Source organism: Paraburkholderia sejongensis, assembly GCF_020880815.1.
Lineage (GTDB): Bacteria > Pseudomonadota > Gammaproteobacteria > Burkholderiales > Burkholderiaceae > Paraburkholderia > Paraburkholderia sejongensis.
The window spans coordinates 112,740-170,410 of record NZ_JAJITD010000016.1 but is presented as its reverse complement, the minus strand read 5'-3'; the positions used below and the strand labels follow the sequence as shown (position 1 = coordinate 170,410).

Sequence of the window (57,671 nt, the reverse complement as noted above, 5' to 3'; positions counted from 1 at the left end):
GAAACCAGCGCGCGCATAATGCGATTCTGATCCAGCCCTGCCGTGAGCCGACCATCTTGAGCACTCCCCTGCCTCTGTACGAACCGCCGCAGCGTCCGCGCATCTGGGCACTGAGCATCAGCCGGCTGCGCGAACTGTTCTTCGATATCGCCGGCGAATACGTCGAGCGCGCGGACTTCCGGATCGTCTCGCATGCGTTCGAGGACGCGGTCCGCGAAATCGAAAGCGCGGGCGCCGAGCGTCCCGACGTCGTGCTCGCCGGCGGCTCGAACGGCGCGTATCTGAAAACGCGCGTATCGGTGCCGGTCGTGCGGATCAGCCCGACCGGCTACGACGTCATGCACGCGCTCGCGCGGGCGCGCCGCGAAGGCGCGCGGGTCGCGCTCGTCACGCACGGCGACGCGCCCGACGAAGTGCGCCGCTTCGTCGCCGCCTATGCGCTCGACGTGACCTTCGCGTCGTACCACTCCGCGCAGGACGCGGAAAGCCTGGTGCTCGATCTGCGCGATCGCGGCATCGATGTCGTCGTCGGCCCCGGCCTCGTCGCCGACCTCGCCGCGAGCGCCGGCATGGGCGCGATGTTTCTGTACTCGCGCGCGTCGGTGCGCGCGGGCTTCGATACCGCGCTCGAAGTCGCGCAGGCGACGCGCCGCGAAACCGTGCGCCGTCAGCGCCTGGACACGTTGCTGCAGCATCTGCGCGACGGCGTGGTCGCGCTCGATGCGCAGGGCCGCGTCGAACTGATGAATCGGCGTCTGGCGAGCGTGCTCGGCATCGATCCCGCGAAGGCGGTCGGCCGCGCGCTGCTCGAGATCGCGCCGGACCTCGCGGGCAGCCTGCCCGATACCGACGGCGACAGTTTCTGCACGGTGCGCGGCGCGAGCTACGTCGTGCATCGCGGGCCGCTCGCGAGCAATAACGCAACCGCGGGCACCGTGCTGACGTTTCAGGAATCGCGCGCGGTCGAACGGCTCGATCGCACGCTGCGCGCGCGTCAGCGCGTCCAGCAGTTCAGCGCGCGTTACCGGATCGACGATATCGTCGGCAGCGCCGATTCGATCGAACGCGTGCGCGCGCTGGTGCGGCGCTATGCGAAGTCCGATGCGACGGTGCTCATTCTCGGCGAGAGCGGCACCGGCAAGGAGATGGTCGCGCAGAGCATGCATCAGCTGAGCACGCGACGCGATTTCGCGTTCGTCGCGATCAACTGCGGCGCGTTTCCCGAAGCGCTGCTCGAGAGCGAGTTGTTCGGTTATGAGGAAGGCGCGTTTACCGGCGCGCGCAAGGGCGGCAAGGCCGGGTTGATCGAAGTCGCGCATCGCGGCACGCTGTTTCTCGATGAGATCGGCGAAATGCCGTTGTCGTTGCAAAGTCGCTTGCTGCGTGTGTTGCAGGAGCGCGAGGTCGTGCGGCTCGGGTCCACCGAGCCGATGCGGGTCGATATTCGCGTGGTGGCGGCCACGCATCGCGCGTTGACCGATAGCGTCGCGGCCGGGAGTTTTCGGGCCGATCTGTATTACCGGCTCAATATTCTAGGCATCGCGCTGCCGGCGTTGCGCGAGCGGCCGAACGATCTGCTGCCGCTGGCGGCCGAGCTGTTGCGCCAGGCAGCGGTGCGCGAGCCAAGATTGGCGGCGCGGGTGCCGGATGCGGAGGCCGCCGCGCGTGTGTTGAGTGCGCTCGGCCCGTCGTTGCGGCGTTATGCGTGGCCGGGGAATGTGCGGGAATTACAGAATGTGATCGAGCGGATCGCGGTGGAGCTGGCGGAGGTCGACGCTGATGCTGATGCCGACGCCGGCGTGGTCACTCGCGAAATGCTGCGCGCGGTCGCGCCGGAAATCGTCGAACCGATTGTTCGGACCACTAAGGCCGCCGCGCAGACGCTGCGCGAACGCAGTCGGCATGTCGAAGCCGATCAGATCCGCGCGGCGCTCGCCGCTCATGACGGCGATCGCGATGCGGTCTGTGCGGCGCTTGGAATCAGCAAGACGACTTTGTGGCGGAAGTTAAATGCGGGGCGCTAGCGGCGGCTGTCGCAACGGTCGTGTCGGCAGCCCGCGAGCGGCACAGCGCCGTCGCGGCCTTCTTTAAACCGGCTGGGGGTAAGTCCTCCGCAAACCGCCGGTCAGCCGCCCGTCATTCGCTCCCACTCATGTCGCACCGCGGCCTTGAAGCGTTCCCAACCACTTTCCGGATAACGCGATTCCCAATCTTCGCGAGCGCCGGACTCGATCGAATCACAGTCGCGCGAACGTCCCCACACCCGCCTCCCCGCAGCCGCGCCCCAAAAACTGCCTGTTCGCTATCTCATAAAAACCGTGTAGCATACTGTATATCCATACAGGTATTTTTGCCCCCATGACAGCCGTCCCGCTCCTGCCGGAAGCCATTCACCCGTATTTATGGACCTATACCCGTGGAGTACATAGTTTGAGAGCGAACAGCAGGGAAGCTTTCTGTGTTGGCGTCTCTGGGGATCCTTCGTTTCGATGTATGCGTACATCGAAATGCATCGTTTCGTTGATCGACGGTTTAGGTCTTGAGGAGCTTACGTATCGCACGCGCGAAGCCAACATCGAAAACAGTGCGACCCCGTTCGTTCACGATCTCACCATGGCTACCTTCGCGTAAGCCGTGTCGCTCAAGGTAGTCGGCAGAGACCGCCTTCTCCAGCGCTTCTCGTTCTGAAGGCGTGATCTGCGCGGTTTGGCCACTCGTCGTTGTGGGTGACACGATGGCGGCTCCCGGTGCACGCACACCGATTGGGCGCCGGTCCACGACGACTTGCGTGCTGGCCTTCAGAAGGTTGACCTCTGCCCTGAGTCTGTCTCGCTCCCCGATGATCGTCTGCATGATGGAGCGGATCGCAGGGTCATGAATACGCATGAGGTATTCGTGGCTTGCCAGCGGCTTCGTTGATTGCGACGTCACTGGCCCGGCATACATGGCCCACGCCGATATCAGCTCACGGTAATCCGCCGATTGCGTGTTGTAGAGGACGCGCCCCTTCAGAATTCCTTCGGTCTCAACCAGGCGGCCAATGGTTGGGAGAGAGAAGTCGCGCGAGCCAGACTCCTGATGCTTGCGGCAAATCTCGTGCAACGCTGTCAATCTGGCGAGCCTATGAGCGCGGCCACCCTTGGCGAGCAGCGTATCCAGAACAGTGTTCGGGTGATCGAGTGCCGCGCTGATCATGCTTGCGCCTCGTCGATCGATTGAGGCCTGCCCGCAAACATGCCGATGGGCCGGCTTTCAGGGAGAAGCGTGGAAAAATCAACACCAAATTGTTCGCTCAGACTCTTGCCGGCGTCCATCAGGTTGATGACTTGTCGTGTTCCCAGCACCGGATTGATGGGATCCATCTGCCGTGCCAGACGGCGCATGAATGCGTTGCCAACACGGAGCTGCTCTTCTTCGCTCAGCATCATGAAAACAGGCGACATGTTGTCGCGATAGAGCACAGCGTCGAGCAGCTGACTGCGACGGAAAATCGCCTTTCCCGCATCAAGATCCGGATATAACTCGACGTCCTCGCAGACTCCAGTGAGTTGTAGCAATTCGGACTCGGTTTCCTCAAAAGCGATATGCACATCACTCGCGGTGCCCGCGGCCACCAATTGCGTCGAGTCTTCGGCTGCCCGCTCAAGCGCCGCCTTGCAGCGTTCAATAAGTCGCCAGCAGGCGGTGAGATCCTCCGCAAAGTCGTTGAATCGCTTCATCGATCCCTCCCACAGGCGCTCTGCTTGCCGGAAGGTATCGAGATGAACAAACACCTGGCCCGCCTCTTCGGCGTCGGCCTTCTGCTTCTTCAGGTCGATAAGCACGCGCTCATTCGCAAGGCACGCGTTGCGTGCCTCGTCAAAGTGGTAGGCGATCGAATTAAAGTGAGCTGTAAGCGCAGGAATATAGTGAGGTTCCGTCACAAACCAGCGGCATCGAACGCAGTTGCGACTCCCACCTGGGACAGGAGCATACTTTGCGTTGGCGGTAGGCGTCCCAGGCAGAACCATCGGGCCTCCGTTATGGCATCCACCAATAGCACGATTCTCCGTCGAGTCGCTGGTATTTCCCCCTGCAATACAAAGACCGTGGTGCATCGGCATCCAGCCGACTGCGTTTCTGGACGCGGGATGTTCCGGAATGACACCCGAGATACTGGCCACGTTATTGCAAATCGCTTTCTGCACAAGCTCGTCATGCTCGGTATCGAGCAGAAAATTCTGAATGCTGGCGTGTTTATTCGCATCCAGGCGCGCCTTCGCATCGAGGAGCACGTCTCGAATATGGGTCGCTCCTGGCTTGGTGTAATACAAAGTCATGATCAAACGGCTGTGACCGACAAGCTTCTGCAGCACGGGGAACGGTACCTGGCCGTCCAGGGCCAACGCAGTTATCAACGAGACTCGCAAGCTGTGAAGAGGAAATAAAGTCCGCTTCTTGGATTCGGGCGGTAGCAGTCGAATCGGTGCCCCGTTGTGCTGGGTCTCGGCTCGCCTGGCCAGTCGCGATTCAAATGCCTTCAGCAAATAAAACCAGCATACGTTGAGCGCCTGGTCCTGAAGTGGAAAGTGGCGCGTCAATGCCGTTGGATACTCTGGCAGCCGGAAGAGAAAGCACGCGTCGGGATAGCGCGCAAGCTGAAAATCCGTCTTCACCATGATGTGCCGGCGATCCAGTTCTGCCCACGAGGTCCGGCGCGCGATGGGGTTGTACTTCTCCTGCCAGTTGCGTAGTTTCTCAAGCCAGTAGAAAACATTCTGGTGAGTCGCTCCGCCGTGAGTCCACGGCAGCAGATACCCTCCGCGAGAGAGCTATACCGACGACAAATCCTGAGAAGTCAGGACGCGTTGTGGTGTCGGTGTAACCGCTGGCGGTATGTGTGGACTCGATGGCCAACCAGACTGATTGAAGGGCAGTTGTACTTCGCAAGCGGCCATCGCAAGCGCTTGGTGACGACCGACCGGTGAGGGTCGGGACTCGCGCTTCGCGACACAGTCGCCTCGGGTCAACCACGCTCGAACTGCGATCTTCGGCAGCCGGCCATCTTGGGACGTTCGACTTGCGTCCGTGAACGGCCAATGACCGCCGGTTACCGGCCTTCGAGAATCCGTCGACGATGCGTTTGAGCCGCGCAGTACGCCGCTGCCGCCGACAGACGAAGATCTGCCTCATTCATGGAACATTATCTGGACGCAGGCTACAGTCAACCTGGGGCAGCGTCGTTTTCGCGGGCACGCAGCCTTTCACGCGGTTGCGCTCCGCAGCGGCTGAACGATGGGGGCGAGGTATGAAGCAGGAACCGGTCCGGTTCCGCTCGGCACCCGGATGCCTCTACCGCGGTGCCCGAATTTGCGCAATCGATAGCGATGCGCGCTCGCCTGCAAGCACGGAAAGACGTGCATTGAGCGGGGCTTCTTTGCCACGCCGGCACGACGCCAAGCTTAGCCTTTCGCAACGTCACGATTTAGTTTGCTTTCCGATGGCAAAGAGCGCATGGTGAAAGGATCCAGATGTACCTGACCGCGCATTTTGCATCCGGACAGGCATCGGTTCATGACGGTCAGGATCGCTTAAGGAGCGCGCCATCATGACCATTCCCACGATCGAGTACCGGGGGCACGAGCTACGTGCCTACTCTCACCAGGTATTTCCCCCGCATCGTGATCCGTACGCAAAAGGACCAAGGCAGTTCTCATCATTCGTACGAATCGACACCATTCCTCCCGGCAAAGTCAAGGCTCGGCGCTATGCAACGTTGTTCGGGGCGTCAAGTCCCACCACGATGGACGAAGCCATCGACCTCGCGATGAAGTACGGCAAAGACATCGTCGATGACAAAGTTCCGGCAACCGAACTGTGACATACCGCATTTGAATCATCGGGCAGTCGAGTGGAGCAAGTCATGCAATATCCGCTGTATGTGCAACGGGAAGGCGATACCGCCCTCCGCGCCAGCTTTCCAGATCTTCCCCGAGCAGTTGCGCGTGGCCATTCATTTGATGAACTCAAGCGCAACGCACAGGAGGTGGTCGAACTGATGTATGACCGCAGCGAGCAGCTCATACCCGCTCCGACCTGCAGTACGTCGGAATTACAATCGCTCGAAATGGACGATGGGCTGGGAATCTGGATGTTCATCGAGATCAATCTGACGCGTGTCACGTCCAAAGCCGTGAGCGTTCAATTCAGTCTGCCAGAGAGTCTGTTGCGAAGAGTCGACGCTGCAGTAAAACAGCGGCGCTCCACACGCTCCACGTTCTTTACGCACGCCGCCGTACACGAACTTGCGAGCCGGGACGAGGCGCAAGCGTCCTAAACACCAGTTGCCTGCGCGCGGAGAGAGCAGGCCGCTTGCGTCGCGACAGGCGTCGGCAACCCGGACCGGCACTAAGATATGTCGCGGCGCAGACCTTGAGCACGACATAAACCTTCTGTTCGTGAACCACTTGGCTGCATATAGGAGCGCATCATGATTGATGATCAGGTCAATGTCGAGGAACTGGCAGAGAGCAGGAGGCAGCGAGACGCGGCAGCGAATGCGGTGGACGATGGCATGCCGGTCGCCTCAGCGAGGGAAAGTCGGGCCGCCGAACGCAGTCATTACAGAGTGCGAAAGCAATGGATCCGGTACGCGAGGAAATGGCTGGATGCTGCAAGCAGCTTCAGGCGACCGTGAGCGGCGCCGGTCACCGATATGAAGAATATTTCAGTGCAGGCGGAAGAACGCGCAAAGGATCGATTCTTTCGCAGTCGCTCCATCGTCGTCGCGCCAGAGCGCCAGGCGTTGACGCCTCCCGCTGGCGCAGATTAGGCCACAGAACGCGCTCCGATACCATCTGCGCTCCCGGCAGATCGATACAAATCTCCACCTGACCGTCGCGCGCTAAGCCACCGACGGCTCGTGTGACAAGTACCGGGCGGTGCGAGTCCCCTACTGATAGCTTCTTAGACTAGACCCACGCGGTCTCATGTGTCCAAGACCGGAACGGAGGTCATCATGCAAAGAACTATCGGATATCGCGGCTTTGAAATTCACGTTGATCTGGTTCGGGCGGCGGAGGACACCTTTGACGTCTTTTTCCAGATAAAAGGCGGCACAAACCTCGGCGTGCTGGGTGCGCGCGGAGGTCGAATACCGCTGCGCAATGGCCCCTTTACCGAACGATGGGCCTACCTGATAGCTGAGATCGCTGGTCAGGCCGCAATCGACATATTGCTTGGCCCGGTCGACTAAGTTTGGTCCTTGTTTGCTCGCGCCCTTGGCCCACTGGTCATATCGGGCAAGACCGACAGCAAAAGATTACTCTGAATGAGCGCTCAGGCCCTACATCGTGGGATCGTCTCTTTCGGCGGGTTTCGGCAATGCGCCTCAATCGCTAGGCTCACTGGCCCTCTCGTCACTCAGATCAAGGAGGATTCATGAAGCTTCGCGTCGGGTACGAATTGTCGTACGAATGCTTGCAGCTCACGCCAATGATGCTGATGTTGAATACTCATTTTTCGCATGCGAAGGACATTGTCGTGCCGGATTTGCTCGTTACCGATCCACCGGTGCCTATCAGGCAGTATCGGGATCTTTTCGGCAACCTGTGCAGCCGGATCGTTGCACCCGTCGGACACGTGGGATTGCGCACGACTGCGTTGCTAAACGTGTCCGATGCTATGGAAACGCGTTCCAGCGACGGTTGGGGTCATCCGGTGGAGGACTTGCCCGATGACTCACTGGTCTTCCTACTCGGTAGCCGCTATTGTGAGACCGATCTGCTGGTCGAAACCGCGTGGCAGATTTTCGGCCGGTGTCAGCCGGGACGCGACACTGTGTTGGCGATCTGCGACTTCGTGCACCGACACATTGAATTCGATTACGAACATGCGCGGCCGACGAAAACCGCGTGGGATGTCTATCGGGAACGCAAAGGCGTTTGCCGCGATTTCGCGCATCTCGGCGTCGCTCTGTGCCGGGCAATGAACATCCCGGCGCGCTACTGTACCGGCTATATCAGCGATGTGGGTTTGCCGCCCGTGGCCGCACCGATGGATTTCGCGGGTTGGTTCGAAGCCTATGTGGGTGGTGCCTGGCAGACGTTCGATCCGCGAAACAACGCGCCGCGTATTGGGCGCGTATTGATGGCGTACGGCCGTGATGCCGCCGACGTCGCAATCAGTAATGCGTTCGGTCCCGCGATACTGACGCACTTCGAGGTGCACTGCGACCAGGAATGACCGCGCTACGGTCCGCCCACGCTGAGCCGACGCGAATTCACAGATAGCAGGCGGTAGCGTAACAATGCCGTTGGCCCGCTTTGGCCCGCTTATACGGGCATCCGGTCGTTCGAGCGACCGGTTGCAGTTCCCGCTGAGACATTCAAGCCTGTCCGGCGAGCGTCAGCAACGGGTCGTCAAGCGCCTCTCACCCTCCTTCAGCGAAGCGGCGTCGGCAAGTTGCTGGGACGTAACTGCGCCCCCGGTGGTCTGTTGAATATCCGCTTATCCGGGCAGTCCCGTCAATTCCGTACTTTTGCGTCTGGCTAACCGCGTGCTAGTCCAACAAATGCGGTTTCCTGGCAGCCCGGCGTCGCCTATCTAAAAGTTGGGATCTTGGGCTAAAATACCTGTATATTTATACAGTATTATTGGAGCCTGATCGTGACTCGGACTGCCACAGCCGGACAGCAGTTACGCACCCCCGAAGAACGGGCGCGCTCCATTGATGGTGCCCTCGACAAAACTATGTATTCGGAGTCGGGGGGAATAACGCTGTGGCGGGCTTCCCAGCTCGCGCGCGGCCGCGGCCGCAGCGTCGACACCGGCTATCCGGCGCTGTCGGCCGAACTGCCCGGCGGCGGCTGGCCGCTCGGCGCGCTGGTCGATCTGCTGGTGCAGCAGGCCGGCGTCGGCGAACTGCGGCTGTTGCAGCCGGCGCTCAGCGCGCTGGGCCAGCGGCCGATCGCGCTGGTGCAGCCGCCTCACACGCCCGACGGGCTCGGGTTGAATTACATCGGCGTGCCGGTCGCGCAGTTGCTGCGGGTGAACGCGCAGAAAACGGCCGACGCGCTGTGGTCCGCGGAACAGATCCTGCGCGCCGGCAGTTGCGGCGCGCTGCTGTTCTGGGCGCAGTACGTGCAAAGCGCGTCGCTGCGGCGGCTGCATCTGGCCGCCCAGGCGTCGGAGACGCTATTCGTGATGGTGCGGCCGCTCGCGACCGCGCAGGACGCATCGCCGGCGCTGCTGCGCCTGGCGCTCAAACCATCGGCCGACGGTCTGACCGTCGATATCGTGAAGCGACGAGGGCCCTCACGCGCAGAGCCCCTGTCGATTCCCCTTCAACCCACACCGATTCTGCTTTCCCGCCATGCGCGTGTTTCTCGCCGTCCACCTGCCAAAGTTACCGCTCGAGGTCTTCAGACCGAGGTGGTCGCCTGAGCCCGTCAGCGGCAGTGTCGTGCTGGAGAAAGACACGGTCGTGATTACCGACGCCGCCGCCCGCGCGGCCGGCGTGCGTCCCGGTCTGAAGCGCGGCGGCGTGCTGACGCTGTCGCCCGAAACCGAGATGTACGAACGCGACAGCAGCCGCGAAGAGGCCGCGTATCGCGACGTCGGCATCGCGTTGATGCGCTTCTCGCCGGAGGTCGCGTTGCTCGACGAAGCGACGGTCGTGATCGAGATCGGCGCGAGTCTGCGTCTGTTCGGCGGGCTGCGCGCGCTGTGCCGCGAAGCGCAGCTCATTCTCGACGCGCTCGGCTTCACCGCGCGCCTGAGCGCGGCGCCGACCGGCCAGGGCGCGTGGCTGCTCGCGAAGTATGGCAATACCCGGGTGCTGAAACTCGCGTCGCTCGAACGGCGACTCGCTACGTTGCCGATGCTCGCGGTGCCCGAAGTGCGGCCGTTTCTCGACTGGTTCACGGGGCTGGGCTGCGCCAGCATTGCCGATCTGCGCCGCCTGCCGCGCGCGGGTTTGCAGCGGCGCTGCGGCGAACATCTGCTGGACTCGCTCGATCGCGCGTTCGGCACCGCCCCCGAGCTGTTCGACTGGCTCGAACTGCCGCCCACGTTTACCGCGCGCATCGAACTGCCCGACCGTCTCGAACAGGCGGACGGCGCGGTCTTCGGCGTGCAACGGCTGATCGTTCAGTTGTGCGGCTGGCTGTGCGCGCGGCAACTCGCGATTAGCGGCGTGCGCCTGCTGCTCGAACATGAGCGCGGCCGTCATGCGATCGAACCGACCACGCTCGATATCGCTTTGAGCGAGCCGACCTGGCGCGACGAACATCTGCTGCGGCTCTTCAAGGAGCGCTTGCACCGGATCGAACTGAGCGCGCCGGTCATCGCGTTGCGGCTCGACGCATCGCAGGTCGAGCCGGCCGCGCCCGCCTCCGACACGCTGTTTCCCGAACCCGGCGGCTCGCCGGAAGATCACGAGCGCCTGCTCGAACTGCTGGTCGCGCGGCTCGGCGAAGAGAACGTCTTGCGGCCGGTGCCCGCGCCCGACCATCGGCCGGAAATCGCGAACCGCTGGCTGCCGGTGACGCATCGCGCGAAACTCGATGCGCTGCCGCAAGGGCTGCCGCGCCCCACGTGGATGCTCGATACGCCGGTTCGCTTGCTGATGCGCCAGCATCGGCCGTTCTATGGTTCGCCGTTGCGGATGGTGTCGCCGGGCGAGCGGATCGAAAGCGGCTGGTTCGACGGCGAACTGGTCACGCGCGACTACTTCGTCGCGCAGGCGGACGATCAAAGCTGCTACTGGATTTACCGCGAGCGTGTCAGCAGCCGCGACGCCGAAGAAGAACAACGCTGGTTTCTGCACGGCCTGTTCGGATGAGCGGCGATGGATACGACCTTCACGACGCTGCCGGCATATGCCGAGCTGTTCTGCTTTTCGAACTTCACGTTTCTACGCGGCGCGTCGCACGCGGAGGAACTGGCTGAGCGCGCGGCGCAACTGGGCTACACCGCGCTCGCGGTTACCGACGAATGTTCGCTGGCCGGCGTGGTGCGCGCGCACGTCGCCGCAAAAGAGGCACAGTTGCCGTTTATCGTCGGTTCCTATTTCAAGCTCGTGCAGGCCGATGGTTCGCCCGCATTCGGGCTGATCCTGCTGGCCAGAAACCGCGAAGGCTACGGCAATCTGGCCGAACTGATCACGCTCGCGCGCACCCGCGCGCCGAAGGGCGAATACCGGCTGACGCCGCAGGATCTGTCGCGCCCGGAAGCCGGGTACCGTCATTTACTCGGGATGCCTGACTGTCTCGCGATTCTGGTGCCGGATTTTCCGGCCAACGAAAGCGCGCTCGACGCGCAGATCGAATGGCTCGACGACACCTTCCCCGGCCGCGCGTGGGTCGGCCTCGTGCTGCATCAGCGCGCGATGGACGACATTCATCGCGGCGCGGTCGAATTCGTGGCCCGCAATCGCGAGGTGCCGGTCGTCGCGCTCGGCGAAGTGCTGATGCACGTGCGCTCGCGCAAACCGCTGCAGGACACGATGACCGCGATCCGGGTCGGCAAGCCGGTTCACGAATGCGGCTACGATCTCGCGCCCAATGCGGAACAGCATCTGCGTTCGCGGCTGCGTCTGGCCAATCTCTATCCGGACGATGCGCTCGCCGCGAGCGTCGATATCGCGCAGCGCTGCACGTTCTCGCTCGACGAACTGCGCTACGAATACCCGGACGAGCTGGTGCCGGCCGGTTTTACGCCGGCCGCGTATCTGCGCCAGGAAACGTATTTCGGCGCAAAGCGGCGCTTTCCGGCCGGCATTCCAGCCGACGCGCAGACGCAGATCGAGTACGAACTCGCACTGATCGCCGACCTGAAATACGAGGCGTACTTCCTGACCGTCTATGACATCGTCCGTTACGCGCGCAGCCAGCACATCCTGTGTCAGGGGCGCGGTTCGGCCGCGAACTCGGCGGTCTGCTATTGCCTGGGCATTACCGAAGTGGATCCGGTGCGCAGCAAAATGCTGTTCGAGCGCTTCATCAGCAAGGAACGCGGCGAGCCGCCGGATATCGACGTCGACTTCGAGCACCAGCGGCGCGAGGAAGTGATCCAGTACATCTACCGCAAATATGGCCGCGACCGGGCGGCGATCGCCGCGGCGGTCTCCACCTATCGGCCGCGCGGTGCGCTGCGCGAAACCGGCAAGGCGCTCGGGGTCGATCCGCAGATCGTCGATGCGGTCGCGAAGTCGCATCAATGGTTCGATAACGGTCATGACCTGCTGAAGCGCTTCGCGGATTCGGGCCTCGATCCGGACAAGCCGTTGATCCAGGCATGGGCGAAACTCGCGTCGCAACTGCTGAATTTTCCGCGTCATCTGTCGCAGCATTCGGGCGGTTTCGTGATCAGCCGCGGCAAGCTCTCGCGGCTCGTTCCCATCGAAAATGCGGCGATGGCGGATCGCTCGGTGATCGAATGGGACAAGGACGACCTCGAATCATTAGGTTTACTCAAGATCGACGTGCTCGCGCTCGGCATGCTGTCGGCGATCCGCCGCACGCTCGATCTCGTTTCCGAACGACGCGGCGAGCGCTTCGAAATGCAGGACATTCCGCCCGAAGACGAGGCCACGTACGAGATGATTTCGGCGGCCGATACCATCGGCGTGTTCCAGATCGAATCGCGCGCGCAGATGAGCATGCTGCCGCGGATGAAGCCGCGCGAGTTCTACGACCTGGTGATCGAAGTGGCGATCGTGCGGCCGGGGCCGATTCAGGGCGGCGCCGTGCATCCGTATCTGCAACGCCGGCAACGTTTAGAGCCAGTCACCTTTCCGAATCCAGATCTCGAACCCGCGCTCGGCCGCACCCTTGGCGTGCCGATCTTTCAGGAGCAGGTGATGCAGATCGCGATGATCGCGGCCGGCTTTACCCCCGGCGAGGCCGATCAGCTGCGGCGCGCAATGGCCGCGTGGAAACGCAAAGGCGGCCTCGAAAAATACTACGACCGCATCGTGCTCGGAATGGAAAAACGCGGCTACGAGCGCTCCTTCGCGGAAGCAATTTTCGAGCAGATCAAAGGCTTCGGCGAATACGGCTTTCCGGAGAGCCACGCGGCGAGTTTCGCGCTGCTCGTCTATGCGAGCAGTTGGCTCAAATGCCACGAGCCCGAAGCGTTTCTCGCGGCGATGCTCAACAGTCAGCCGATGGGTTTCTATTCGCCGTCGCAACTCGTGCAGGACGCGCAGCGCCACGGCGTGCGGGTGCTGGCGATCGACGCGACCGTGAGCGGCTGGGACTCGTCGCTTGAAAGCATCGCGGATGCCGGGCGCCCCGCGGTTCGGCTGGGTCTTTCGTTGCTGCGCGGAATGAAGGACGGCGCCGCGGAACGCATCGAAAACGCGCGCGCGGTGCGGCCGTTTGCGAACGTCAACGATCTGGCGCGACGCGCGCAACTCGATCGCCGCGATCTGCAGACGCTCGCCGACGCGAACGCGCTTGCGTCGCTGGCCGGCAACCGGCGCACGGCGCTATGGCAGTCGGTCGCCGCGGTCCCGGAGAAAGACATGCTGGCCGGCGCGGCGGTGCAGGACGACACGCCCGAACTCGGCGCGCCGAGCGAAGCGCAGGACATCGTCTCGGACTACCGCTCATTCGGTCTGACGCTCGGCCGCCATCCGCTTGCGTTGCTGCGTCCGCAGTTGCAGAAAAACCGGCTGATGCCGGCCTCGACCTTGCACGGGTATCGCGACGGCAGACTCGCGCGCGCGTGTGGACTCGTCACCGTGCGTCAGCGTCCGGGCACCGCGAAGGGCGTGATGTTCGTGACGATCGAAGACGAGACCGGCAACGTCAATGTGATCGTCTGGCCGAGCCTGCTCGAAAAGCAGCGCAAGGAAGCGCTCGGCGCGGCGCTGCTGGCCGTTTATGGAACGTGGCAGTGCGAAGGAAACGTGCGCCATCTGGTGGCGCAGCGGCTGGTCGACATGACGCATCTGCTGGGCAAGCTGCCGACTGTGAGCCGGAACTTCCACTGACATGCGCAACAGGTACGTCGACGTCCACCGGACAAACGGACGTGACGTGTGCGTCGGCGTGCGCCGGGTCGGTGCGGCCGCGTTACGGTGGAAGCGCCGTGCTACCGGCCACGCTATCAAGCCTTGAACGTCATGGTGCCACCCGTCGTCCAGTGGATCAGGCTATACATGTCGGTAATGGGCTCCTTCGGCGCGAAGCCGCTGCGGGCCGCTTCGCTCGCGGGCGTCCAGTTGACGTCCTGATACAGATAGGAGGTGTGGTCATTCAACGCGATGCCGACGATGACCTCGGCCACGATCCGCCCGCCCACTTCGCCAAGGCAATGGCCGCCTCGTGAATCGCGCAGGGGGCCGGGATCATTCCTGGTGTTCGACGTCTCCGCCTCCTTGAGGATGTAATACCAAAGCGGTGCGCGGTACGCGAACGGGTTTTTATTCGGGTCCGCTAAAACGTCGTCCTTGACATCGCCCCAAAGCTTCTCCTCTGTCATGACGTCCGCTTCGAGCGCGCGTGCCACGCTTTGCCCCGATGGCAACTCGAATTGACTCCCGCGCAGCAGATTCCGGTATGCGAGCACGGGAATTCCATCCGGCGCGTTGCCGCTTTTCGCAACCGACGGCGGCAGCAGCGCCAAAGGATCGACGAGCTTGGTGTCGATACGATATCCCGGCTGCGTGAAGTGCCCGGTGTCCTGGCCGACCACTTGCAGTTCGTCGCCACCGTTGGCGTGCATCGTCGGAAGCGCAGCTTCGGCGAAGAACATATTCCAGTCGATTTCCCAGTCATCGGGCAAAGGTCCGAAACCGTGCAGATCGCGAACGGGACCTGAGTCCGTCTCCGTGGACGTTGCCGCGCTCGTCTCTGCTCCTTCATTCTTATCCAACCTGAAGAACAGCGGAATGCGATTGAACTTCTCTCTGGCAAACGGCTTGCCCTTGCCGCCGCCGCCCACGTTGCTGTCGCCGGGCCGGAGCGCATAGCTCGGACGCACCATCGAATGCCCGAAACGGAATGCCGCGACGGAGAACTCGACCGGCATGTAAGAGCGTCCGTGCTTGGGCAGATAGAACTTCAAATGAGGATGCGGCCGCGCGTTGCCGCTGCCCTGAAACACGATCCGCCAGGTCTTCTCGCCGACCACCCGTTTCAGATAGTCGTTCAGCACGATGTACTGATAGTGCCACCGCACGATGCGCTGTGCCTCGAGAAAACACGCGTGATGATCCTGCTTGAATTGCGGCCGCGCAGTTTCCAGCGTGTCGATTACCTTGTTGTGGAAATTGAGGAACACTGCCTGCAACTGGCAAATGATCGCGTTCTCGTCGTTGCGTGGATCGCCGATCAGCGCGCGGCCATCCACGTTGCGCTGAAGTTCGCCGGGCCGGTCCTGATTGTTCGACGTGCGGCCAAGCCGGAAGCGGATGCCGCCGCCGCGATCCGGCGCGTCCTGATACAGATACGGCTGATCGTCCGGCCCGCGTCCATATAGCGAATCGAGATCGAAGCGCGGCGTGCGGAAATCTTCCAGCGCCTCGGGATCGTTCAGCTTTTGCAGCGAACTGTTCGGATCGAAGGTGAGATCGTGGTCGATGAACTGGCCGAAGTAGGTATAACCCGCCGGAATGACGGGATTTTCATCGTCGGGCTCGGACTCGCCGAACGCGGTGTCGAATAGTTCTCCGGTATCGGGTTGCGGCCGGGGAAACGGCACAGCGACATTTGGCCCTTCCGTCGGCGGCTGGTAGTCCGCGGACAAGCGGACATCTTTTGGAAAATCCGCATCCCCTACGAACACGACGGTTTCCTTCTGAATCATGATCTTGGCAAGCCGCAGCAGATCTTCCTTCTTATACGTCTCGCGCGGCAACCACCGGAACATCCGGCCAAATCTTCCCTCTTCGAGACTCGAGCGACTGACGTAGGTCAAGCCTCGCACACCACCGTGATTTCCAGCCATATTTCCTCCGGACTAGCGAAAGTTGGCGCCTTCCTTCGCCCGCGGCGCGCGAGGCCAGCGCGATAAGTCGAATCCATCCAATTAGCATAAATACGAGAACGCCCTCGGTACTTTTAAAATGCGCGCGTCGATGCGCCCGCCAACGTGGCCGTTTTTCACGAACACGCTACGGTATTGACGTCTTTTTCTGCTTTGAATTTGAAATCGCTCGACACGCTTTTATGTATTTATTGTTTTACGCGGAGTTTCAACGTGCAGCTGATTAACAAGAAAGATGAAAGGCGATAAACAGGCACAAGTAAACCGCGACGCAAACGCTCAATGTGCGCAAGCACACATAGCCTAAAATAATCGCCGCCCACCCCCGACAACGTCCTCAAGGAGACCCCCTATGTCGAACAAATACCGGATCGCCGTCATTCCCGGCGACGGCATCGGCGTCGAAGTGATGCCCGAAGCGCTGCGCGTGCTGGACGTCGCGACGCAACGCTTCGGTATCGAGCTCGAGTACCAGCACATCGAATGGGCAAGCTGCGACTACTACGCGAAGCACGGCAAGATGATGCCCGACGACTGGAAGGCGCAACTACAGTCGGCCGATGCGATACTATTCGGCGCGGTCGGCTGGCCCGAAACCGTGCCCGATCACGTGTCGCTGTGGGGTTCGCTGCTGAAATTCCGCCGCGAATTCGACCAGTACGTGAACCTGCGCCCCGCGCGACTGTTTGCCGGCGTGCCGTCGCCGCTCGCGGGACGCAAGGCCGGCGACATCGATTTCTGGATCGTGCGCGAAAACACCGAAGGCGAGTATTCGTCCGTGGGCGGTGTGATGTTCGAGGGCACCGAGCGCGAATTCGTATTGCAGGAATCGGTGTTTACGCGGCACGGCAGCGAGCGCGTGCTGAAGTTCGCATTCGATCTGGCACAGCGGCGCGCGCGCAAGAAAATCACCGTCGCGACGAAGAGCAACGGCATCGCGATCAGCATGCCGTGGTGGGACAAGTGCGCGGCCGGTATCGCCGAGCAGTACCCGGACGTCACGTGGGACAAGCAGCACATCGACATCCTGTGCGCGCGCTTCGTGCTGAATCCGGACCGCTTCGACGTGGTCGTCGCGACCAATCTGTTCGGCGACATCCTGTCGGATCTCGGCCCCGCCTGCACCGGCACGATCGGCCTCGCGCCGTCGGGCAATCTGAATCCGGACCGCAAGTTTCCTTCGCTGTTCGAACCGGTACACGGTTCGGCGCCCGACATCGCCGGCAAGCACATCGCCAATCCGATCGCGATGATCTGGTCGGCGGCGATGATGCTCGACTTCCTCGGTCATTCGTCCGGCAAGGAGCGCGAAGCGCACGATGCGATTCTCGCGGCGATCGAGGCGACGCTCGTCGCCGGCCCGCATACGGCCGACCTCGGCGGCAGCGCGAGCACGAGTGAAGTCGGCGAAGCGATTGCCGCGAAGCTCGGCTGATTCAAAGGGTACGTTCCAGAAAAAAGGCGACCGCGCGTATCGGGTCGCCTTGCTTCCATGCCCCACCCGGCACCCCACCCGGCGCCGCGCTTCGATCGCGGCGCGCCCGCTTCCGCTTCAGCCCGCGCGTTCGCGCATTGCCCAATACCGGTTGCCGAGAAAGCCCACGATCACATAGACCGGAATACCGCACAGTTGCGCGATATACGGCGCGTGAGTGACGTGCAACACCGCCAGCATCGTCGCGAGATTGGCCAGATACGCAATCAGCAACACGAGCAGAAAACGGATCGCGGTGTAGCGCGATACCGCGGTCCTGAACGTGTACTTGCTATTGAGCGCGTAGCTGATGGCCACGCCGATCGCATAGCCGCTCAGATTCGCAACCACCGGCCGGGCGCCCGCCGCCTGTACCGCGAAAATGATCGCGGCCGAGATCAGCGTATTGAGCCCGCCCACCAGCAGATATTTGATGAACTGCTGAAGTGATTCCGTACGGGCTCCTAACGTGCGCAGATCGTTCATCGGCGTGCCGCCTTCATGCGCCGCTCGCATAGACGGAGTATTGGGCGCCGAGCGGCACAACGGTCAGATATTTTTCGAGCGGACGAAGTTTGGCGAGCATATGGGGAAAGAAGATCCGGAAACGCACCAGCACATTGGTAAAGCCCGCGTCGAGACAGGCCTGCTTCATGTCGCGTGCGGCGATCAGCCGGGCGTTGACATCGAACTCGCAGGTGTTGACGGCCCTGACTGTCAGCGGGTTGAGCGGATTATGCTCGAACACGGCGACGGTGCCTTGCGGACCCACCACACGCTTCAATTCGCGCAGCAGATCGACATGCTCCGCGTGGTCGATATGGTGGAACACACACATCGCGTAGGCGAGATTGAATTCGCCCGCCTCGAAAGGCAGCGTGCGGCCGTCGAAATGCACGAAGCGCGCCGCGCCTGGAAAGCGGCTGCGCGCAACGTCCAGTGAGCGATCGGAAACATCCGCGCAGGTGAGCTGCGCAACGGGCAAATAATGTTTGACCCACGGGATCGACGCGCCCACGCCCGAACCGAAATCGAGCATGCGCGCGGGCACTATGCGACGCCGTGCCATCTCCTCGGCGATGTCGCGAATCTTGTACTCGGCAAAATATTCCGGGCCTTCGCCGGACACGGCGATATTGCGGGCATGCAGCGCCAGGTACTCGTCGGCAAAGCTGTCGAATTCGGCCTTATCCATGCTGTTCCTCCTTCCTCGCCGTCTATTGTCCAATGTCGCAATCGCACCTTCAATAGCGCGCTGAAACAAGTATTGACGCCGCCTGGCGCGCGCGTCGCAAGTGACGCGAAAAGATGAATTATCCGCGCTATTCGCTGAATCGAATTGCGGGGATAAAGCGATGTTGCGGTTCCAATTCGGCGTTTTCTTCGCTGATTTAGCGGTTATCGGACAAACAAAGCCTTATTCTTGCATGAAGTGGACCATGCGTACTAATGTCGAAAGACGTTAGTACCCGATCGTAAGTCCAGCCGGCTTCAGAATGGGATGCGCCTATGACGACGTTGAATCTCGTCGTACCCTGCTATAACGAAGAAGAAGTCCTGCCGGAAACCAGCGCGCGGCTTCTCGCACTATTGCAGCGCCTGATCGACGCCGGCGAGGTCAGCGACGAAAGCCGGATCATCTTTATCGATGACGGTTCGCGCGACAAAACCTGGTCGATCATCGCCGCGCTGCACGCGAGCAATGCCCACTATGGCGGCATCAAACTGTCGCGCAATCGCGGCCATCAGAATGCGCTGCTGGCCGGCCTGATGACCGCGCCAGGCGATGTGCTGATAAGCCTGGACGCCGATCTTCAGGACGATATCGAGGCGATTCCGCGCATGCTCGAACAATACCGGCTCGGCGCGGAAATCGTCTGCGGCGTGCGCTTCAAACGCAACACGGATACTTTCTTCAAGCGTTTCACCGCGCGCAACTACTACAAGCTGCTGCGCGCGTTCGGCGTGGATATCCTGCCGGGCCACGCGGATTTCCGGCTGATGAGCCGCAAGACCGTCGAAGCGTTGCGGCAGTTTCCGGAGGTGAATCTGTTTCTGCGCGGCATCATTCCGCTGCTCGGCTTCCGGATGACGGCGGTCGAATACGAACGGGCCGCGCGCTTTGCCGGCGAGAGCAAATACCCGCTCGGCAAAATGCTCACGTTCGCGTTCGACGGCATCACGTCGTTCTCCGCCGTACCGCTGCAATGGAGCACCCGCATCGGCGCGTTGCTGGCGTTGGGCTCGTTATGTTTCGGCGCGTGGGCCGCGTTCGCGCGTCTTTTCACCGACCTGACAGTGCCCGGCTGGGCCTCGACGGTTATTCCGATGTACTTCCTCGGCGGTGTTCAGCTGCTGTTCCTCGGTGTGATCGGCGGCTACATCTCGAAGACCTACGCCGAGACCAAACAGCGACCGCGTTTCATCATCGAGCAAACCTTATGACTTCGTCCGTCGACCCTTCAGCGTCGGCGCGCGCAGGCGCCGACGCGCCGTCCGGGCCCGCGTGGTTCGCGCGCTACGGCCGCATTGCCGCGCTCGCACCGAACGTGCTGTTCATCGTCACCGTGCTGTATGGCGGTGCGCTGTTCTGGATCGCGCCGCGTCCGCCGATGGTCGATCTGCCGCAACACGCGGGTCAGGTCGCGTTGCTGCGCGATCTGCTCGAGCACACGTCGCGCTGGGAAAACCTCGTGCAGATCAATCTGCTGACGCCCTACCTGGTCGGCTACGGTCTGGCGCTGCCGCTCAGCTGGCTGATGCCGGTCGACGCCGCGCTCAAGTGCGTGCTGACGCTCGCCTACTTCGCGTTCGTCGGCTCGTGCATCGGCTTTCGCCGCTATCTGCGCGGCGACCCGCGGCTCGACTGGCTGTTCATCCCGGGCTTCTTCGGCTTCTCGTTCATGTGGGGCTTCTATACGTTCCTCGTCGCCGCGCCATTAGGCATCCTGTTCATCTGGCTGTCGCACGCATATGCGAGCGCGACCTCGTTCAGGAAGGGCATCGGCATGGTGATTGCGGGCACCGCGCTGTTCTTCTGTCACGGCCTCGTGTTTCTGTTCGCGGCCGCGATCGGCGTCGGTTTCGTACTCGTCAAACAGCGGCCGCTCGCCCGCGCGGTGCCCGCGCTCGCGCCGTTCGTGCCGCTTGCCGTGCTGTGCATCGTCTACGCATGGTGGGGCCGCACGACCGATCCGCTGCTCGGCCAGGCAGTGGCGGGCGTCGCGGTTTTCAGCTGGGGCTTCGATTGGCAGCGTCTGCTGTCGCTGCCCGTCTACGTGTGGGGGATGAACAAGGCTGCGGCTGGCTATTTGCCGCTCGTCGCGCTGATGTTCGCCGCGCCGTGGCTGTGGCGCGACCGGATCAATGCCGATCGCGCAGTCGTGGTGCCGATGTTCGCGGTCGCGCTGGTGTGGTTTTTCGCACCGGGCACCGCGCTGAAAACCGGATACCTGTATCACCGCTTCGCGCTGTTTCTGTTGCCCGCGTATGCGCTGATGTTCTGCGCGCCGCCATCAATCGCGAGCGGCCCGCGTGCGGCGCCGCCCGTGTCGAACTTGCGCAGGATCATCGGCCGCGGCGTGCAGGCGGCGATCATCGCCGGATGCTGGATCTTTTTCGTAGACCAGACGATCCGTCTGCATCGTTTCGCGCTCGAAATCGCGCCGCTCGACACTCTGCTCGCGCAGACCCAGCCCGAGCAACGCGCGCTGAGTCTGATCTTCGATCGTGCGAGCCCCGCGTACCGCAGCACGGCCGCCTACGCGCACCAGTCCGTGTGGTATCAGGCGGAACAGCACGGTTTCGTCGATCTGAATTTCGCGACCTGGGTTCCGCAGATCGTGCGCTTCAGACCGGGCATGATGCCGATTTCGCCGCCCGCGCTCGAACACGATCCGGGCAGTTTCGAATGGACCCGCGATCACGGCCGTCAATACCGCTACTTCTTCATTCACAAGGCGGAGCCGTTGCCGGCGAATTTCTTTGCCAACAATGAATGCGAGGTCGTGCTGGTCGTGCACGAGGGAAAATGGTCGCTGTATGAGCGACGCAATTGCCGGTGACCACACCCTCTATAAACAGATTTAAATAACCGGCGCGGCGGTTAAATACAGACCCCTCGATTTTTTAATAAAACCGCCCCTAAAACTGGCACGGAGCTCGTCCCAAAAACGCGCGCCGTGTCGCCGCCTGATCGTCCCTTACCACCTCGGTCATCTTCCACGCGAGCCGACCCGACAGATTACATTTTCCTTAACGACAAACTGCCAGCACGCCTGAATTTTCAATTAAAATTCATATATTCGAATTGGATAATTTATTTGAATTTAAATAGCATTTAATGCGATTTAAGCTTGCCGTCGATCACACCTGAGCATTTAATACCTTGGCGTCGTTCGCGACGCATTTTCAGGGGTTCTCCAACCATCGACTTTGCGAGGTGAATGATGAGAAATGCATTGGTCGGTCGATACGGAATACGGCAAATGGGCAGGCGCGCAATGATCGCGTTGGCGTTCGCGACGCTGGGCGTTATCGGCACTATTGGCAGCAGCGGCGTGAGCCATGCACAGTCCAGCTCGGATTGGTCGATGAGCGGTCGCGATATCGGCAACTCGCGCAACCAGCCCGCGCAGACGCAACTCGGCGTGAACAACGCCGGCAGTCTCGCGTTGAAGTGGTCTCACACGGTCCACGGCGACGTGTCGGCCACGCCCGCGGTCGTCAACGGCGCGGTTTATTTCCCGGACTGGGCTGGCTACCTGACCAAACTGGATGCGAACACTGGCGCGCTGATCTGGGAGCATCGTATCGATGCGTACGCCGGCGAAGCGTCGGGCGCGATTTCACGCACCAGCCCGGCGGTCGTCAACGGCGTGATCTATATCGGCGACCAGAACGGCGCAAACCTGCTCGCGATCGATGCGAACACCGGTAACCTGAAGTGGCGCACGCTGCTCAGCAACGGACCGTCCGCGATCATCACGCAGTCGCCGATCGTCTATAACGGCGTGGTGTACGTCGGGGTGTCGTCGAACGAGGAAGGCTCGGCCGCCAACATCGTCACCTATCCGTGCTGCTCGTTCCAGGGCACGTTCTCCGCGGTCGACGCGGCAACCGGCGCGATCAAATGGACCGCGCGCATGCTGCCCGACAATCACGGCCTGTCCACCGGCTACAGCGGCGCGGCGGTGTGGAGCAGTTCCGCCGCGATCGATCCGGCCAGCAACACGATCTACGTGACCACCGGCAACAACTACTCGGTGCCCGCGTCGGTCAAGGCCTGCCAGTTGAACGGCGGCTCGGCGGCCGCGTGTCTGAGCAGCGACGATCACGTCGATTCGATGGTGGCGCTCGATCTGACCACCGGCGCGATCAAGTGGGCGACCGGCGTGCAAGGCTACGACACGTGGAACGCGTCCTGCATTCTCGAGGTCGGCTTGCTGAACAACTGCCCGCCGCCGCCGGGCGAAGACTACGACTTCGGCTCGGGCCCGAACCTCATCACACTCGCCAATGCCGACGGCAGTACGCGGCTCGTGGTCGGCGCCGGGCAGAAGAGCGGCTTTTACTGGATCTTCGACGCGCACACCGGCGCGATCCTGTCGAGCACCGCCGTGGTGCCGGGTTCGTCGCTCGGCGGCGGCATCGAGTGGGGCACCGCCACCGACGGCAAACGCGTGTATATCGCCGGCTCGGACATGGACCTCGTGCCCTACACGATCAACGGCGCAACCGTGCTCTCGGGCTCGTTCGCCGCGCTCGATCCGTCCACCGGCAAGCTGCTGTGGCAACGCGCCGACCCGACCGGCAGCTCGCTCGATCAGGGCGCCGTGTCGGTCTCGAACGGCGTGATGTTCGCCGGCTCGAAGAGCGGCCACATGTACGCGCTCAATGCGGCGACCGGCGACGTGCTGTGGGATTACCCGGGACAAGGCAGCTCGAACGCGGGTCCCGCGATCGACGGCAACGGCACCGTGTACTGGGGCAACGGCTATTCGCACCTGGCGCTGTTCGGCACCGGCAGCAACACGTTCTACGCGTTTTCGGTCAACGGCAAATGAGCCGCCCGGCGCGGCCTGGCAAGCACCGCCACGACGGCGGGCCGCGTTTTCGGGTAATCCCTCGTTGACCCACTCCATCTCATTAACTAGAGTGGCGCGCGTTCGCGTGAAGAATCTGCGTTCTTTACGCGAACTTTCCACCGCCCGCGCGCCGGTTCCGGAAAGCCGGCCGGTGCGAGTATGATTCATTGCCGAAGCTCAGCACATTTGCCCAGGCGCAGCATCGTGCGCCATTGCCAGACGGCGCACGGTCTTGAGAAAAACAGCTCGTCGTGGCGGGCTTTTTCGCAGTCAGGAGACCATCATGAACCGCAGCCCCGCTGTGAACGTTCAAACCTTCATCAACGAGCATCCGTTTTCGCCGTTCCAGTGGCTGATCTTCTTTATGTGTTTCATCATCGTCCTGCTGGACGGTTTTGACACGGCCGCGATCGGCTTCATCGCGCCCTCGCTGATCACCGAATGGGGCATCGACAAGCCCGCGCTCGCGCCGGTACTGAGCGCCGCGCTGTTCGGCCTCGCGTGCGGCGCGCTCGGCTCGGGTCCGCTGTCGGACCGGCTCGGCCGACGCGTGATGCTGCTCGGCTCGGTCGCGCTGTTCGGCGCCGCCTGCCTCGGCTCCGCGTTCTCTGACTCGATCGAGCACCTTACCGTGCTGCGCTTCATCACCGGCGTCGGCCTCGGCGCCGCGATGCCGAACGCGGTCACGATGATGGGCGAGTACTGCCCGGATAACCGCCGCGCGACCGTGATCAATCTGATGTTCTGCGGCTTCCCGCTCGGCGCCGCGTTCGGCGGCTTCCTCGCCGCATGGATGATTCCGCATTTCGGCTGGCGCAGCGTGCTGATCCTCGGCGGCGTCACGCCGCTGCTGCTGTTGCTGTTGCTGCTCGCGAAGATGCCGGAGTCGGTCCGCTACATGGTCGCGAATAACAAACCGGCCGAGCGGATTCGCGCGGCGCTCGCGCGCATTTCCGGCGACGCCGTGCAAGCCGCTTCGTTCACGATGACCGAAACCGCGCCGCAAACCGGCGGCAAGGGCCTCGGCGTGGTACTGTCGCGTTCGTACATCGTCGGCTCGGTGATGCTGTGGCTCGCGTACTTCATGGGCCTCGTGATCTTCTATGCGTCGATCAACTGGATGCCGATCCTGCTGAAGGACGCCGGCCTCACGCCGCAACGCGCCACTTTGATCTCCGCGCTGTTCCCGCTCGGCGGCGTCGGCGCGGTGCTGGCCGGCGTGCTGATGGACCGCTTCAACGCGAATCGCGTGATCGCGGTGTGTTATGCGCTGACCGCGATCAGCGTGTACTTCATCGGCCAGGCGGCCGGCAACGTCGGCATGCTGGTGTTGATCGTGTTCGTCGCCGGCGTGCTGATGAATACCGCGCAATCGTCGATGCCGGCGCTCGCCGCCGCGTTCTACCCGACCGCGGGCCGCGGCACCGGCGTTGCGTGGATGCTCGGCGTGGGCCGCTTCGGCGGGATCGCGGGCTCGTTCCTCGTGGCCGAACTGACGCGCCGCCACTTCTCGTTCGGCGGTATCTTCGCGACGATCGCGGTGGCCGGCCTGGTGTCGTGTATCGCACTGCTGATCAAACAGGCCGCGCGTCCGCAGGTCGCGCAAAGCGGTGCGTCGAAAGCGGAATCGTTCGGGCATTGAGCGAACGTCCGCTGCGATAACGCAGCCTGAGCGAAGGCTGCCGGTCGGTAAATCAGAAAGGCCGCTCTGCTGTTTGCAGAGCGGCTTTTTGTTTGGCGCGGCGCGCACCGCTCAGCTCAGTTCGACTCAGGACTGCGCCTTATAGGCGGGCAGAGACTGTCCAAGGCGCGCGCCCATCTCGGCGCCCAACGCCTGCAAACCGCTGGCCGGCCGCACCATTACCTCGAATTCGACGATCCGGCCAGCCTCGTCGAAACGGATCATGTCGATCCCCTTCAACTGTTTGTCCTGCACGGTCGCGCTGAACTCGAGCACGACGTTCAGCCCGTCCGGACTACTGAATTGCCGGTAATACGTGAAGTCGTCGAGGATCGTGATCACAGTGCGCAGTGCCATCAGCAGCGCGGGCGCCGGCGCGTAGGCCTTGAACGCCATCGGCGAGCGGAATACCGCGTCCGGATGAACGATCGATTCGAGCGCGCTGAAATCCTTGTTGTCCACCATTGCGTGCCACGCGTCGAGCGAGCGCGCGACCGCGGGTTGAAGGGCCAAACTGGTCTGACTCATGGAAGCTCCGTTCTCGGGAAAGGGGACGACGGCCCGCGCGGGGCGGGACCACACTTCATCGCATGTCACAGCGCGGCCGCGAGCGTCGTGCCCTGGTGGATCGCACGTTTGGCGTCGAGCGCGGCCGCATCGGCGGCGCCGCCGATCACATGCACGCGGCAACCGGCGGTTTCCAGTTGATCGGCCAGTTCGCGCAGCGGCTCCTGGCCCGCGCAGATCACCACGTTATCGACCGCGAAGCTGCGCGGCTCGCCGTCGATCGTCACGTGCAGGCCGTCGTCGTCGATACGCCGATAGTCGACCGCCGACAACATCTCGACGCCGCGCGCCTTCAGCGACGTGCGATGAATCCAGCCGGTGGTCTTGCCGAGCCCGTCGCCGACCTTCGACTTCTTACGCTGCAACAGATACACGCTACGCTCGCTCCGCTCCAGTGCCGGCCGACGCAAACCGCCGCGTTCGCGATATGCGGTGTCTACGCCCCATTCGACGAAGAACCTGGCGGCGTTACGGCTCGCGCTTTCGCCGTGATGCAGCAGATAGTCGGCCACGTCGAAGCCGATGCCGCCGGCACCGACGATCGCAACAACCCGCCCGACCGGCTTCGCGTCGCGAAGCACGTCCAGATAGCTGAGAGCCTTCGGATGGTTCGCGCCGTCGATGCGCAATTCGCGCGGCACGACGCCCGTCGCGATGACCACTTCATCGAAGCCTTCGCGCAGCAGCGCTTCGGCACTCGCGCGCGTGTCGAGCCGCAAATCGACGCCGGTCAGTTCGATCTGGCGCATGAAATAGCGCAGCGTCTCGTAGAACTCTTCCTTGCCCGGCACCTTCTTTGCGAGGTTGAACTGACCGCCGATCTGCGCATCGGCTTCGAACAGCGTGACCGCATGGCCGCGGCGCGCCGCGGTCACCGCGCACGCGAGCCCGGCCGGCCCCGCGCCGACGACCGCGATGCGCTTACGTTCAGCGGTCGGTTCGATCACGAGTTCGGTTTCGTGGCAAGCCTGCGGATTGACGAGGCAGGAGGTGACCTTGCCGGCGAACGTGTGATCGAGACAGGCCTGGTTGCAGCCGATGCAGGTATTGATTTCGTCCGCGCGCCCCTTGCGTGCTTTGCGCACGAACGCGGGGTCGGCGAGAAACGGCCGAGCCATCGACACCATGTCGCACATGCGGTCGGCGAGCAACTGCTCGGCCAGTTCAGGCGTGTTGATCCGGTTGGTGGCCACCAGCGGCACGGACACCTTGTCCATCAGCTGCTGCGTGACCCACGCATACGCGGCGCGCGGCACCTTGGTCGCGATGGTCGGAATGCGTGCCTCGTGCCAGCCGATGCCGGTATTGATGATCGTCGCGCCGGCCGCTTCGACCGCGCGCGCGAGCTGGACCACTTCGTCGAGCGTCGAGCCTCCTTCGACCAGATCGAGCATCGACAGCCGGTAAATGACGATGAAATCGCGGCCCACACGTTCGCGCACCCGGCGCACGATTTCGACCGGCAAGCGAATACGGTTCTCATAACTGCCGCCCCATCGATCGCTGCGCTGATTCGTGCGCGCCACGATGAACTCGTTGATCAGGTAGCCCTCGGAACCCATGATTTCGACGCCGTCATAGCCCGCGTGCCGCGCGAGCGCCGCGCAGCGAACGAAATCCTCGATGGTCTGCTCGACCTCCTCGTCGCTCAGTTCGTGCGGGACGAACGGATTGATCGGCGCTTTCACTGCACTGGGCGCGACCAGTTGCGGGTGATATGCATAGCGCCCGAAATGCAGAATCTGCATCGCGATCTTGCCGCCCTCGGCATGCACCGCACCGGTAATCAGCCGATGCTCCTCGGCCTGCGTTTCCGTGGTCAGCATCGCGCCGCCGTGCATCGGCCGCGCGCGCTCGTTCGGCGCAATGCCGCCGGTCACGATCAGCCCGACTTCGCCACGCGCGCGCTCCGCGTAGAACGCGGCCATCCGCTCGAAGCCATTCGGCGCTTCTTCCAGACCGACGTGCATCGAGCCCATCAGTACACGGTTTTTCAGCGTGGTGAAACCGAGGTCGAGCGGCTTCAGCAGATTCGGATAGTGGGTCGGCTCGTCGCTCATGATGTTTATGCAACTGGTTGCATTAAGGTTGGCCGATAATGCAACCAGTTGCATAAACAGTCAAGCCAATGCGAGAATTTTGAAAAGTCCCTCTATCCGTGGCCCTTCTCTTCCTGCGCGCACGCCCATGTCTCTACCTCATGCCCTGCTCACCGCCCTCGTTGAACGGTCGTGCTCCGGTTCCGAACTGGCGTCGCGTTTCGACCGCTCGATCGGCTACTTCTGGCACGCATCGCATCAACAGATCTATCGCGAACTGGCCCGGCTGGAAGAAGGCGGCCTGATCGAATCGTTGCCCGAGGAGACGACCCGCGGGCGCAAGCGCGGCTACCGGATTCTGCCCGCCGGGCGCAGCGAGTTGAAACGATGGATCACGCTGGAGGAAGAACCCGCCGCGCTTCGCGACGAATTCATGGTGCGCCTGCGGGCCGAGGCCGCGGTCGGACCGACCGGACTGGAAAAAGAGGTTCAGCGCCGCTTCGGGCTGCATCAGGCGAAGCTCGCGTTGTATCAGGAGCTGGAGAAGAAGGACTTTCCTCAGGAACCCGAAGATCGTAAAGCGGCGCTGCAGCTATTGGTGCTGCGAGTCGGGATCAGCTATGAGAAGAACTGGCTCGACATTCTGGAAGCGGCGCTGGTTGCGCTGGGCAAGCCCGGTGATCGGTCGACGCGGGCTGGCGGGTCGGGCGATCAGCGTGCGGCGCGTAAGGGTACGGGGCGTAAGGGTTCGCGGGGTGGGGGCGGTTAGCGGCTTGCGTGGACGCATCTTGCGGCTGCCGCCTCCGCTGCGTGGCGTGGCGCCGCAGCCACGCTTTTCTCCGTTATTTGCTCGCTTGTTCAGTTTAATTCGTCGCTTGTTTGATATAGAGCAAACTTTGACACTAGTTTAATTTCTCTCGAAATAACCTTCCTGTAAAAGCACCAATTCAAGCTTGCTGTTTTTGGATGGCCCTGAGGGTCAGGGAAAGACGCGCGCCGCTTGATCGGACAGAATTTTATTTAGAGATGGCGCCCGCAAGGAGAAAAATTAAATATGTCTAAATGGACCTATGAAGAATTACTGCGCTTCAAAGGACTTCCAGGACATGCGCGTCATAGCTGGTTGTTGAGGGAAAACGAAGAATGCGTTTGCTGCAGCGCTATATATGGAATATACAAAAATTTCCCGGACATACCCGGTGGAATGATGGTGTCGAGCGCAGACGGAAAAACCGTTCCGATTGCTACGCTTCGGTCGCTTTCCTCCGGTTATCAGATGCATGAGGCGTTAGGCACCGCATCTCAATGCTGGTGCCACGACCGCAAGCCGGGTGAGTATGACTTGCTATTTATCCGCATTTTTGTACGGTTGAAGACGTCTATGTGTCAGAACCATGCAAACTTAAAATCATCATACATGAGTGTACGCACTATATAGACACGTTTGACTTGGACGACAAAATCTACGGACACGGACTCGGACTTCATTACTGGGCAATTTCAAATTCAGACGCCGCCTGCAAAAATGCCGATAACTTCGCTTCTTACATAGCGCACTACGATACGCTCGAAGAATTCAAATCCAAAAACATCTGGTGATTTAATGAAAAAATTTTTTACGTGCTTCTTTACTTTTCTTTTCGCCAACTTTATCCAGCAAGCTAGCGCTTGCACCATTTTTGAAAGCGCCATAACGAGCGTTCCACTTAACTACACCGGAATTCCTAATTCCTACCGAATGCAGATTGCAGGCATCGTGTTGAACGCACGAAAATGGCCCGACGTGGAAATTCAAGCGGAGATCATTGCAAGCGCGGCAACCGCAGAAAAAAAACCCCGGCAACTAGCGCAGTTGAGAGGCGATGAAATCAGAGATTTTTTAATTCAACTCGGTGTCGAAGCACAACATATTTATATCGACACTCATGTCATGACCGAGCCGTTGCCCTCAGACAGCACAGGTCCGGGTGGCTACAAGCAGCTACGAGTTAGTCTTATGCCGTTCTGCAAAAACGGCTGCCAGAACCTGTGCGACGACCCGCGCATAACGCCGACCAGCAGGGCTATCAAATAATCCCGACGCCGGCAGCCCCGCTCCGGCGGGGTGTGCCGTGACCGGCCGGATATGCCTCTCATCGCCCTGCGCGTGCATCACGGAGCCAACCCAACGCGAACCATGCAGCCCCGCCCGCACCTCGCCCCCAACGCATCCCGCGCCACTTCCCGCTAAACTACGCGCTCATTCACCACGCGCCCACAGGCCCGCGCCCGGCGACCGTCGCCGCTGCCGCGCCGCCGCGCGTCTCTTGTCAGGATTTTCGGTAATGAAACGCGTAGTCGTAACCGCGCTCGTCGCGCTGTGCGTCGCGCAGCCGGCCACTCAGGCCGTCGCGCAGACAGTCAGCGATCAATGCTCCGCGCTCGGCGATATCGCCGGCCAGGTCGTCGGATGGCGCGCGCACAAGAAAACCAAAGCGCAGGCGCTCGACCAGGCCGCCCGCTATTACAAGGGCCCGGCCGACCGCGCGGCCGTCGATGCGATCATCGAAAAAATCTTCGCCCCCGACGCGCCGCGCATGACGCCCGATCAGGCGAACATGGCGATCACGGCGGAGTGTCTTGACCGCCAGAAAGGACAGGCATCGTCGGCTCAGTAATGCGGGCTCGCGCCGGCCTTCACCGCTCGGCGCGTAGTCACGCAAGCAAGCACGCATAACCGCTCACGCCACCACTCACGCAGCCACACGCTCCACACCCGACAGCCGGCGCGCGAAACCTGCCCCCTCAGCGATAACGTCAACGCCGCCGGAACGCATCCAGCGACGACAACGCGTTGCCGTGGAAATCGAACAACGTGTTGTTGTCCCATTGATCGCCGGCGCCGACTTCCCAGCCGACGTTCGGCGTCGGGATCCATTCCGGCTCCCACCAGAACACGCCCTTGCCGTGACCGTTCGGGATCGCCTTGACGATGTCGGCGACCGCGCCGAGAAACTGCGCCTGCCCGGCCGGCGTCTGCGGGTACGGCGAGGTGCCGACGTTGGTCATCGAGTTCGGTTCGGAATCGCCATCGCTGGTGGTCCACGGATACGCGGTTTCGACCACGATCACGTCCTTGTCGTAGCGCGTCGCCAGATCGTTCGCGTTGCCCTGCAAATCGCTGAACGAACCCTGCCATTGCGGGTAGTACGACAGCCCGATCACATCGAACGTGACGCCGCGCTGCGTCATCGCGTCGAACCACCAGCGGCTCGTCGCGTTGTTGCCGCCGCTGTCGATATGCAGCATTACCTTGGTGCGCGCATCGACGCCTTTCACCGCGTCGTGGCCCGCCTTCAGCAGCGCCGCGAGATTGTCGAGCTGATCGTATTTGCCGAGCGGCCACAGCATCCCGCCGGTGATCTCGTTGCCGATCTGCACCCACTCCGGATGCACGCCGTCGCGCTTGAGCATCTGCAACACGTCCGACGTATACGCCGACAGCAGCGCGCAGGTCTCCGTGAGGTCCTTGCCGGCCCACGCGTGCGGCGGATACTGCTTGCCCGGATCGGCCCACCAGTCGCTGTAGTGAAAGTCGATCAGCACGCGCAGGCCCAGCGCGGCCGCGCGGCGCGCGAGGATGCGCGCGTGCGCGGCGTTGTTCCAGCCGGCCGCCGGGCTCTGATTGGCCGGAAAGAAGTTCGGGTTGCCCGGATCGTTCCACACCTTGATCCGGATCGAGTCGACGCCGTGATCCTTCAGGATCGCCAGGCAATCGCGCGACTTGCCGTGCTCGTAGTACTTCGCGCCGTTCGCTTCGAGTTCGAGCAGCGTCGAGACATCCGCGCCCATCGCGAAGCGATTCGCGAGCGCCGCGGCGGCAGCGAAATCATTGCGCTGACCACCGCGTTGCCGATCGCCGTCCTGATTACCTTGACCACCCTGACCGCCCTGCGCCGCGAAACCCGGCACACTGACTGTCGCGCCAACGCCCGCCGCGGCAGCGCCCGCGAGCCATCCCAGTATTTCTCTTCGGTTCATCCGTCATCCTCCATGTATTGAATGGCGGCTTTTGACGAGCCGCCTGATCTGGTTTGATGCGTCCGTGCTGCAACCTTCGAGTTTCAGACTGCGTTGCTTCTATTGCGCCAGGCGTGACCCACCGCCCTTCGTTCCAACCGACTCAGTTACCCACCAGCCGACGCAACCGCGCCGGCCGTCGGATCACGCGTCTTGCCACACGCAAAGCTCGCCGGTTTGCAGGCGCGGCTCGCCCAGCACAAACGTTGCGTTACGGGGCGCAGGCGCCTGCACCGCCTGCGCGCCGAAGTTGAATGCGAACGTCAGCCCGCCGCGCCGGCGCAGCCGCAACCCATCGGCCAGCAGCTGCGTTTCGAGACCGGCGTCGTGCGCCGCCTGCTGCAACACCGTGCGATGCAGTTCATGCGACAGCCAGCCGGCGACGTAGCGCACGTTGCCGTGTGTCAGCAGCGCCGGCCACGCATCGTCGAAGCGCGCGGCAATGCGCGTCTCGCCGTTCGCGCGCACATGCTCGCGCCAATGCAGCGCGTGGCCCCGGGTGCCGTCGATCGTCAGCGCGGGCGCCAGCGACGCGCGCAGCGTCTCGACTTCCAGCACCTGGATCGGCAGCACGCGCTGCAATGCGCCGGGCGGCAGATTGCCGGGGATCGCGAACTCGCCGGTCTTCGAACCGCTGCGCGGACCGAACACCCATTGCGCGCGGCTATGCGCGATCTGCTCGACGAGCGGGTCGTCGATCGTCGCGAGACTCGGCACGACAACCAGTTGGTAGCCCGAAACATCGGCGCGACTCGACACGATATCGACATCGAGCCCGAGTTCGCGCAGCGCTTCGTAGTAGTCGAACACCAGCGTCTGATAATCGAAGCTCTTGCCGTGGCGCTGAATCTCGAACATCCATTGCGACTCGTAATCGAACAGCAGCGCGACGGCCGCGCGCGTCGGCGCGGCGAGATTCGACAACACGGCGCTGCCGGCAATTTCGCGCGCTGCCTGCTGCACTTCGAGCCCACCCGGCGACAACTCGTTATTCGGCAAATTGAGCCCGGAATGCATCTGCTCCTGTGCATACGGGCACTGCCGCCAGCGGAAATACGACACCAGTTCCGCGCCGTGCGCAAACGCCTCGTACGCCCATAGCCGCACCATGCCGCGCTCGGGCACGGGATTGAACGGCGCCCAGTTCACCGGCCCGGCCTGCTGCTCCATCACCCAGAAGCGGCCGGCGCCGACGCCGCGGTAACGGTCGTGATCGAACGCGGACACATCCGGGTGGCCAGTGCGCGCAAACCGCGCTTTCTGTTCTTCGGGCAATGCGATCGATTCGGTGCGCGCGATCGGATAGCTGTCCCACGCGGCGACGTCGATCGCGTTGTCTTCGGTGAAGCGGTAATGATCGAAGGTCGTGAAAAAGCCCATGAAGTTGTGCAGCAGATCTGCATTCGGCGCGTGCTCGCGCAGCACGTCGATCTGCTCGCGATGAAAACTCGCTACTTCGTCGGACATGAAGCGGCGGAAGTCGAGCAGATGAATCGGATTAGCGTCGGTGGGCGTCAGGTTCGGCAGGCCGATCGCGTCGAACGACGGATACTCCATGCTCCAGAACACGTTGCCCCACGCGTCGTTCAACGCGCCGACGGTTTCATAGCGCCGTTCTAGCCACGCGTGAAAACGCGTCAACGCCGCCGGCGAATAACTCGGCACCGTGTCGTGGCAACCGAGTTCGTTATCGGTCTGCCATGCAACGATCGACGGATGCCGCCCATAGCGCAGCGCCATCGCGGTGACGATTCGCACGCACTCGTGCCGGTACGTGTCGCTCGAGATATCGTAGTGACGGCGCGAGCCGAAATTCCAGCGCGTGCCGTCCGCGCGCACCGGCAACATGTCCGGATGCGCATCGATCAGCCACTTCGGCGGCGACGCGGTCGGCGTGCCGAGCACCAGTTTCAGGCCGGCCTTCGCGAGCGTGTCGACCGCTTCGTCGAGCCATTGCCAGTCGAATTCGCCGGCGCGCGGCTCCATCCGGCTCCACGCGAATTCGGCAATCCGCACGTGGGTGATGCCGAGTTCGACCATTCGTTGCGCGTCGTCGGCCCACATCGCGCGCGGCCATTGTTCGGGGTAGTAGCAGACACCAAGTTGCATGTGAAAGTCTCGTTGTGAGTTGACGACGCAGCCCGCGGGCCGGCTCGCGGTTTATCCCTTGCTCGCGCCGAACGTCAGTCCGGCGACGAAATGACGTTGCATCGCGAAGAACATCAGCACCGACGGCAGCGCGGCCAGCACCGAGCCCGCCGCGACCAGGTTCCACGCGGTGGTCCACTGCCCTTTCAGCGCCGCGACGCCAACCGTGATCGGCGCGGCCTCATCGCCTTGCGTGAGGCACAGCGCCCAGAAGTAGTCGTTCCACACGAACGTGAATACGAGAATGCCGAGCGCCGCGAGCGCGGGCCGGATCAGCGGCAGCACGATGCGCAGATAGATCGTCCATTCGCTCGCGCCTTCGACGCGCGCCGCCTCGATCATCTCGAACGGCAACTGCTTGATGAAGTTGCGCAGAAACAGCGTGCAAAAGCCGGTCTGAAACGACACGTGAAAGATCACCAGCGCCCACACGGTATTGAACAGACCGAACTTCAATGCCATGTCGCGCACCGGAATCATCAGGATCTGGATCGGCACGAAATTGCCGGCGACGAACGCGAACAGCACCGCGGTATTGCCCGGAAAGCGATAGGTCGCGAGCGCGAAGCCCGCCATCGACGCGAGCACGATCGCGCCGATCACCGACGGCACCGTGATCAGCACGCTATTGGCGAAGTAATGCAGCATCGGCGTCTGCGTGAGCGCGGCGCCGTAGTTTTCCAGTAACGCGAAATGCTTCGGCCACGTCCAGTAATCGCCTTGCATCAGTTCATCTGACGAGCGGATCGACGTGACCAGAACCGCGAGCATCGGCAGCAGCCAGATGAATAGCGCGAGCGGCAGCGACGCTTTATAGAGCGTGCGATTCAGCGGTTTCCAGCGTTCGACGGGAAGCGGATACATGAGCTGGGTACTCCTGAGGTTCAAAGAATCAGCGTTCTTCGCGCAGCATGCGGCGCAGATGGAACACGATATAGACGAGCATGATCGCGAACAGCACGACCGCGATTGCCGCGGAATAGCCTTCGCGGTAGTACTTGATCGCCTGGTCGTACATGTAATAGGCGAGTACCGTGGAGCTGTCGAACGGGCCGCCGCCGCTCATCACCGCGATCAGATCGAAGCTGCGCAGCGCGCCGATCACGGTCAGTACGACCGCCATGAACGTGGCGGGCCGCAATTGCGGCAGGATCACGTACCACAACAGGCGCCGCCCTTTCGCGCCTTCCATGCGCGCGGCTTCGACTACTTCCGGATTGATGCCGGTCAGCCCGGTCAGATACAGCACCATGCAGAACGGCGTTTGCGGCCACAACGCGGCGAAGATGATCCCGAACGTGACCGTATGCGGATCGCCGAGTACCGGAATACCGCGCCCGACAATCAATCGCAGCAGCCCGAAAGTCGGGTCGTAGAACCAGCTGAACACCAAACCGACCACCACGCCCGACAATACGAACGGGGCGAAAAACAGCGACTTCACGACGCGCATGCCGCGCACGTGCTGGTTCAGATACAGCGCGAACAGCAGACCGAGCGGCGGCGCCAGCAGAAACAGCGCGAGCCATATCAGATTGTTTTTCAGCGCCGTATAAAACGTATCGGACTGGAACAGCTCTGTGTAATTGGCCAGACCCGCGAAGGTCTTCGGCGTCATGCCGTCCCAGTTATAAAAGCTCAGCGAAATACTGCTGATGATCGGATAGATCACGCACAGGCAGAACAACGCGCAGCCCGGCAGCAGAAAGAAAAACGCCGCGCGATGCTGGTGACGTCGGGTCGTCGAGACGCGACGGGGCCGCGCCGCGGGCAGGCGGCGCGCTGCGGTATCAGACATGGATCAGGCCTCGGTGGAGTGCGCGGGCGACGCGCGCAGCGCAACAACGCACGCGTGCTCGCCGGCAGTCGCCGGCACACACCGGCCGCGCAAACGCGGCCGGCGCGGCGGCAATTACTTCTGGTAGATACGCTTGCGGGTCGCTTCGAGATGCGCGAGCACACTGTCGAGCTGCGACGGATCGCTATAGAACTGCTGCATGGCCTTCATCCCTTCGTCGGCCATTTCCTTCTGCATATCGCGATCGTAGAACTGCGCGATGCCGCCGCGCGTATTCGCGAGCGTCTGAAAGCCGACCTTCGAGATCGGATCTTCCGGCTCGGCCGCCTGGCTATTCGACGGCAACTGGCCCCAGCCCTTCGCGAGTTCCGCGTTGATCTTCGGCTGTTCCACGAACGCGAGCAGCTTGCGCGCGTCGGCTTTGTTCTTCGCCTTGGCCGGAATCAGCAGCACGTTGACCGGACCGTCCTCGGCCATCGGCACCTTCGCGTCGATCACCGGGAAACGGAAGAAACCGATCTGATCCTTCACCGCCGGCGGGAAACTCGCCGAAAAGAACGTGCCCATCAGCATCATGCCGGCCTTGCCGTTGACGAGGAATGGCGCGATCGAATCGAGATCGTAGGAAAGCGCGTTGTCGATATATGCGTGATTGTCGAGCAGCGTCTTCCACGTCGTATAGACCTTCTTCACGCGCGGATCGGTGTACGGCACTTCGCCGGCCATCAGCTTCTGATGGAACTCGTTGCCGTTGATGCGCAGATTCAGATAGTCGAACCACGCGGCAAGCGTCCAGCTGTCGCGCGCGGCCACCGCGATCGGTGCGACCCCGATCGCTTTCAGTTTCTTCGTCGCGTCGAGCAGTTCATCCCACGTTTTCGGTTCGCCCTTGATGCCCGCCTTCTCGAACAGATCCTTGCGATAGAAGAAGCCGTACGCGTCATAGCCCAGCGGCGCCGCGTACTGCTTGCCCTTGTAGGTCGACGCTTCCTTGACCGACGCGTATTGCTGCGACCAGCCGTTCTTCGACCAGTCACCGCTCAGGTCTTCGAGCAGCCCGCGCTGCGCGTAATAGGCCATCCGCTCGCCGTCGTGCCACGACACCACGTCGGGCGGATCGGTTGCGAGCCAGCCGCCCATCTGCACCTTGTACGCTTCCTCGGTGATGTACGTGACTTTCAGATCGATGTCGGGATTGGCTTTCTTGAACTGGTCGAACGCGTCCTGCCAGGTCGAGCGCTGGTTGCCGCGCGCCGATACGTTGACGTTCAGCGTGGCCGCGTCGACCGTGGCGCTGCCGAGCGCGCCGGCCACCATCGCGGCCGCCAGCGACAGCCGTGCAAGACGGCGAAGGCGAAGAGCAATCATCTATGTCTCCTTGTCTACCTTGTTGACCGGCTACGTGGCCGGCGATGTATGCCGCTCTGCGGCGGAATTGAGCATGACGAACCTTTCGCGGGTTCGTCGTTGACGATCGATCAGGCGGCCGCGCGTTCGGGTTCGAACGTGCTACGGCGCAATGCAAGACCCTGTTCGTCGAACAGATGACAGGCCGACGCCGGCACGTGCACGCGAATACGCTCGCCCGCGCCGAGCGGCGTATCGCCGGGCGCCTTCGCGATCAGCGTGCCGCCCGCGTGGTCCGCGTGGATATAGCTGTGCTCGCCGAGCCGCTCCGACAGCACGGTCGCGCACTGAATGAACTGGTCGTCGCCGTCGAGCCGCAGATGTTCGGGCCGCACGCCGAGCGTTACGCGCTGGCCGCGTTGCAGACGTTGACCGTCGACGTGCGCGACCAGTTTTACCGGGTCGCCGCCGTGGCTGGCATTAGTTAGCAGTGCGACCGTCACGCGGCCCGGCTCGATTGAATTGACCGTCGCGTCGATGAAGTTCATCCGCGGCGAGCCGATAAAGCCGGCGACGAAGCGCGACTTCGGATGGTGATACAGCTCCAGCGGCGCGCCGGTCTGCGCAATGCTGCCGAAGCGCTCGGCATCGGCGCCCGCATGCAGCAGCACGATGCGATCGGCGAGCGTCATCGCCTCGACCTGATCGTGCGTCACGTAGACCACGCTCGCATCCGCGAAGCGCTGATGCAACCGCGCGATCTCGACGCGGGTCTGACCGCGCAACGCCGCATCGAGATTCGACAGCGGTTCGTCGAACAGAAACACGCCGGGCTCGCGCACGATCGCGCGGCCAATCGCGACGCGCTGGCGCTGACCGCCCGACAACGCTTTCGGATGACGCTCGAGCAGACTTTCCAGTTGCAGGATCCGCGCGGCCTCTCGCACCTTGCGTTCGATCACGTCTTTCGGCTGCTTCGCAAGCTTCAGCCCGAACGCCATGTTGTCGAACACGGTCATGTGCGGGAACAGCGCGTAGCTCTGGAACACCATCGCGACGCCCCGCTCGGCGGCGGGCACGTCGTTGACCAGGCGGCCGCCGATATGCAGTTCGCCGTCGCTGAGATCTTCGAGACCGGCGATCATCCGCAGCAACGTGGACTTGCCGCAACCCGACGGCCCGAGAAACACGCAGAACTCATGCTGCGCGATCTCCAGATTCACGCGCCGGATCACCGGCGGATGGTCGCCGTAGGCCTTCTGCACATTGGTCAAACGAATCGTTGCCATGCTGTCTCCGTCCGCATTTAATCGCTTAAATTTTTTGTCGAAAATAACGCGCGGGCCCTTGTGCGACTGGCATTTAATCGCTTAAATTCGAGTGCGACGAGAAAAGTCATGGTGAGTGTCTCCGCGATGTTTTTCAGGACGTTAGCAATCTCGCGGGCTGCTTGCAACATATGAATCATCTTCCCTACATTTGGGATTACCGACTATGGTCACGCTGTCAGAAGTCGCGAAGCGCGCGCAAGTCACTGCCGCAACCGTCTCCAACGTCTTGCGCAATCGCGACAAGGTGCGTCCCGAAACGGCCGAGCGCGTGCTGCGAGCAATCGACGAACTCGGCTACCGGCCGAATCTGAATGCGCGCGCGCTGGCCGAGGGTCGTTCGTCGACGCTCGCATTGATGCTGTCGAACATCTCGAACCCGTTCTATCCCGAGTTCGTGCTGGCCGCCGAGCGCGCGGCGCGCAAGAGCGGTCACTTCCTGATGGTTTGCAATACTGACGACGATGCGGAGATCGGCCGCGCGTATCTGAACCAGATCGCCGGCACGCTCGCGGACGGCGTGCTGGTGATGAACACCGACATCACGATCAACGATCTGTGCGCGTCGGCCACTCATAGCGCGCCGATTCTGCTGGCGATGTGGGAGCACCCGGAGTCGCCGCCTGCACTGCCATGCATCGCCGTCGATTTCGCGCGCGCCGGCGAGTTGGCCGCGCAGCATCTGCTGACACTCGGGCATCGCGATATCGGACTGCTGATCGGCGACGGTTGCGGCGGTTTGCAGGACGCGCGCTCGAACGGTTTTCGCGCGGCGATGCGCGCGGCCGGCATCGAAACCGACGCGGCCGCGGTACTGCAGATTCGCGACTCGATCGATGCCGGCTACGCGGCCTGCATGCAGTTGATGGCGAACCGCCCACAGGTGAGCGCGATCTTCGCGACCAACGACCTGCTCGCGATCGGCGCGGTGCAGGCGCTGATCACGCTCGGCCGCGCGGTGCCGGACGACGTGTCGGTGATCGGCATTACCGACATTCAGCTCGCACACCAGGTGCATCCGGCGCTGACCACGGTCGCGATCCAGACGGCGGCGGTCGCGCAGTTGTCGATCGAGAGTCTGATCCGGCTGATTCAGAACCCGGCGCGGCAGCCGTCGATGGTGCTCGGGCCGTCGCCGGAACTGGTGGTGCGGGCGTCGACTGGACCGTATCGGAAGCGGTGAGGCGGGTTATTCTGCTAACGGTACTCCGGCCGTGGACATTACCGGACAGATCAAGGGTTTTTTCAAGCGCCCCCGATTCAAATACTCCCGATAACGGGAAGCCCTTGCAACACAATCTCTGATTGCCATAGACCGGCCAGCACGGGCCGGGATTCCTTCACACTCAGGTCGCCGTCCGTCGGCCCTGCTGCCTCGCTTTTATTTTTCCGCCATCCCATCAGATTCGCCCCATTTTCTGAATGTCGACTTTTTTATTTTGAGAACAAGGTAAAAGAGTTTTCACTTCGGACTAATCTTAAAGACACGTCCGACGAATCCGCGTTAGTTTCGATCCGACCTCAAAATAACAAGGATTGAGGGCAACCGGTGGCTTGCGTCGCAGCGTGGTCGGAATGCCTCGCACGCGATGCACGCCATTCACCAATGGGAAGACCATATGGCTGAGAGGATGCGGTCCGCGGCGGACATCATTGCGGAAATGAAAAGAAAGTTTAGCGAAGCGTTCGAGGGCGCAAACGGGCAGGAGTGCATTAGTTGCCGCGTGACATTCAAGGTATTCAAGAGCTTCCCGGATGTCTCTTACGCACAGACAATGAACCAGCAGACTGGCGAAATGATTCCGACCAGTTTGATCAAGGCTCTGTCTTCAGGGTACGAGATGCGGCAGGCAATAGGCGAGACCCAGGGATGCCGCTGCATCGATCGCCCCACAGGTCCGTTCGATGAGCGGTTTACGGTCAGGGATCGCAACGGCAACCCGATTGCGAATGTGCCGTACAGAATCTTCGCTGATAACCGGGAAATCTGTAGCGGCAGGACAAACGCAGCGGGTCAGACTTCCCGCGTTGCGACGCAGGGTTTCAAGTTTTTAAAGATTGACGTGGAGGGCTAGAAAAATGAACGAAGAAAAGGAATGGTTCACCGTCGACGACACGGCATTTACCAATACGACTCCTGGGTCGATGAGGGACGTTTTCATTAATACAACCCCTATCTGTCCGAACATGACCAATGCGGAATTTCGCGCCAAAGTATTGGGCCTTCGCGACGAGGCGGTTGATTTGGTGGAAATACGGCTAGCGGCATTGAAGTCATGGACACCCGCCGAGCAAGAGCGAGTCTGGACCTGGTTCGGCGTGAAAGACGAAGCAACCAGAAATTACTTGCTCAAGGGATTCAGGGCAGTCAACAAAGTGATGCGTGGTCTTGGTCCGGACAACTTTGTTAGATGGGAGCCAGGCCTTGATGAAGCTCTCGGATGCGTACCTCGTCCACCTAGCGGCGGCTCGGTTGCGCGTGTTTGTGCGCCGGATACAGCTACCCACACCATTTGCATTCATGAGGGCTTCTGCTCGATCCGCGACAAAGGGTCCAGCGGCGATTCTAAAATGTCAACGATCATTCACGAGTGCTCGCACTTCCTGGACACCTTCGGAAGCACGGACGAGCAATATACGATCACAAGATTTCTGGCGACCTGGGGGCGGGAAAACCCGGGAAAATCTATTATCAATGCGGACAGCCTGGCAGGGTATATTGTTTATGAATTCTAAATCGCTCCTATTGGCATTGTGTCTCCTGTCATTCAATGTGCTAGCGTGCGAGACGTCGCAGAATCTTCCAGGCGAAAACATTGTCGTGTATTTCGAAAGGAATTCGGCCATTCTGCCAGGGGCGCAGATTCTCAAACTGGCAGATTGGGTTATCAAGATGCGTAAGTACCGCATTAAACAGATCATAAATATCGCTGGGGTGGCCGAGCAAACTGAAAAGAGCCCCTTGGTCTTGGCGTCGCAACGCGCCGATACCGTACGAGCCATGCTGACGCAATTCGGTGAGACCGGCGTTCCATACGAAGTTCACAGCGAAATTTACAAGCCATACGGCTACTTGGAGCCGCCTGAAAAAATCAGGCTCGCGGCAGTTACGCTGAGTCCTGGTTGCCCCAACAATTGCTGCGACGGCTACATGACAGGACCGTAACGCATCGCGCTGACTGAGGGGAGCCATGCGCTCCCCTCGAATCCCTCTCAATCATCAGTCGAGGTTGCCCTAGCGGGGTATATTGATTAATGAATTCTAAATCGCTCCTATTGGCATTATGTCTCCTGTCATTCAATGCTCCGGCGTGCGAGACGTCGCAGAATCTTCCTGGCCAAAACATTGATGTGTATTTCGAAAGGAATTCAGCCCGGCTACCCGGAGCGCAGATTCTCAAACTGGCAGATTGGGTTATCGAAATGCGTAAGTTTCCCATTAAAGAGGTCATGTCCGTCGGTGGAGTGGCGGAGCAAAGTGAAAGAAAGCCGTTCATCCTGGCGTCGCAACGTGCTGATGCTGTACGAGCCATGCTGATGCAATTTGGTCTGACTGGCATTCCATACGGCGTTCGCAGCGGGATTTACAAGCAATCCCCCTATCTTCGGGAGCCGCCTGAAAAAGTCAGACGCGTCGAAATTATGCTGGTTCCTGGTTGCCCCAACAATTGCTGCGACGGCTACATGATAGGACCGTAACGCATCGCGCTGAGGGGAGCCATGTGCTCCCCTCGAATCCCTCTCAATCATCAGTCGAGGTTGCGCCTGCTTGCAGGCCGCGTGCTCGAACGGCTTTGGCGCGGCGATGCGCGCGGCCGTCGCCGGAACGGGTGAGCGAACAGCGACGGGAGCGTATCGCACGCACTGACGCAGCTACCGCCCCGCCTCAAGTCACCCGCTGCTGCGCCATCCTCACAACCATGTCGAAGGCCTTCTGCGTCGCGCCGACATCGGCCTTGCCCTGACCGTGAATGTCGAACGCGGTGCCATGCGCGGGCGTCGCGATGGGTACCGGCAAGCCGCCGTGCACGGTCACGCCGCGCCAGAAGCCCATCAGTTTCATCGCGATCTGCCCTTGATCGTGGTACATCGTGACGACGCCGTCGAAAGCCTTCTGATCGCGCGCCCGCACGAAGATCGTGTCGGCGGGAAACGGCCCCTGCGCATCGTAGCCGAGCTTGCGCGCGGCCTCGACGGCCGGCGCGATCACGTCGATCTCCTCGCGGCCGAACGCGCCGTTGTCGCCGTTGTGCGGATTGAAGCCGCACACTGCGATGCGCGGCTGCGCGAGGCCCGCGCGCTTCAGACCGTCGTGAATCAGCCGCACCGCGCCGACGATGCGTTCCTCCGAAAGCCGCGCGCTGACATCTTTCAACGCCATATGGGAGGTCACGCGCGAAGTCCACAACTCGTCGAGTACATTGAACTCGCAGAAACTGCCGGTGTAGCCGAGCTGCCGCGCGAACCACTCCATCTCGTCGCCGGTTTCCATCCCGGCCAGATGCAGCGCGGTCTTGTTGACCGGCGCGAACAGCATCCCCTGAGTCAGATTGCTTTGCGTCAGCGCGAGCGCCTGTTTGAATGCGGCGAGACTGTAACGGCCGCCGCGTTCGGTCGCGACCGCGCGCTCGAACGGCTGCTCGCCTGGCAAACGGAAATCGAGCAGCGACGGTACGCCGTCGCGCCCAAACGCGTGCTCGGCGCTATCGACCACGTCGTAGTCGAAACGCTGTCCGGCGATCTTCATACCGGTCTCCAGTTCGCGCCGGTCGCCGATGATCAGCAACTGCGCGCGCGAGCGGTTCGCTTCCTGCGCGAAGAGTCGCGCGATCAGTTCGGGACCGATACCGGCAGGGTCGCCGAGCAGTACTGCAAGATGTGGCTTCATGGTCGTTCCTGTTGCGTAGCGCACTGCGTGTTTATTCGACGATGTTGAAATCGGCGAGATGTTTGTCACTCAACGTGATGCCCAGACCCGGCGCGTCGTCTGACAGTTGCAGATAGCCGTTGTCCGGCTGCGGCTCGCCTTCGAAGATGTAATAGAACAATTCGTTGCCCACTTCGACGTCGAACACCGGGAAGAACTCCGACATCGGGCTCGCGATGCTCGACATCGTCAGATGATAATTGTGCATCTGCCCCGCGTGCGGAATGACCGGCACCGACCACGCCTCGGCCATCGCATTGATCTTGCGCGCCGCGGTGATGCCGCCGACGCGATTGGTGTCGTACTGGATCACGTCGATCGCGCGGCGTTCGAGCAGATCCTTGAAGCCATACACGGTGAACTCGTGCTCGCCGCCCGACACCGGTATCAGGTTCATCCTCTTTAGCTCCTGATAGCCTTCCACATCGTCGCCGATCACCGGCTCCTCGATCCAGCGCGGATTGAATTCGGCGAGCCGCGGCAGCATCCGGCGCGCGTATTCGAGCGTCCAGCCCATATAGCATTCGAGCATGATGTCGACTTCGTCGCCGACCAGCTCGCGCAGCAGCCGCACCTGTTCGAGATTTTTCGCCATCCCTTTCGGGCCGTCTTTCGGCCCGTAGCCGAAGCGCATTTTCATCGCGGTGAAACCGCTGTCCAGATAGCCTTGCGCTTCACTCAGGAACGCGTCGCGATCGTCGTTGTTATAGAGCTTCGACGCATAGCACCAGATCTTTTCCTTGGTGCGGCCGCCGAGCAGCTTGAACACCGGCTTTTTCACCGCCTTGCCCATGATGTCCCACAGCGCGATATCGAGTGCGGAGATCGCCGCCATGCCGATCCCTTTGCGGCCCCAGGCCAGCGTGCGCCGATACATCTTCTGCCAGATGTATTCGTTGTCGAACGGATCTTCGCCGATCGCAATCGGGGCGAGGTATTCGTCGATGATCTGTTTCGCGATGCGCGGCGCGAGCGCGCAATTGCCGATCCCGACCGTGCCGTCGTCGCACTCGATTTCCACCACCAGCCAGCCGTGAAAACGGAACGATCCCATCGCGTCGCCGCGCTCGTACAGAATGTCGACTGCGTTCGCGCAGAAATGCGCTTGCGGCGGCACGACCTTGCCTTTCCATTCGAAGACGCGGGTACGGATGTGCGTGATTTTCATGTTCGATGATTTCCTTCAGAGAGAGTCAAAGCCGACATTCGCGCGCTCGATGCCATCCGACGGCTCACGAATAGCGCCACCCGGTAGCGCTGATTGTGCGAAACTATCCGATAACTGACCATTGAATATTTCGAATCAGCCTATTCATCAAGGTTATCGCTCATGATCCCGCCCGCCTCCGCTATTCGCAAACGTCTGCGTCTGCGTCATCTGCAATTGATGGTCGCGCTGTCGGAAATGGAATCGCTGCGCCGCGCCGCCGACGAACTCGCAATGACCCAGCCCGCCGCGACCAAAGCGCTACAGGAACTCGAAGACACGCTCGGCGTATCGCTATTCGTGCGGCATGCGCGCGGAATGGAGCCGACTATCTTCGGCGAGGCGGTAATGCGCTACGCGCGGGTGGTGTTCGAAGATCTCGACGAGTTGCGCGAAGAACTCGCCGGCATCGAGGCCGGCGATATCGGCAAGGTGCGCATCGGCGCGGTGATGGCGCCGTCGCCCGAACTGCTGACGCAGACGATCGTCAGGCTCAAGCAAGCGCATCCGCGTTTGCAGATGACGGTGACGATCGACACCAGCGACGTGCTGGTGCAGTCGCTGCAACAGGACCAGCTCGATATCGTGATCGGACGGATTCCTGACAGTTTTCCGGCGTTCGACCTGAGCTTCGAGACGCTCGCCGAAGAAGCGCTGTCGATCGTCGTGCGGCCCGATCATCCGGCCGCGCAGGCGTCGTCGCGGCCGAAGCTCGCGGAACTCGCGCGCTATCCGTGGATCATCCAGCCGCATCCGAGCCCGATGCGCCAGGTAATCGATCAGACCTTTCGCGAGTCGCGTGTCGCGCCGCCGGTCAGCACCGTGGAGACCTCGTCGATCCTGACCACGCTGTCGTTACTGCGCGACTCGGACATGCTCGCGGTGCTGCCGAGTTCGGTCGCGCACTACTACGTCGCGCTCGATGCGATCGCCTCGCTCGCTACGCCGCTGCGCGGCCGGCTCGCGCCGTATGGGCTGATTTTGCGCAGGAACCGGCGCGTGACGCCGGCGATGCAACTGGTCATCGATTCGATTCGCGCGGGCTGAGGCTTTCCGCGAAACGCAATTCGCCGTTCGCGCCGGAGCCTGCATCGCCCGATGCATTCGTCGCGTCGAGCGCAATATCCGGCCGCATGAAGAACGTCGCGACGATGCCGAGCGCCAGCAAACCGAGCGAGCCGGCGAACGGCAACGTCCAGCTGCCGGTGCGGTCCACCACCAGACCGAACACGATCGGCGTGAAGATCCCCGCGATCGCCGAACCCGCATTCACGAGTCCGCTCGCGACGCCGACGTGTTGCGGCGTGATATCCATCGGCACCGCCCAGATCGGCCCGATCGTCATTTCGAGGAAGAAGAACGACAGGCTCATGCAGACCGCCATCACCGGCAACGACTTCACGATCATCACCGGCGCGAGAAAAATCAATGCGCCGAGAAACGCGCCGATGATCACGTTGCGACGCGCCGCGACCACGTTGCGCGTGCGCTTCAGAATCCGGTCGCTCAACACGCCGCCCGCAGTATTGCCGACCACGCCGGACAGAAACACGCCGGCCGAGAACATTGCCGAGCTTTTCAGATCGAGGCCGCGCCCATGCATGAAGAAACTCGGCAGCCACGTGAAGAATAGCCAGCCGGTCCAGCCGTAGCAGAAGTACACCAGCATCGTCGGGCCGATGCGTTTGAGCAAACGCCGCCACGGGGTCGGCTCACGGGTGGTTTCTCCCGCGGCTTTGCGCGGCGGCGGCAATTGCGCGGCTTCCTGCTCGCTCATATGCCGATGCTTGCGCGGGTCGTCGGTGAAGTACCACGCGTAGACCACGACCCACACGAAGGTCAATGCGCCGACCGCGAAAAACGACGCGCGCCACGACGAATACGCGACCAGCAGCGCGATCAGCGGCGGCGTGACCGCATTGCCGAGCCGCGAAAACGAATGCGTGAGCCCCTGCACGAAGCCGCGCCTGCTCGCCGGAAACCAGTTGGTCAGCGCCCTCGCCTGCGCGGGCAGCGCCGCGCCTTCGCCGATACCGAGCAGCAAGCGCGCGCCGAATAGCGACACGAGTCCGCCGGCCAGGCCGGTCGCGACCGTCGCGACGATCCAGATGCTCGCGCAGGTGACCAGCGTGGTTTTCGCGCCGAAGCGATCGCTGACCCAACCGCCGATCACCTGACACAGCGTGTACGTGTACGCGAACGCGGCGAACACAAGGCCGATGTTGGTATTGCTCAGATGCAGATCGTCGCGAATCAAGCCGGCCGCCGCCGACAGATTCACACGATCGAGATACATGATGAACGACATCGCGCACATGAGCGCGAGTACCGCCCGGCTGACCTTGGGTCGCTGCATCGTCTCCTCCGGATTTGTCGCGTGAGCGGCCGCCGCTGTCGCGACGGTTGCGTCCGCAATGAGCTGTTTTGTGCGCTCATTATCGGCAGCGGAGTGATAGGCGACTAATGAATTGTTTCGATACAGCGATCACTGAGGGTTATCGGTGATGAAGCCATGCGCCCGGTTGGCGGCCATCTCATCGGCCGAAGCCGCTGGCGGGCACCGCGTTGACGTTCCATAGCAGCCCGGGCGACAATCTCGCGATTCAGCGTGGGTCGCCATGCAGCGCGACCGAATGATGATCGGCTCCTGAACTCCTTTCAATCCGCTCTATGGCGCAATATCTGAACGCTGGGACCCTGATCGAACTCGCGCGCGCCGCGCAACAGCGCGCCGCCGCATCATGCGAATGCACGCGCACGCCCCTCGACGGTTGGCAATCGCAGCCGCTGTCGATGGACGAAACGCTGTTGGTGGAAATCGGCACGTTGATGCCGGAAGACGAACCCGAACCGACGTATAGCGAATATCTGCCGGACAAGACCACTTACTGGTCGTCCGATGCGCCGATCGCACCGCGCTATTTCCCGTACAACCGCTGCGGTGTGTGGCAATGCTCGAGTTGCGCGCGCCTTTATCTGCGCTACGTGGAAGGCGGCGGCTACTTCGTCGACCGGCGGATTCGCGCGCTCAATGCGGATCTGATCGAAGACGTGCCGCTGCCCGGGTAATCACCCGTTCGACGCCGGCAACCACGCCGGCTTCGGCTCTGCGCTCGCCGCGGCCGTGCCGCGAACTGAAACAAACTGCCGGCGCGGTATAGCTTACTCGTCGTCCCGGTCCGCGTGCCCGACGCTGACCAGCTCTTTCACGCGTCGCGCGAAATTCGACAGCACGCCGCCGCGATGTCCGTCCGGCTGCGCGAATTGCCGATGCGCCATCCGTTTCAGATCTTCATGATCTTCGTCGAGCGCGCGCGCATGACTCGTCGCGCCGTACGGCCAGTGCACCGCCGTCGCGTGCACATGCGGTGCACGCGGATCCTGTCCGGCGCCGTCGAGATAAGCATTGATCGCCGACGCCTCGCGCCGCGCGGCCTGCTCCGACTCGACGGCAATAAAGTCGTCCGGGCCTTCTATGTGGACGCACCACAACTGTTCGCTCACGTCGTGTCTCCCGCGTACCTCAAGCCTCATTGGCCGTCAAACTGATGTGCCGTGAAACTCGTTTGCCTCTGAATAATATGTAGTGAAAATTCAGCGTACCGGCTTCAACCGTTCCCATTTGAGATCCGAAAAGCACGGCCCCTGCGTGGCTTCGCTGAATTTCACGTCGTTGTGCTCGCCATTCCATTCCATCACCTGCACCCGCTCGTCGACATCGACGGTCAGGTCCCAGCCCACGCAACGCGCAAACGGAATTTTGCTGTGCAAACGCAACACCGTCGCTACGCATTGTTCGAACTGTGGAATCTTCAAACCAGCAAAACGCACGCCTGAGTCCGGATGCGCGTCGAGCGCGCCCCAGTCACTCAGATAACCCTCCGCCGCCAGCTCGCCGGTGACCGGATTCACCGGCACGCAGATCTCGCGATCAGTCAGGACATGCGTGTCGTCCGCGCGCCCCAGACGCAGAAAACACGCACGCATCGAGATACAACCGTTGTCGTCCACCACCGTCGTAAAGCGCAGCGTCGCGACCGGCTTCGACGCGAACGCATTGAACATCGGGTGTTGATCGATGAATTTCTGGATCACGCCATTACCCAGCGAGCGGATCATCGCGGGATCGAAATTCGTGCGGTCGAACACGTACACGCCATTACCCTGCATCGAGCCGTCGAGTTTGAATACGACGCGCTCCGCGTGCTCGAATACCACGTCGCGCAGCTCACGTTCGGGCACCACGATACTTCTGTCGGTAAAGAACAGACCATTGGCGTAATACGCAACATCCGGCAACGCGTCGCCGTCGAAGATCAGTCGAGAGATCGGCTTCAGGCTCGAAATCTTGCCGTACCAGCCTTTCATGTGGGGGACCACCACGCTGCCGTAGTAGTTGTCCGGAATCCAGCCTTCCTTGAAGGTGCCGCAAAACGCCGTATAAACGCGCAACCACGGCGCGTACACCGGATCGCCGAATACGTCCCGCGCGTAATTGTCCGCGAGCCGCAGATTCGCCGGATCGGCCTTGCCGTACTTGCTCTCGATAGCCAGCAACACCTTCCTCGCCTCCGCGCCGTGGCCGAGGTGAAAGCAGTATTGCCCGACCCGCTTCGCGGATCGCCGTACCACGTTCTCGACGTCTATTTTCATTATTTCTTAATACGCGTTCGGATGATGAAGGCCCTTGAAAATCGTGGCCAGAATAATTTTTACATCGAGCCAGAACGACCAGTGCTGCAAGTAATAGAGATCGTGAGCGACGCGTCCCTCCATCTTCTCGATCCGGTCGGTCTCACCGCGAAAACCGTTGATCTGCGCCCAGCCGGTAATGCCCGGCTTGATCCTGTAACGATGGATATAGCCGTTCACGACGTTCTGATACTGGTCGTCGTGTTCGAGCGCATGAGGACGCGGCCCCACCACCGACATCTCGCCGCGCAGCACGTTGATGAACTGCGGCAACTCGTCGAGACTCGTGCGGCGCAAAAATGCGCCGACCCGGGTAATGCGCGGATCGCCGCGTGTGGCCTGCTGCAACACGCCCGGCTTCTGCGCGTGCACCCGCATCGTGCGGAACTTGTAGATCGTAAACACGCGACCGTCCGCACCCTTGCGCCGCTGCTTGAAGAACACCGGTCCGGGCGAACTCAGCTTCACCGCGATTGCGCAGCCCAGCAGGATCGGCGAGACCGCGATCAACGCGCCGAGTGCGAACACGCGATCGAACAGATCCTTCTGCACCAATGCCGCCGGCGGCAAAGGCGACGCCGCGAGGTTGATCGTCGGCACGCCGAGCAATTCCGTCATGCTGCCTTCGAACAGCGCGAGCGTGCGCACGTCCGGCATGAAGCGGATATTGATCAGATCATTGCGAAACTCCGAGACCAGCTCGAGAATCGCGCGCTCCTGGCTAAGCGGCAGCGCGAGCCACACTTCGCCGATGTTTTCCTCACGCACGTAGCGTACGAACGCGTCGTGCTGCTCGAACACCGGCACCGGCGAGTGCGTCCTGCTCCCCTCGCCCGGCTGCAGGTTGTACAACGCATTGGCGCGGAAACCGGCCGCCGGCGACGCCTCCATCTTGCGAATGATCTCGTCGCAATGTTCGCCGCATGCGGCCACCGCGACCCGCTGCAGATTGATCCCCGCGTGGCGCATGCGCCCGAGCAGTGCATGGGTGACGATGCGGCCGGCCATCATCGCTGCGCCGGAAATGCCGGTCCAGTACACGAACCACAGCCGCGACACGAAGTCGATCCGATGCAGCGAGAACATCAGCGCCATCGCGCAGGCCTGCACGACCAGCCAGCCCAACGCGACATGGCTCACGAGCGCGCGTTTCGAGCGGCCGCGCCACGATTCGTACACGCCGAGCGCCGGAAACACCGCCAGCGAAAATGCCGCCGCAAACGCAACGAAGGCGAAATAAAAACTTCGTTGCGAGCCGCCGTCGAAGCGGATTTGCGACGCCGCAAAGCCGCCCGCCACGATCATCGCGACGTCGAACAATCTTGCCAATAGACCAGTCAGCAAACGCATCGCAGCCCCCTCATAGCAAATGGCCGTTCGATTCCCGCGCATTAGCCGCAACGCCCGTACTTGTCGTCGTAACGGACGATATCGTCCTCACCGAGGTAAGTACCGGATTGCACCTCGATGATCTGCAACGGCACGCGGCCCGGATTTTCGAGCCGGTGGCGAACGCCGAGCGGGATATAGGTCGATTCGTTTTCGCCGAGCAGGAATTGCTCTTCGCCGCGCGTGACGAGTGCGGTGCCGCTGACCACCACCCAATGTTCGGCGCGATGGTGATGCATTTGCAGCGACAGACGCGCGCCCGGCATCACCACGATGCGCTTCACCTGAAAGCGTTCGCCGTGATCGATCGAATCGTAAAAGCCCCACGGACGGCGGACTTTCCGATGGTTGTCCGCTTCCGGCGCCTTTTCGCTGCGAATCCGCGATACCAGCCCTTTGATGTCCTGCACGTGCGAGCGATCGGCCACCAGCACCGCGTCGTCGGTTTCGATCACGACGAGGTTGTCGGTACCGACACACGCGACCAGGCGGCCGCCCTGCGAACGCGCATACGTGGCGGTCGCGCCTTCGAACAGCACCCGGCCGTTCGCGGCATTGCCGCACTCGTCCTTCTCCATTGCCTGCCACACCGCGTCCCACGAACCGAGATCGGACCAGCCCGCGGCGAGCGGCACGACCACGCCGGAGAACTTCGAGTCGGCTTTGCCGAGCTGCTCCATCACCGCGTAGTCGATCGAATCGGACGGCGAATTCAGAAACTGCTCCGCATCCGGCATGATGCATTCGTCGGTCTTTTTCGCGGCGCGGCACGCGCTCACGCAGGCCGCGTGCATAGCAGGCTGGAATTGCTCGATGATCGACAGCCACACCGATGCACGCACCACGAAAATGCCGCTATTCCACCAATAATTGCCGGACTCCACGTATTGCGTGGCCAACTCGGCCGCCGGCTTTTCGACGAAGCGCTCGATGCGATGCGCGCCGTCGGGCAGCGCGTCGCCGAGGCGGATATAACCGAAGCCGGTGTCGGCCCGCTCGGGCGGCACGCCCAGCGTGACGATCGTGCCGTTGCGCGCATGGCTGGCGGCAAGATCGATCGCGCGATGCAGCGCCTCGAGGTCGGCGATCGAATGATCCGCGGGCATCGCGACCAGAATCGCGTCCTCGTTTTCCGCACAAGCGTTCAATGCAGCCAGCGTCAACGCCGGGGCGGTATCGCGACGGCCCGGCTCGACCACGATGCGCGCGTTCACACCGATCTCGCGCGCCTGTTCGTAAGTGGCGAAATAGTGTTCGCTACCGCACACGATCACCGGATCGGCGGCTACGTCCCACGCACCCTCGAACCCCGCCATGCGCCCCATCGTTGCCTGCAGCAAGGTCTGATCGCCGACCACGTCGATCAACTGCTTCGGAAACTGTTCACGCGACACCGGCCACAGCCGCGTGCCGGAACCGCCCGCGAGAATGACCTGCACGAGCGGCAGATAGCCGGTGCCGGTCTCGTTCTGCTGGATCGTTTCGATGTCCGTTGCGGCTGCTGCCGCGCTTGCCTTACCCATTTGTTTGACTCCTTCGCATTGAAACCGGCTTGAGAATGCTTCCCCCGTGGCGGCAACGCCCATTGCGTTGCGCCGCGTTCCACGCTATGACCGACTCATGTGATTTTTTGACAGGACGTTCGCAACGAACCGACCTGGCCAACAGTTCCGCTGACAGCAACGGCTGCCGACACCGGCTAGACCCCGGCGCGAAACGAAGATACGTGGAACTGGTTGGCTGGATTGCGGCGGTCTGTTCGACAACGACATCCAGATAACGAACAACAGAAAGAACGTATGAGACACGAGCTTTGTTCACATTGGAAAAAGCCTTGCCTCGATGTGATCAATGATAGTGAGTGACAAGTGCCTCGCCCCGCTTGTGGCGCGAACAGCGGAGCTTTTGGCAGCACACGTCAGCTCTTCTTAGCAGCCTTGCGAACGAGCTTGCATCACTATTGCAGTGAAAAGTTGCAGGGTCGCAAGAAGTGTATCCAGGTGCTACCGTGTGGCTGAACCATCGCGCACTTTCATGTCAAACTCAGGACACCGAGGTTTTTCCGTGAGATGGTCCATCACGGATTCGCAGCGCACGTTTCCTGCTTACCAATCCGAGCCATTATCCAGCGCATGGGTATCACCCCCAACCGGCGCGTCATCTTCATTCCTGGAGTCGCAATGGCCTATATCTCGCTCGTTGCACTGTTTTTGACGGTCACCAATCTGGTGCCTCTGAGTGCGATCGGCTTTATTCCGCTTATTTTCTGCGCGTGGCGGTTTTATGGCCGCAGCTACCCGGACTTCATCATGCCGCTCACCGGTTTTACGGTGCTCGCGCTGCTGTCCACGCTTTTATACAACCCCCAGTCGCTGACCGAGTTCGAGTTTTACCGGCGCGACGGCAATTTTTTCATCTCCTACGCGCCCATTTTTGCCGGCTGCCTGTATGCGCACCGCTGGGATCTGAACAAGGTACTGCGCACCTTCTTCATTTTCGCGGTCGTGATCAATTTGCCGGTCTACGCGTACTACATCGCGACCAACGGCCTGCTGAGCATCTTCGTGAATCCGAACGACAGCTTCGGCAGCTATTTCATCGCACGTAACGCGGCTGGCGGCTTCTTCGCGATGCTGTTCTGCCTCGGCGTGGCCTGCTATCTGCAACGGCGCAGCACGCTGATTCTCGCGCTGCTCGCCTGCAATGCGCTGATGCTGTTCTCCACCTATAGCCGCGGCTCGCTGCTCGGTGCGCTGGCCGTGCTGCCGTACCTGTACCTGGGCCGCAAGCGCTGGGTGCTCGCGACGCTGCTCGCCGGGCTGCTGGTCGCGTCGTTCGCGATCGCGATTTACCATACCGATCCGACCGTCGACTACATGGGCTACACGTTCTCCATTCAGAACCAGGACGCCAAGCTCGCGAATCTGAACATTCGCTATGAATGGCTGTGGCCGCGCGCGCTCGCCTATTTCATGCAGAGCCCGCTGGTAGGCATGGGCTTCGGCTCGTTCGACGACCACATCGGCACGCTCGCGTCGTACTTCCATCTGATCGCGATACCGTCCGACATTACGGTCGAACACAGCGACTCGCACGCTCACAACTCGTACCTGAATATCCTCGCCGAAATGGGCGTGGTCGGCCTCGCGCTGATGCTGACCTTCTACTGGAAGCTGGTCGACTGGTGCAAGCAGGGCGCGGCATTCGCCGCGCTGGCCGACGGCGGCCGCAACTTCGCCGCGTACCGCTTCGTCGAGATCGGCTCGGTGTGCCTGCTGGTGATGTCCGCGACCGAGCACCGGCTGGTCACGCCGTCGAACGTACTGATTCTGTCGCTGGTCGTCTCGCTGCTGCTGGCGGCCCGCCCGCTGCGGGCCGCCGCGCCGACGTTCGACCCGCGCGTGGCGCGCAAGGCGAAAGTCGCCAATGAACGGCCCGCCCAGCACGTGGTGCCGAGCCGATAAGATCGGAAGAGTTAGCTCGATCCCGCTTCCGCACGGGAGCGGATCGAAGCGAGTCAAAGCGAATCGAAGCGGATTTGACCGGGTTGAAGCGAATCGACGGCAAGCGGTATTAGCCGCGAACAGACCGGAAGAGATCGGGATAGAGAGGCCGCGAGTTCGCGGCTTTCTTTTCTGGAGGGATTCATACAAGCCGCGGCATGCCCGTGAAGGCCGCCGCGCTCACGTCCGGCTGCGCATGCATCCATCGCACGCAACCCGAACGTGGTGAAGCAGCGCCCGCTCAGGGCGTCACATCGGCCAGATGACGCGCATCGACCGAGGCGGGCCCATGATCCACATACGGCAGATACTGTTCGACGCCGGCATATGGAAGGCGCGTGTCGACAAAGCTCATCAGCGCTTTCTTGAAGTTTTCCGTCGAGAAGCGTTCGGCATTCTTGCGGCATTGGCGCGGATCGAACAGCCCCGCGTTCGCTTCGAAACGGCCGACCGCCTCCAGCAGCGACTCGGTAGTCTGCTCGCCGAAGAACACGCCCGTGGGCCGCTCGAGCGGCAAACCGATCACCGATTCGAGCGCGCCGCCGCGTCCGAATGCAATCACCGGCGTGCCGCACGCCTGCGCTTCGACCACCGAAATGCCGAAATCCTCTTCCGCCGCGAACACGAACGCGCGCGCGCGCCGCAAATGATCGACCAATACGTCGGACGGTTGATGGCCGAGAATCTCGACGTTCGGACCCGCCACCGATTTGATCCGCTTCATTTCGGGGCCGTCGCCGATCACCACAAGCTTGCGCTCGGGCGTCTTCGAAAAGGCCTGCACGATCAGATCGATACGCTTGTACGGCACCATCCGCGAAGCGGTCACGTAGAAGTCGTCTTTCTGCGTGCCGACCGTCATTTTCGCCAGATCGACCGGCGGATAAATGACAGTCGCGTCGCGCTGATAGGCCTTCTTGATCCGCCGCGCAATGAACTGGGAATTGGCCACCAGATGATCGACGCCATTCGCGGAACGCGAATCCCAGCCGCGAATGTAATGCAGCAGCACACGCGCCATCGCCGAGCGCAGCCCGGTATTCAGGTTCGATTCGCGCAGGTACTGGTGCTGCAGATCCCACGCATAGCGGATCGGCGAATGCACATAGCTGATATGCACCTGGTTCGGCCCGGTCAATACGCCCTTGGCCACCGCATGCGAACTCGAGATCACCAGATCGTAGCTGCTCAGATCGAGCTGCTCGATCGCAATCGGCATCAACGGCAGATACGCGCGATATTTCCTGCGCGCGAACGGCAAGCGCTGGATAAACGACGTGTTGACGGACTTTCCCTTCACGCATTCGCGATCTTCGAGAAAATCGACAATCGAGAAGATGTCCGCATTCGGGAAGCACTCGATGATGTTTTTCAACACCTTCTCGGCACCCGCCGAGACCACCAGCCAATCATGAACAATAGCGACTTTCACTTCGCCCTCCCGTGACATTTCAAATCGACTTCGACACCACCCGCGAGTGACGCCATCAATCGTCTTTCGCACCGCCCGTCTGCGGACGCAGCCCACACGCGACGCGCACCCGCTGCAACGCGCGTTCTGCACCCGGCAGCAGATGCACCAGTTCGAGCCGGATCATCACCACCAGCAGAATCACCGCCAGCGTCCCTTCGCCGATCACCCGCGCGCCCGCCATCCCGAGCGCGCCGAAATGCGGTGCGAGGGCTAGCGCCGAGACCAGATTGAACACACCCGAGGCCACCCCCGCGATGGCGAGCAGCCGGTCCTTCTTGCGCGGCACGAATACATAAAACGCGACGAACTCGTTAAACGCCGCAAACGGAAACATCCACGCGAAGATCTGTAATACATGCGCGCTCGGCTCGAACGCGGGGCCGAGAATCAGCGGCAGCACGAACGGCGACAAGGTCAGCGCGCCGCAGAACACCAGCATCCCGTAGCCCATCAACAGCATTGCGCCACGGCGCGTCGTGAAGTGCGCGCCCTCCTTGTCACCCTCGGCGAGCTGCCGCGAAATGGTCGGAATGAACACCTGCGAGGCCGGCCCCATCAGGCTCAGGCCGATCGTCGCGAAGCGCTCGGCCGCGCCGAAATAGCCGACCTGCTGCGGCGTCGACAGCAGCGTCAGCAAATACGTCGACGATGCGGTCAACACGACCGAGCCGGACGAATAGCAGAACAGCATCGTCGAATTGCGCACCAGCGGCACGACACCGGTAAGCCGCAGACGCGGCCAACCGAGTTGCCATGTCGTCATTCCATAAGAAATGATCGACGACGCGATACCGGCGATCAGCAGCGCGGCCAGCACCCACACCGCGTCGCCCGGACCCTTCACGAGCGTGAGCACCAGCACGAGGCTCACCGCGAAGCCGAATACCTCGATCATGATCGGCGTGCGGAAGTGCTGGCGGCCCTGAAACAGCCAGCCCAGATTGAGTGCCGAGACGATCCCGAGCGCGGTCGCGAGGAAGCCGATCAACGGCCGCTCCGACAACACCGGCGAGCACATCGTCGCGACCACGCCGATCACCGCGCCGAGCAGACCCAGCAATAGCCGCGCGCTGACATGCAGCGAATAGATCTCGTTGCACTCCTGCGCGGACTGCGCCTTGGACACCTCGCGCATACCGACGAACGTGAAGCCGTAACTGACCAGCATCCAGATCACGTTCATCAGCGACATCGACGCCAGCACGCGACCGTACTCGGCCACGCCGAGCACGCGCCCATAGAACGGCACGACGATGATGAGGTACACATACCTCATCAGATAGCCGCCATACACAAAGGCGATTACATTCGCGCCCGCGCGTCGAGTCATCCCTTCCTCCTTCGCGCTCATCGGCCGGCCGCGCGGCGACGCGCAAGCGGGTTGGCGATATAACGCACCGCGAAATCGGACAACGGCGAATAGGGCACCAGACACAGACTGGACAGCACCAGCGTGCCGAGCTTTTTCTTCGGTCCCCAGAACGGATTGGCGACGATCGTATGCAGATAGCTGCGCGAATCGCGCAGCATCCAGCGCCACCGCGAGAACAGTCGCGCGTGATAGACGTGCGAGCAGAACGTCGCCTTCTCGAGCGAAAAGTCGAGAAAAGTGGGCGCCAGCTGGATGTCGAGCCGGTCGCGCGCGATATTGCGCAAGATCGCCCAGCGCATGCTGAAAGCGCGCGGCGCTTTCGTCAGTTGCTCGGAGTTCGCGAACGACACCGTGTCGCCGCCCGCGTTATGCACGCGGTAGCCGCCGAGCGATTTGCGCACAGTCGCGATCGGGCCGGTCAGCGCTACTCCATAGATCGCGTAAAAGTCCGCGCCATAGCGATTGATGCCCTCTTCGGGCACGGGAAAGATCTGCTTGAGCGCGCTCACACGGTACGCGTTGCCCGACGCGGGCGGCGACGGATACAGCCAGCCCGCGCGCAGCAGCTTGCCGCAGTCCTGCGGCGGCTCGCTATTGGGCACCGA

At 61.9% G+C, this 57,671-nt stretch carries 48 protein-coding genes (1 of these 48 only partly in view); 25 read left to right on the top strand and 23 right to left on the bottom strand.

Annotation, left to right across the window (positions count from 1 at the left end):
- Positions 1-56 precede the first annotated feature (56 nt).
- Positions 57-2,024 (top strand): propionate catabolism operon regulatory protein PrpR, encoded by a 1,968-nt coding sequence (prpR, locus tag LJ656_RS26970; protein WP_230512578.1) that lies wholly within the window; start codon positions 57-59, stop codon positions 2,022-2,024.
- Between the two features lie 508 nt (positions 2,025-2,532).
- Here prpR and gmtX read toward each other — a convergent pair.
- Together gmtX and gmtZ are read right to left on the bottom strand one after the other, a co-directional pair.
- On the bottom strand, positions 2,533-3,195 hold the full coding sequence (gene gmtX / locus LJ656_RS26965) for a gamma-mobile-trio protein GmtX (protein ID WP_230512577.1): 663 nt from the start codon (positions 3,193-3,195) through the stop codon (positions 2,533-2,535).
- Positions 3,192-4,793 (bottom strand): gamma-mobile-trio integrase GmtZ, encoded by a 1,602-nt coding sequence (gene gmtZ / locus LJ656_RS26960; protein ID WP_425606025.1) that lies wholly within the window; start codon positions 4,791-4,793, stop codon positions 3,192-3,194. The genes gmtX and gmtZ overlap by 4 nt, the downstream gene beginning before the upstream one ends.
- Positions 4,794-5,587: 794 nt before the next feature.
- Between gmtZ and LJ656_RS26950 the strand changes: the two genes are divergently transcribed.
- The 8 genes from LJ656_RS26950 to LJ656_RS26915 all read left to right on the top strand — a co-directional run bounded on the left by LJ656_RS26950 (position 5,588) and on the right by LJ656_RS26915 (position 13,978).
- Positions 5,588-5,860: a hypothetical protein gene (locus LJ656_RS26950; protein WP_230512575.1), complete on the top strand. Its 273-nt coding sequence runs from the start codon at positions 5,588-5,590 to the stop codon at positions 5,858-5,860.
- 42 nt (positions 5,861-5,902) lie between these two features.
- Positions 5,903-6,316, top strand: coding sequence for a type II toxin-antitoxin system HicB family antitoxin (locus tag LJ656_RS26945; protein ID WP_230512574.1), 414 nt, complete (start codon positions 5,903-5,905; stop codon positions 6,314-6,316).
- 153 nt (positions 6,317-6,469) lie between these two features.
- Positions 6,470-6,676 carry a hypothetical protein gene (locus tag LJ656_RS26940; protein WP_230512573.1) on the top strand — a complete coding sequence of 69 codons (207 nt, stop codon included), beginning with the start codon at positions 6,470-6,472 and terminating at the stop codon, positions 6,674-6,676.
- 321 nt (positions 6,677-6,997) lie between these two features.
- Positions 6,998-7,234, top strand: coding sequence for a hypothetical protein (locus LJ656_RS26935; RefSeq protein ID WP_230512572.1), 237 nt, complete (start codon positions 6,998-7,000; stop codon positions 7,232-7,234).
- A 185-nt stretch (positions 7,235-7,419) separates the two neighbouring features.
- Complete coding sequence (locus LJ656_RS26930; RefSeq protein ID WP_230512571.1) at positions 7,420-8,223, top strand: transglutaminase-like domain-containing protein; 804 nt, start codon at positions 7,420-7,422, stop codon at positions 8,221-8,223.
- 507 nt (positions 8,224-8,730) lie between these two features.
- On the top strand, positions 8,731-9,423 hold the full coding sequence (gene imuA, locus LJ656_RS26925) for a translesion DNA synthesis-associated protein ImuA (RefSeq protein ID WP_230512570.1): 693 nt from the start codon (positions 8,731-8,733) through the stop codon (positions 9,421-9,423).
- Positions 9,353-10,822, top strand: a complete 1,470-nt coding sequence (locus LJ656_RS26920) for a Y-family DNA polymerase (protein ID WP_230512569.1) — start codon at positions 9,353-9,355, stop codon at positions 10,820-10,822. The genes imuA and LJ656_RS26920 overlap by 71 nt, the downstream gene beginning before the upstream one ends.
- A 6-nt stretch (positions 10,823-10,828) precedes the next feature.
- On the top strand, positions 10,829-13,978 hold the full coding sequence (locus tag LJ656_RS26915; RefSeq protein ID WP_230512568.1) for an error-prone DNA polymerase: 3,150 nt from the start codon (positions 10,829-10,831) through the stop codon (positions 13,976-13,978).
- 116 nt (positions 13,979-14,094) lie between these two features.
- Here LJ656_RS26915 and LJ656_RS26910 read toward each other — a convergent pair whose 3' ends face one another.
- Positions 14,095-15,906, bottom strand: a complete 1,812-nt coding sequence (locus LJ656_RS26910) for a peroxidase family protein (protein ID WP_230512567.1) — start codon at positions 15,904-15,906, stop codon at positions 14,095-14,097.
- Positions 15,907-16,327: 421 nt separating this feature from the next.
- Between LJ656_RS26910 and LJ656_RS26905 the strand changes: the two genes are divergently transcribed.
- The gene (locus LJ656_RS26905) at positions 16,328-17,410 is read left to right on the top strand and encodes a tartrate dehydrogenase (protein ID WP_230512566.1); all 1,083 of its coding nucleotides are present in this window, start codon (positions 16,328-16,330) and stop codon (positions 17,408-17,410) included.
- 117 nt (positions 17,411-17,527) lie between these two features.
- On the opposite strand, the gene LJ656_RS26900 is transcribed toward LJ656_RS26905, so the two are convergent.
- Positions 17,528-17,935 (bottom strand): GtrA family protein, encoded by a 408-nt coding sequence (locus tag LJ656_RS26900; RefSeq protein WP_230512565.1) that lies wholly within the window; start codon positions 17,933-17,935, stop codon positions 17,528-17,530.
- A gap of 13 nt (positions 17,936-17,948) precedes the next feature.
- The gene (locus tag LJ656_RS26895; RefSeq protein WP_230512564.1) at positions 17,949-18,644 is read right to left on the bottom strand and encodes a class I SAM-dependent methyltransferase; all 696 of its coding nucleotides are present in this window, start codon (positions 18,642-18,644) and stop codon (positions 17,949-17,951) included.
- Between the two features lie 314 nt (positions 18,645-18,958).
- Between LJ656_RS26895 and LJ656_RS26890 the strand changes: the two genes are divergently transcribed.
- The 4 genes from LJ656_RS26890 to LJ656_RS26875 all read left to right on the top strand — a co-directional run bounded on the left by LJ656_RS26890 (position 18,959) and on the right by LJ656_RS26875 (position 25,177).
- Positions 18,959-19,894, top strand: a complete 936-nt coding sequence (locus LJ656_RS26890) for a glycosyltransferase family 2 protein (protein WP_230512563.1) — start codon at positions 18,959-18,961, stop codon at positions 19,892-19,894.
- Complete coding sequence (locus tag LJ656_RS26885; protein WP_230512562.1) at positions 19,891-21,513, top strand: hypothetical protein; 1,623 nt, start codon at positions 19,891-19,893, stop codon at positions 21,511-21,513. Before LJ656_RS26890 ends, LJ656_RS26885 begins: the two co-directional genes overlap by 4 nt.
- A 528-nt stretch (positions 21,514-22,041) precedes the next feature.
- Positions 22,042-23,514, top strand: coding sequence for an outer membrane protein assembly factor BamB family protein (locus LJ656_RS26880; RefSeq protein WP_230512561.1), 1,473 nt, complete (start codon positions 22,042-22,044; stop codon positions 23,512-23,514).
- Between the two features lie 304 nt (positions 23,515-23,818).
- Positions 23,819-25,177, top strand: a complete 1,359-nt coding sequence (locus tag LJ656_RS26875; RefSeq protein ID WP_230512560.1) for an MFS transporter — start codon at positions 23,819-23,821, stop codon at positions 25,175-25,177.
- A 126-nt stretch (positions 25,178-25,303) separates the two neighbouring features.
- Here LJ656_RS26875 and LJ656_RS26870 read toward each other — a convergent pair whose 3' ends face one another.
- Entirely contained in the window at positions 25,304-25,744 is a 441-nt protein-coding gene (locus LJ656_RS26870) for a nuclear transport factor 2 family protein (RefSeq protein ID WP_230512559.1), read from the bottom strand.
- 65 nt (positions 25,745-25,809) lie between these two features.
- A complete protein-coding gene (locus LJ656_RS26865) occupies positions 25,810-27,843 on the bottom strand; it encodes an NADPH-dependent 2,4-dienoyl-CoA reductase (RefSeq protein ID WP_230512558.1) in 2,034 nt (677 codons plus the stop codon).
- Between the two features lie 127 nt (positions 27,844-27,970).
- Here LJ656_RS26865 and LJ656_RS26860 point away from each other — a divergent pair, with 127 nt between their 5' ends.
- From LJ656_RS26860 to LJ656_RS26850, 3 genes are all read left to right on the top strand, one after another.
- Entirely contained in the window at positions 27,971-28,591 is a 621-nt protein-coding gene (locus LJ656_RS26860) for a PadR family transcriptional regulator (RefSeq protein WP_230512557.1), read from the top strand.
- Positions 28,592-29,425: 834 nt separating this feature from the next.
- Positions 29,426-29,896, top strand: coding sequence for a hypothetical protein (locus tag LJ656_RS26855; RefSeq protein WP_230512556.1), 471 nt, complete (start codon positions 29,426-29,428; stop codon positions 29,894-29,896).
- 250 nt (positions 29,897-30,146) lie between these two features.
- Positions 30,147-30,479, top strand: a complete 333-nt coding sequence (locus tag LJ656_RS26850; protein ID WP_230512555.1) for a hypothetical protein — start codon at positions 30,147-30,149, stop codon at positions 30,477-30,479.
- 139 nt (positions 30,480-30,618) lie between these two features.
- Here the strand turns inward: LJ656_RS26850 and LJ656_RS26845 are convergent, their stop codons facing one another.
- From LJ656_RS26845 to LJ656_RS26820, 6 genes are all read right to left on the bottom strand, one after another.
- The gene (locus LJ656_RS26845) at positions 30,619-31,842 is read right to left on the bottom strand and encodes a glycoside hydrolase family 53 protein (protein ID WP_230512554.1); all 1,224 of its coding nucleotides are present in this window, start codon (positions 31,840-31,842) and stop codon (positions 30,619-30,621) included.
- A 183-nt stretch (positions 31,843-32,025) separates the two neighbouring features.
- Positions 32,026-33,990 (bottom strand): beta-galactosidase, encoded by a 1,965-nt coding sequence (locus LJ656_RS26840; protein WP_230512553.1) that lies wholly within the window; start codon positions 33,988-33,990, stop codon positions 32,026-32,028.
- 51 nt (positions 33,991-34,041) lie between these two features.
- On the bottom strand, positions 34,042-34,893 hold the full coding sequence (locus tag LJ656_RS26835) for a carbohydrate ABC transporter permease (protein WP_230512552.1): 852 nt from the start codon (positions 34,891-34,893) through the stop codon (positions 34,042-34,044).
- Between the two features lie 28 nt (positions 34,894-34,921).
- Entirely contained in the window at positions 34,922-35,827 is a 906-nt protein-coding gene (locus tag LJ656_RS26830) for a carbohydrate ABC transporter permease (protein ID WP_230512551.1), read from the bottom strand.
- Positions 35,828-35,941: 114 nt separating this feature from the next.
- Positions 35,942-37,195 (bottom strand): ABC transporter substrate-binding protein, encoded by a 1,254-nt coding sequence (locus LJ656_RS26825; protein ID WP_230512550.1) that lies wholly within the window; start codon positions 37,193-37,195, stop codon positions 35,942-35,944.
- A gap of 110 nt (positions 37,196-37,305) precedes the next feature.
- Positions 37,306-38,463: an ABC transporter ATP-binding protein gene (locus LJ656_RS26820; protein ID WP_230512549.1), complete on the bottom strand. Its 1,158-nt coding sequence runs from the start codon at positions 38,461-38,463 to the stop codon at positions 37,306-37,308.
- A gap of 205 nt (positions 38,464-38,668) precedes the next feature.
- On the opposite strand from LJ656_RS26820, the gene LJ656_RS26815 reads away from it, so the two are divergent.
- From LJ656_RS26815 to LJ656_RS26795, 5 genes are all read left to right on the top strand, one after another.
- The gene (locus LJ656_RS26815; protein ID WP_230512548.1) at positions 38,669-39,685 is read left to right on the top strand and encodes a LacI family DNA-binding transcriptional regulator; all 1,017 of its coding nucleotides are present in this window, start codon (positions 38,669-38,671) and stop codon (positions 39,683-39,685) included.
- Positions 39,686-40,121: 436 nt separating this feature from the next.
- Positions 40,122-40,577, top strand: coding sequence for an Ig-like domain-containing protein (locus tag LJ656_RS26810; protein ID WP_230512547.1), 456 nt, complete (start codon positions 40,122-40,124; stop codon positions 40,575-40,577).
- Positions 40,578-40,581: 4 nt separating this feature from the next.
- Entirely contained in the window at positions 40,582-41,238 is a 657-nt protein-coding gene (locus LJ656_RS26805) for a M35 family metalloendopeptidase (protein WP_230512546.1), read from the top strand.
- On the top strand, positions 41,228-41,668 hold the full coding sequence (locus tag LJ656_RS26800; RefSeq protein ID WP_230512545.1) for an OmpA family protein: 441 nt from the start codon (positions 41,228-41,230) through the stop codon (positions 41,666-41,668). Before LJ656_RS26805 ends, LJ656_RS26800 begins: the two co-directional genes overlap by 11 nt.
- An 89-nt stretch (positions 41,669-41,757) precedes the next feature.
- A complete protein-coding gene (locus LJ656_RS26795) occupies positions 41,758-42,201 on the top strand; it encodes an OmpA family protein (RefSeq protein WP_230512544.1) in 444 nt (147 codons plus the stop codon).
- A gap of 187 nt (positions 42,202-42,388) precedes the next feature.
- On the opposite strand, the gene LJ656_RS26790 is transcribed toward LJ656_RS26795, so the two are convergent.
- Both LJ656_RS26790 and LJ656_RS26785 read right to left on the bottom strand, forming a co-directional pair.
- Positions 42,389-43,390 (bottom strand): 4-hydroxythreonine-4-phosphate dehydrogenase PdxA, encoded by a 1,002-nt coding sequence (locus tag LJ656_RS26790; protein WP_230512543.1) that lies wholly within the window; start codon positions 43,388-43,390, stop codon positions 42,389-42,391.
- 31 nt (positions 43,391-43,421) lie between these two features.
- Positions 43,422-44,597, bottom strand: coding sequence for an L-rhamnonate dehydratase (locus LJ656_RS26785; protein WP_230512542.1), 1,176 nt, complete (start codon positions 44,595-44,597; stop codon positions 43,422-43,424).
- Between the two features lie 162 nt (positions 44,598-44,759).
- Here LJ656_RS26785 and LJ656_RS26780 point away from each other — a divergent pair, with 162 nt between their 5' ends.
- On the top strand, positions 44,760-45,683 hold the full coding sequence (locus LJ656_RS26780) for a LysR family transcriptional regulator (RefSeq protein ID WP_230512541.1): 924 nt from the start codon (positions 44,760-44,762) through the stop codon (positions 45,681-45,683).
- Here LJ656_RS26780 and LJ656_RS26775 read toward each other — a convergent pair.
- Entirely contained in the window at positions 45,658-46,992 is a 1,335-nt protein-coding gene (locus LJ656_RS26775; RefSeq protein ID WP_230512540.1) for an MFS transporter, read from the bottom strand. The two genes, LJ656_RS26780 and LJ656_RS26775, sit on opposite strands and share 26 nt — an antisense overlap.
- 314 nt (positions 46,993-47,306) lie before the next feature.
- On the opposite strand from LJ656_RS26775, the gene LJ656_RS26770 reads away from it, so the two are divergent.
- On the top strand, positions 47,307-47,705 hold the full coding sequence (locus LJ656_RS26770) for a hypothetical protein (RefSeq protein ID WP_230512539.1): 399 nt from the start codon (positions 47,307-47,309) through the stop codon (positions 47,703-47,705).
- A 93-nt stretch (positions 47,706-47,798) separates the two neighbouring features.
- Here LJ656_RS26770 and LJ656_RS26765 read toward each other — a convergent pair whose 3' ends face one another.
- From LJ656_RS26765 to LJ656_RS26750, 4 genes are all read right to left on the bottom strand, one after another.
- Positions 47,799-48,140, bottom strand: a complete 342-nt coding sequence (locus tag LJ656_RS26765) for a hypothetical protein (protein ID WP_230512538.1) — start codon at positions 48,138-48,140, stop codon at positions 47,799-47,801.
- Between the two features lie 90 nt (positions 48,141-48,230).
- The gene (locus tag LJ656_RS26760; RefSeq protein ID WP_230512537.1) at positions 48,231-49,289 is read right to left on the bottom strand and encodes a sugar-transfer associated ATP-grasp domain-containing protein; all 1,059 of its coding nucleotides are present in this window, start codon (positions 49,287-49,289) and stop codon (positions 48,231-48,233) included.
- Between the two features lie 6 nt (positions 49,290-49,295).
- A complete protein-coding gene (locus tag LJ656_RS26755; protein ID WP_230512536.1) occupies positions 49,296-50,678 on the bottom strand; it encodes an undecaprenyl-phosphate glucose phosphotransferase in 1,383 nt (460 codons plus the stop codon).
- 41 nt (positions 50,679-50,719) lie between these two features.
- The gene (locus LJ656_RS26750; protein ID WP_230512535.1) at positions 50,720-52,240 is read right to left on the bottom strand and encodes a mannose-1-phosphate guanylyltransferase/mannose-6-phosphate isomerase; all 1,521 of its coding nucleotides are present in this window, start codon (positions 52,238-52,240) and stop codon (positions 50,720-50,722) included.
- Positions 52,241-52,897: 657 nt separating this feature from the next.
- On the opposite strand from LJ656_RS26750, the gene LJ656_RS26745 reads away from it, so the two are divergent.
- Positions 52,898-54,181 carry an O-antigen ligase family protein gene (locus tag LJ656_RS26745; RefSeq protein WP_230512534.1) on the top strand — a complete coding sequence of 428 codons (1,284 nt, stop codon included), beginning with the start codon at positions 52,898-52,900 and terminating at the stop codon, positions 54,179-54,181.
- 280 nt (positions 54,182-54,461) lie between these two features.
- On the opposite strand, the gene LJ656_RS26740 is transcribed toward LJ656_RS26745, so the two are convergent.
- The 3 genes in view from LJ656_RS26740 to LJ656_RS26730 are tightly spaced (at most 55 nt apart) and all read right to left on the bottom strand, a layout consistent with a single transcriptional unit that may run on beyond the window.
- Positions 54,462-55,652 carry a glycosyltransferase family 4 protein gene (locus LJ656_RS26740; protein WP_230512533.1) on the bottom strand — a complete coding sequence of 397 codons (1,191 nt, stop codon included), beginning with the start codon at positions 55,650-55,652 and terminating at the stop codon, positions 54,462-54,464.
- A 55-nt stretch (positions 55,653-55,707) separates the two neighbouring features.
- Positions 55,708-57,024: a lipopolysaccharide biosynthesis protein gene (locus LJ656_RS26735; protein ID WP_230512532.1), complete on the bottom strand. Its 1,317-nt coding sequence runs from the start codon at positions 57,022-57,024 to the stop codon at positions 55,708-55,710.
- Between the two features lie 17 nt (positions 57,025-57,041).
- Positions 57,042-57,671: the 3' portion of a glycosyltransferase family 2 protein gene (locus tag LJ656_RS26730; protein ID WP_230512531.1), read on the bottom strand. The gene runs 381 nt beyond the window's last position; 630 of the gene's 1,011 nt are visible here — the last part of the coding sequence; its start codon lies off the right edge, out of view; the stop codon is at positions 57,042-57,044.

Bases quoted from the DNA above. Each gene is read 5' to 3' on its own strand.
- LJ656_RS26780 (WP_230512541.1), top strand. From the start codon at position 44,760: ATGATCCCGCCCGCCTCCGCTATTCGCAAACGTCTGCGTCTGCGTCAT.
- LJ656_RS26885 (WP_230512562.1), top strand. From the start codon at position 19,891: ATGACTTCGTCCGTCGACCCTTCAGCGTCGGCGCGCGCAGGCGCCGAC.
- LJ656_RS26830 (WP_230512551.1), bottom strand. From the start codon at position 35,827: ATGTCTGATACCGCAGCGCGCCGCCTGCCCGCGGCGCGGCCCCGTCGC.
- LJ656_RS26920 (WP_230512569.1), top strand. From the start codon at position 9,353: ATGCGCGTGTTTCTCGCCGTCCACCTGCCAAAGTTACCGCTCGAGGTC.
- LJ656_RS26770 (WP_230512539.1), top strand. From the start codon at position 47,307: ATGGCGCAATATCTGAACGCTGGGACCCTGATCGAACTCGCGCGCGCC.
- LJ656_RS26845 (WP_230512554.1), bottom strand. From the start codon at position 31,842: ATGAACCGAAGAGAAATACTGGGATGGCTCGCGGGCGCTGCCGCGGCG.
- LJ656_RS26905 (WP_230512566.1), top strand. From the start codon at position 16,328: ATGTCGAACAAATACCGGATCGCCGTCATTCCCGGCGACGGCATCGGC.
- LJ656_RS26945 (WP_230512574.1), top strand. From the start codon at position 5,903: ATGCAATATCCGCTGTATGTGCAACGGGAAGGCGATACCGCCCTCCGC.
- LJ656_RS26790 (WP_230512543.1), bottom strand. From the start codon at position 43,390: ATGAAGCCACATCTTGCAGTACTGCTCGGCGACCCTGCCGGTATCGGT.
- LJ656_RS26820 (WP_230512549.1), bottom strand. From the start codon at position 38,463: ATGGCAACGATTCGTTTGACCAATGTGCAGAAGGCCTACGGCGACCAT.
- imuA (WP_230512570.1), top strand. From the start codon at position 8,731: ATGTATTCGGAGTCGGGGGGAATAACGCTGTGGCGGGCTTCCCAGCTC.
- LJ656_RS26795 (WP_230512544.1), top strand. From the start codon at position 41,758: ATGAATTCTAAATCGCTCCTATTGGCATTATGTCTCCTGTCATTCAAT.
- LJ656_RS26840 (WP_230512553.1), bottom strand. From the start codon at position 33,990: ATGCAACTTGGTGTCTGCTACTACCCCGAACAATGGCCGCGCGCGATG.
- LJ656_RS26855 (WP_230512556.1), top strand. From the start codon at position 29,426: ATGAAAAAATTTTTTACGTGCTTCTTTACTTTTCTTTTCGCCAACTTT.
- LJ656_RS26875 (WP_230512560.1), top strand. From the start codon at position 23,819: ATGAACCGCAGCCCCGCTGTGAACGTTCAAACCTTCATCAACGAGCAT.
- LJ656_RS26750 (WP_230512535.1), bottom strand. From the start codon at position 52,240: ATGGGTAAGGCAAGCGCGGCAGCAGCCGCAACGGACATCGAAACGATC.
- LJ656_RS26915 (WP_230512568.1), top strand. From the start codon at position 10,829: ATGGATACGACCTTCACGACGCTGCCGGCATATGCCGAGCTGTTCTGC.
- LJ656_RS26735 (WP_230512532.1), bottom strand. From the start codon at position 57,024: ATGACTCGACGCGCGGGCGCGAATGTAATCGCCTTTGTGTATGGCGGC.
- LJ656_RS26950 (WP_230512575.1), top strand. From the start codon at position 5,588: ATGACCATTCCCACGATCGAGTACCGGGGGCACGAGCTACGTGCCTAC.
- LJ656_RS26880 (WP_230512561.1), top strand. From the start codon at position 22,042: ATGAGCGGTCGCGATATCGGCAACTCGCGCAACCAGCCCGCGCAGACG.
- LJ656_RS26940 (WP_230512573.1), top strand. From the start codon at position 6,470: ATGATTGATGATCAGGTCAATGTCGAGGAACTGGCAGAGAGCAGGAGG.
- LJ656_RS26935 (WP_230512572.1), top strand. From the start codon at position 6,998: ATGCAAAGAACTATCGGATATCGCGGCTTTGAAATTCACGTTGATCTG.
- LJ656_RS26835 (WP_230512552.1), bottom strand. From the start codon at position 34,893: ATGTATCCGCTTCCCGTCGAACGCTGGAAACCGCTGAATCGCACGCTC.
- LJ656_RS26755 (WP_230512536.1), bottom strand. From the start codon at position 50,678: ATGCGTTTGCTGACTGGTCTATTGGCAAGATTGTTCGACGTCGCGATG.
- LJ656_RS26760 (WP_230512537.1), bottom strand. From the start codon at position 49,289: ATGAAAATAGACGTCGAGAACGTGGTACGGCGATCCGCGAAGCGGGTC.
- LJ656_RS26825 (WP_230512550.1), bottom strand. From the start codon at position 37,195: ATGATTGCTCTTCGCCTTCGCCGTCTTGCACGGCTGTCGCTGGCGGCC.
- LJ656_RS26870 (WP_230512559.1), bottom strand. From the start codon at position 25,744: ATGAGTCAGACCAGTTTGGCCCTTCAACCCGCGGTCGCGCGCTCGCTC.
- LJ656_RS26810 (WP_230512547.1), top strand. From the start codon at position 40,122: ATGGCTGAGAGGATGCGGTCCGCGGCGGACATCATTGCGGAAATGAAA.
- LJ656_RS26815 (WP_230512548.1), top strand. From the start codon at position 38,669: ATGGTCACGCTGTCAGAAGTCGCGAAGCGCGCGCAAGTCACTGCCGCA.
- LJ656_RS26890 (WP_230512563.1), top strand. From the start codon at position 18,959: ATGACGACGTTGAATCTCGTCGTACCCTGCTATAACGAAGAAGAAGTC.
- LJ656_RS26930 (WP_230512571.1), top strand. From the start codon at position 7,420: ATGAAGCTTCGCGTCGGGTACGAATTGTCGTACGAATGCTTGCAGCTC.
- LJ656_RS26745 (WP_230512534.1), top strand. From the start codon at position 52,898: ATGGCCTATATCTCGCTCGTTGCACTGTTTTTGACGGTCACCAATCTG.
- LJ656_RS26895 (WP_230512564.1), bottom strand. From the start codon at position 18,644: ATGGATAAGGCCGAATTCGACAGCTTTGCCGACGAGTACCTGGCGCTG.
- LJ656_RS26900 (WP_230512565.1), bottom strand. From the start codon at position 17,935: ATGAACGATCTGCGCACGTTAGGAGCCCGTACGGAATCACTTCAGCAG.
- LJ656_RS26865 (WP_230512558.1), bottom strand. From the start codon at position 27,843: ATGAGCGACGAGCCGACCCACTATCCGAATCTGCTGAAGCCGCTCGAC.
- LJ656_RS26805 (WP_230512546.1), top strand. From the start codon at position 40,582: ATGAACGAAGAAAAGGAATGGTTCACCGTCGACGACACGGCATTTACC.
- LJ656_RS26860 (WP_230512557.1), top strand. From the start codon at position 27,971: ATGTCTCTACCTCATGCCCTGCTCACCGCCCTCGTTGAACGGTCGTGC.
- LJ656_RS26775 (WP_230512540.1), bottom strand. From the start codon at position 46,992: ATGCAGCGACCCAAGGTCAGCCGGGCGGTACTCGCGCTCATGTGCGCG.
- LJ656_RS26850 (WP_230512555.1), top strand. From the start codon at position 30,147: ATGAAACGCGTAGTCGTAACCGCGCTCGTCGCGCTGTGCGTCGCGCAG.
- LJ656_RS26800 (WP_230512545.1), top strand. From the start codon at position 41,228: ATGAATTCTAAATCGCTCCTATTGGCATTGTGTCTCCTGTCATTCAAT.
- LJ656_RS26785 (WP_230512542.1), bottom strand. From the start codon at position 44,597: ATGAAAATCACGCACATCCGTACCCGCGTCTTCGAATGGAAAGGCAAG.
- gmtX (WP_230512577.1), bottom strand. From the start codon at position 3,195: ATGATCAGCGCGGCACTCGATCACCCGAACACTGTTCTGGATACGCTG.